Raw genomic sequence first — 57,671 nt, forward strand, 5'->3', positions numbered from 1 at the left:
CCCTATGACAAAAACGTAGGCAAGTCCTTACCACCGGGCAGTTTAAGAGAAAATTAAGGGGTTAGAACCTTTGGAGGTGGGTCAATACTTCTCGGTTAGGCATTTTTAATTCTGAATTAGGTTTTGGGAAAAGGTTGCTGGGTTGGGTTAAAGATTTTTTTCCTTTTCCCCAAAACCCGACAAGTATTGGGAGGTGGATTTGATGTATGTAGTCGCAAATTCTATTTGCTAGGACTGCCAACTTTTTGTATATTCTTATCCTCAACTCTTATGTAAGAATACTGCTATTATATTGATATATTTGATGTTATTTTTACATTCTATTTATAATTACTGCCCACTAAGTAGCTGAACTTTATAATCTATAATCTACTTCACCTCTTCACTATTGCCTGGAGAAATATCCTATTTAGCTTCATGATTACTTGAAATAAATGTCATTACTTATACCATTGTAAGAGCAGTTTAGATGATTGATATTAGAGAAGTAGTTTAAAAACATAGCTTGTCTAGTACATGAATAAAAAATGGGCTGTTAAACGACTCACAATCAATCTCACATCAGGTGAGGCACAGAAGCTTGAACAATACTGTTTAACAACGGGGAGACCAGCAACTGATGTCATTCGGGAGTTAATTCGCTCTCTTTATCCTAAAGATGAAAAAGCCTCTGAAACCTCGTGAATCAGACTGCAAAAAAATCAAATCAGGATAAGTACATCTTAATTTGCCAGTGAAATATGCTGCTTAACAGTTATCAGCTAACAGTGAATCCCGATAATTAAAGTTAGGGAATCGAAATAAGAATACTCTCTTACAAAGTTCAGAGCCGAGTAAATCTTCGCTCTGACTTTTGCTTTGGATATGGTGCAATCTGATGCACTTGCATCATTAAAAATATCAAATTAATTGAATAAAAGGTAGAATTCAGAATCAAGATGCTCTTACTAGTACAACACGGCGGAAATAAACCAATCATTCCAAATCAACGAAAACCTTATGCTGTATTCATTTTTAATTTTTAATTTTTAATTTTGCCTTGCGGTACTAGCTTGCTTATCCGTAGCGGTAGCGAGTTTGTAAACGTTTTGTAAAGCACCAAATTTAAAGTTTTGTGGGTGTCTTTAACCAGTAATTTATCCATTTTTTCGGGTAGAATAACATTCCTGTCTCTAGCTTTGCTCTTGAATCTTTTTGACAAATAGTAATATTACTGATCTTTTCGGAATATTTTTAAGCTAGATATAATACTTACCACTTATTTACTTATACTTCCCAAAGTATTAAGAATTTAATCCCTAATTTATTCAATTACAAATAATGGTTAGAAAAACCTTGGTTAAAAATCAGCCAAAGGTAAGCAAGTCTGTGGGCGAACTCAGGATTTGTGCTGGATTTATAACACTCAGCTTTGCGATCGCCGCAATATTGTGCAACTATCAGGATGCAATCGCCCAAACTCCTGAACCTCAGACGTTACCCCCAGGTCGGTTAGATGATCTTCCTGACACCCCGTTATCGTCGGATGTGCTACCCAAGCCACCAGACGAGAATCAATTGCTTCCATCCCTAAAACTACCGAATCAGCCGATTCTGGAGCAGAATGACCCTAATACCAAATTTCGGGTCGATCGCATTGAAGTTTTGGGCAGTACAGTTTTCAAAGCAGAACAGTTTGCCGCTGTCACAAATTCCTTTGTGGGACGAGAACTGACATTTGCAGAGTTGTTGCAAGTTAAAGATGCCATCACCAAGCTTTACACTGATAACGGCTATGTCACCACAGGCGCATTGATTACACCACAGACAATAGAAGCTGGGACAATCAAAATTCAGGTGATTGAGGGTAGTTTGCAAGAAATTAAGATTGTCGGTAATAGGCGATTACACACTCAATACATTCGCGATCGCATTAAACTTGGTGCAGGTAGACCGTTAAATATACCACACCTAATAGAAAAGCTGCAACTACTCCGTCTCAATCCGCGGATTAAAAACCTGTCAGCCGAGTTGCAGACAGGCGTGCAACCGGGAACTAATGTGTTGCAAGTGGAGGTTAAAGAAGCAGAAACTTTTAAGCTGACAGCAAGCGTGGATAATGGGCGATCGCCAAGTGTGGGCAGTTTTCGCCGGGGAGTGGATCTGCAAGAAGTCAATTTATTGGGTTTGGGCGATACACTGAGCGTAGGATATGCCAATACCGATGGCAGTAATACAATCAATGTCAATTACACGCTGCCAATTAATGCCCGCAATGGCACTGTATCCTTCGGTTTTAACCAAGGATGGAACCACGTGATTGAGGAACCATTCAGTGTCCTTGATATCCAGTCAAATACTCGCTCTTACGAATTGAGCTATCGGCAACCACTGGTGCAAAGACCAACCCAAGAGTTGGCAGTGGGGCTATCGTTTTCGCGCCAGTCAAGCCAAACTGAGTTAGGTATTGATAATATTGGGCCGTTTCGGCTTTCCCCAGGTGCAGATGCGAACGGAAAAACCAATATTTCTGCCCTGCGCTTTTTTCAAGAATATATCCAGCAAAGCAACCAGTATGTATTTGCGGCGCGATCGCAATTGAGTTTTGGTGTAGATTGGTTCGATGCTAATGTCAGTGATAATGAACCAGATAGCCGCTTTTTCGCGTGGCGGGGGCAGGCGCAGTGGGTACGGCAATTAGCACCGGACACTCTATTTTTAGCTAGGGGCGATTTCCAATTGGCAGCAGATTCTTTAGTGCCTTTAGAGCAATTTAGTCTTGGTGGACAGCTAAGTGTACGGGGCTATCGCCAAGATGCATTACTCACAGATAATGGTATGTTATTTTCGGCGGAATTTCGAGTACCAATTGTCCGCGCTGCTAAAATTGGCGGAGTGTTGCAACTGACACCCTTCATTGATGTAGGTAAAGGCTGGAATACCAAAGGCGAAAATCCATCACCAAGTACGCTTGTTAGTACTGGGTTGGGGCTGTTATGGAAACAGGGTGATGACTTATCGGCCCGCGTAGATTGGGGCATTCCTTTGATTTCAGTGGACGGTGAAAGGCGATCGCTCCAGGAAAATGGACTGTACTTCTCAGTAAGTTATTCAGCGTTTTGAGGCAATCAATAATCCCTATGACTATGAATATAATGCCGTTTAGGGAACCCTATATATATTATTAATAGAAAGTGAGCGATGAAAGCAGCTTCTGTTTGCTGGGGTTTGATTAATTTAATGCTGACAGGTGGGATGCTCCTTTGGTGTGCCTCTGTGAGTGCCCAGCTAACTCCCGATGGCACCCTCAATACTGCTGTCTCCCAAAGTGGTAATAATTTTACCATTACTAACGGTAGTGCCGCCAACAGTAACTTATTTCACAGTTTCCAGCAGTTTTCGGTTCCCACTGGCGGTTCGGCTACTTTTGATTTAACGAACACGCCCAACATTTCTAACATCTTCAGCCGTGTTACTGGCGGTAATATCTCTAGCATTGATGGCTTGATTCAGACGATTAACGGCAACAACCCCGTCAGTCTGTTCTTGATCAACCCTAGTGGGATAATCTTTGGAGCCAATGCCCAACTAAACATTGGGGGTTCATTTATTGGTAGCACTGCCAGCAGTATTAAATTTGCCGATGGCGCTGAGTTTAGTGTAATTAATTCTAAATCTGCGCCCTTGTTGAGCATCAATGTTCCCATTGGGTTGCAACTGGGTAACAATCCCGCACCCATCAACATTCAAGGTACAGGACATACTTTGAGGAATGTCAGTGGACTGGCTCTGGTTCCCCCAATTCAGATTCCCAGTTCTACAAAACTGCGGGTAAAGCCGGGAAACACCCTAGCTTTAGTGGGTGGCGACATACATCTAAATGGGGCAAACCTGATCGCTGAAAGAGGACGAGTTGAATTGGGTAGTGTAAGCGGTGCAGCATTAGTAAACCTGATATCAACCGCACAGGGCTATACACTGGGATATGGGAATGTACAAAGCTTTGGCGATATTCAGCTGGCACAGCGATCGCTATTAGATATCAGCGGCGTGAATGCAGGTTCGGTTCAAATTCAGGGTAGGCAAATTCAATTCACCGATGGCTCTCTGGTACTGGCGCAAAATTTTGGCAATCTCCCCGGTGGTGACATTCGCCTTCAGGCTACAGAGTCCATTAATCTGATTGCCAAAACAGCTGATGGCACAATTCAGAGTGGAGTGCGTAGTGATGCTTTGGGTATGGGAGCTAGTGGGAATATCAGCGTTATTACTCCCAACTTCACTATCAAGTCGGGAGCGGGGTTGAATAGCACAACTCTTGGAGCATCTCCCAGTGGCAATATTTACATTGATGCAACCGCCATTGAACTGTCTGGCTTTTCACCCAATAATCCTGCTAACGTCACCACGGTAAACACTACTACACTAGGCGCTGGAAATGCTGGTGATGTTTTCGTCAATGGTAATAGTCTACTAGTATCAAGCGGTGCCTCACTATCTTCGGCTACCTTTGGCAGTGGTTCTAGCGGTAAAGTGACGATTCGTAACACCAACACCACGGTGATGGGAGAAAGTCCGTCTGGACTTTATAGCAACATTAGCTCAACTACATTTGCAACCGGAAGTGCCAAAAACTTGACCCTGAATACTGCTAAATTGCAAATTCTGGATGGGGGAGCAGTTGCTACCACCTCATTTTTTGCAGGTAATGGGGGAGATTTGAGTATCAATGCTACTGAAGCGATCGTTATCAGTGGTCAAGGTCGAGCAACTAATAGTAGCATTAACGCCTCCACAATCCGACCCGATCCATTAGTGCGCAAACGATTCGGTCTGCCAGATATATTAACAGCGAATGCCGGTACTTTGAGCATTACGACACCGAACTTAACGCTGATGGATGGCGGGACAGTCAGTGTCACCAGTCAAGGTAGTGGAAATGGTGGCAATATTAATATTAGTGCAGATACTATCCAATTAAAGAATCAAGGGTTTATTCAAGCACAAACAGACTCCGGTAATGGTGGCAATATTAAATTGTCCACCAAAAATCTGTTGCTTCTGCAAGACAATAGTTTGATAACCTCAACAGCTGGCGGTTCAGGAAATGGAGGTAATATAAACATCAATGCACCCATCATCATCGGCTTAAAAAACAGCGACATTATTGCCAATGCAGTACAAGGCAGAGGTGGTAATATCCAAATCACTACTCAAGGCATCTTTGGGCTGAAGTTCCGCAACCAACTCACTCCTGACAGTGACATCACCGCCAGTTCCCAATTTGGTATAAGTGGCACGGTTCAAGTTAATACTATCGGTATCGATCCAAATTCGGGTTTAGTCGAACTGCCTGCAAATGTCACCGATCCATCCCAGCAAATTGCTACAGGCTGCGCGGATAGTGAAGGCAGCCGCTTTGTGGCAACGGGACGAGGTGGTGTGCCGCAAAATCCTAATCAGGTGACAAGCGATGTCTACGATGGGCTGCGCTTACGTACCTGGGATGATATACGAGATTTGTCTGCTTCCCGCAAAACTGGTGAGCTAAATGTCCAGATTCCAGCATCCTCAAAGGTTCTCGTCGAAGCCACAACCTGGCATCGCAATGCTGACGGTAAAATTGAATTGATTGCGGTTAAACCAGCGTATGTACAACCATCTTTAACCTGTGCTGCCGTTCGTAAAAGTTGATGATGTTAGCGAAAATACCATTTCGGTAACACTAACTTCCAAACCACAGAATTCGTAGACTTATTGGGAATATTTGGTCTACGAAAGTAGTAGTTAGCAATCCGGTATTCGATAGTTTTAGCAAGACGTTTAGTGGTATTACCGTTGCAGTAGCTAAGGATGCGGTTGCTCAGGGTGGGAATATTAACCTACAAGCCGATCGCCTGCGGGTTTTCAACGGAGGACAGATCACCTCATCAAGTTTGGGTCAGGGTTCTGCTGGCAGTGTCAATCTGCGAGTCAATGACATAGATGTGCAGGACATCTCTTCATTAGTTGATTAAAATTTAAGGTGATATAGTATACAAAACAATTAACGTTTGTAGTGATATTACTTATGATTTTCCAAATTAAACAACTTCGTTGGCTATATATCAGTCTGAGTATTTTGAGCTTGTGTTTAGCAATAACCATTACACCTACTAGAGCGTCTCTACCAGTACCAACAACTTCTAGCCTGAATGTGTCAGCATCGACTTCTCAACCGACCAATTGGCTAGAACAGGGACGAAACCTCTACCATTCAGGACGCTTTGCAGAAGCAGTGACGATTTGGCAAACGGCAGCACAACAGTATCATACCCAAGGCGATCGCCAGGGCGAAGCTCTAAGTTTAAGTTACCTGTCACTGACACAACAGGAGCTTAATCAATGGCAAGCAGCCCAACAGTCCATTGAGCAAAGTCTGAAACTGTTGCAAACCTCCATTCCCTCTGCTGATGCAATTCTCTGGGCACAAGCACTCAATACCCAAGCAAATTTGCAATTGCATACTGGCAAAGCCGAAACCGCCCTCGAAAGTTGGCAACAAGCTCAAAAATTTTATGAGCAAGCAGGCGACACAATGGGAAGCCTGGGTAGTCAAATCAACCAGGCACAAGCTTTACAAACTTTAGGATTTTATCGCCGTTCTAAACAACAGTTAGAGGCACTGACTCAAAAACTCCAAGGGTTGCCGGATAATGAAATCAAAGTTAGCGGACTGCGATCGCTTGGTTTAGCCTTGCAAATAATTGGCGATTCTAGTAAAAGTCAACAGATTTTAGAGCAAAGTTTAGCGATCGCCCAGAAAATTGCAGCGAAACCCCATTTGAGTTCTATCCTTATAAGCCTCGGTCAAACTGCCGTTGACTTGGAAGATCCAGAATCAGCATTAAATTACTTTGAACAGGCTCAACTCTTAACAACTAACCCAAGCGATCAGTTACAAGCGCGTTTAGCTCAGTTCAAACTTTTCCTCAATTACGACAAACTGGAGTTTGTTAACCCACTCGCACCTCAACTACTCCAACAACTCCAGGAACTGCCCCCCAGTCACACCTCACTCTACGCAGCAATCAATTTTGTTGCCACCCTAGATCGTCAGTCAAATCGTGAGCAAATCCTACCGCTGAAGGATTTGGCGCAACTGATGGCAGTCACAGTCAAATCTGCACAGCAAATCCAGGATACTCAAGCCGAAGCTCATGCACTAAATCAGTGGGGAAAACTCTATCAGCGTACACAGCAATTATCCGAAGCGCAGGAGTTAACTCAGAAATCCCTCAACATTGCCCGCCAACTCCAAGCTAACGATATCATTGCTCAATCTGCTTGGCAGGTGGGACAGTTGTATAAACAACAAGGCGATCGCTCAAAAGCGATTACCGCCTATACAGAAGCAGTCAACGCCTTAAAGGCACTGCGGGCAGATTTGGTGGCTATCAACCCTGATGTCCAGTTCTCTTTTCGCACTAGTGTGGAGCCTGTCTACCGGGAACTGGTTGATTTACTTCTAGAGAATCAACCTAGTCAAGCAGAACTAATACAAGCTCGTGAATTGATTGAGGCACTTCAAATTGCGGAACTCGATAACTTTTTTCGGGAAGCCTGTTTAGATAAAACTCAACAAATTGATCAGGTTGATCCTACTGCAACCGTCATTTATCCAATCATCCTGCCAGATCGTTTAACAGTAATTCTCTCCAAAGCAGGGCAACCACTCCGTTCCTATGTTACTCACAAACCTCAAGCGGAAATTGAGCAGACTCTAGACAATTTTTTGGTTGCTCTTAACCCTGTTTCCGATTCCCAAGACAGAGATCGATTGTCTCAACAAATTTATAGTTGGTTGATTCGTCCAGAGGAAGCAGATCAAGCATTGATTGATACCAAAACATTGGTGTTTGTTTTGGATGGTCGATTGCGGAATATTCCCATTGCAGCTCTTTTTGACGGTAAGCAATATCTGATTGAGAAGTATGCTGTGGCGCTCTCGCCAGGATTGCAACTGATGGCGATGCGATCGCTTCATCAAAACCAGATGAATGCGATCGTTGGTGGCATTAGCCAATCTCGCGCTGGCTTTAGTGCTTTGCCCGCCGTGGAATCAGAAGTGAAACAAATCTCCAAGTCAGTATCGTCCTCTGTGTTGCTAAACCAGGAATTTACTAGTCAAGCCCTCGCTAAACAAGTGAAATCCAGTAGTGCAGGTATTGTCCACCTAGCAACCCACGGACAGTTTAGTTCCCGCCTAGAAGATACCTTCTTGCTCACTTGGGATGGACAAGTCAATGTTAAAGAGTTATCTGAACTCCTAAAAAATCGGGGTAGCGATCCATCGAAAGCCATCGAGTTGCTGGTACTAAGTGCCTGTGATACAGCAGCAGGAGACGATCGCGCCGTCCTGGGACTAGCAGGCTTGGCTGTCAAATCTGGCGCTCGCTCAACTATCGCCACCCTATGGCCCGTTAAAGATCGGGCAGCCGAGATGCTAATGACTCGCTTCTATGAGCAACTGCGACAACCCAAAATCACTAAAGCCGAAGCACTAAGACAAGCACAAATTAGCCTAATTCGCCAAACTGATTTCCACGAACCGTTCTTTTGGTCTGGCTTTGTTTTGATCGGTAACTGGATTTAGCTAAGTAATATAACTGAGTATTTTGTCAATAATTTACGCTATTTTTTACACGAATTTAGCTCAAGCTCGCCTATACTGCTAATAGAAGTTCCCTGATTTTACTGTTACTTAGACTTATTCTCTGAGCTTCTGACCATAGTCGAAACAAACGTATTTTGTTTGTATCACATTGCAATGACATAAGGAAAACATCATGAAACGTCGATATTTAGCTAGTACATTGAGCGTCATCGCTCTGCTCGCTAGCACTACATGGACTAGTGCTCATGCTATTACATTTACTCCACCCGCCAACAGTGGCTCTCCTAGACAAGCAACCGGAGGAGCTTCTCGCGGTAGTATATTTACACCTACTGCCGGGAAAGGTGCGCCTAGACAAGCAACCGGAGGAGCTTCTCGCGGTAGTATATTTACACCTGCTGTCGGCAAAGGTACGCCCAGACAAGCAACCGGAGGAGCTTCTCGCGGCAGCCTCTTTACACCTGCCGTCGGTAAAGGTACGCCCAGACAGGCAACAGGAGGAGCTTCTCGCGGCAACCTCTTTACACCTGCTGTCGGCAAAGGCGCTCCCCAACAAGCAAGTGCGGGTGCTTCTCGCGTTGGTACTTACTACTTGAATCCATCGATTACAAATACAACGCAACCAACAGCGCTAATCGCCCTCTTGCCCCAAAACTTCTATGGCACAACAGTGTCTGAACGTCCCACAATATTGGTATATATCCCGGCTTCTAATGCTCAAGAAGCAGTGTTCAGCCTCAAGGATGAAGTTGGCAATATGCAACATCAAATGAACATTTCAGTTCCAGAGAAAACTGGAGTAATCGCGATCAAATTACCAGCGAATGCACCCGCTTTAGCCGTTGGTAAAAACTATCAATGGTTCCTAGCACTCAAAGTAGATGGTCAACTCAGTCCGAGTACGCCTTACGTCGATGGTTGGATTCAGCGTATCCAGCCCAGCGCAGAGTTGGCAACAGCAATCCAAGAGCAAGATGCTCTGAAGCGGGCTACTATTTTGGGTAAAAACGGTGTTTGGTATGACTGTGTGGCAACACTTGCATCGGTATATACCACTCAACCTAACAATGCAACTCTCCGAAAACAATGGGAAGAACTTCTATCCTCAGTGAGTTTGAAGGAGATTGTAACAGCGAACTTATTAGCATCTACTAACTAATACCAATTTGGGGATTGGGTTAAGAGTAATTATTCTCTTTATTCTCTTTGTTCCCCTCTTTTTCCTTCCACCCAGTCCCCAATTATCCCTTATCCCCTTGAGGGGCACCACCTTCCCCAATCCCAACCCCCATTGTATGGCACAAATATGTGGCGCAGATTCCAGGCTTTTATCCAACATACTCGCAGCGTTTTAATTATTACTCCCAGCGTTGCCTTGACAGTTATAGTTGGGCAATCGTTGGGACTTTTCAATTTACCGGAATGGAAAATTCGCGACGAATGGGTTCGTCAGCGATCTTCAGAGGCGATGCCTATGGCGGGCTACGCCTACGCAGATGAGATTGTGATTGTTACAATTGATGAGCGCGATATCCAATCAGTACGTAAATGGCCAGTTCCAGACTGGGCGCTGGCACGATTACTAGAAAAAATCCGGGCGCAGCAGCCGAGAGCCATTGGCTTGGATCTCTATCGAGATTTACCCGAAGGAAGCGGACACGAGCAACTTGTTCAAGTCTTTCGCAATACTCCCAATTTAATCGGAGTTGAGAAAATTACCGGTGAACGCGTCAATCCTCCACCGGAATTGAAAAAAAAGGATCAAGTAGGATTAGCAGATTTAGTCTTGGATGGCGATCGCTTTGTACGTCGTGCCCTCCTAACAGCTGAAGATGCTAAAGAGCAAAACACTATTAAAGCTGGACTGGCAACCCTAGTAGCTCTAAAGTACCTCGAAGCTGAAAAAATTAGCTTAGAAAGCATTGACCCCCAACAGCAAAAGTTTCAGTTGGGTAAGGAAATTTACTTACCACTGCAAAATCAAGAAGCAGGTTATACCGATGCCGATTTAGGAGGCTATCAAATTCTGCTCAATTGGCATGGTTCAGAAGCCGTTATTTATCACTCTGGATTGTTTTGTCGTCTGTCATTGGTTCTACAGGCAGTTGGTTGTTATCTAATAGCAAGCTGCGGATTCCCGGCGGCAAAATTCTTTGGGCAACTGTAGGCATCAGTGGAGCCTGTATATGGGGTGGCTATGGGATGTTTTTGTATGGTGTTTTAATTCCGGTAACACCCACTTTAGCGGCGTTTATCGGTAGTGTGATTGCAACAACTAATGCCTATAAACAGAGGAAGTTAGAAGAAACAAATCGTCAACTGGAAATTGCCAACAGTCAACTATTGGATTATTCCAAAACCCTAGAGACAAAAGTCGAAGAACGAACTCATGAATTAGTGGAGGCAAAGCAAGCTGCCGATGCTGCCAATCAGGCCAAGAGTGAGTTTCTCGCCAATATGAGCCACGAACTACGCACACCTCTTAATGGCATCCTTGGTTTTGCCCAGGTACTAGAAGGATCGCCAAACATGACAGCTAAAAACCTCGAAGGGGTTAGCATTATCTACCAATGCGGTTCGCATCTTTTGATGCTGATCAATGACATTCTCGATCTCTCAAAGATAGAAGCGAGGAAATTGGATTTGGTTGTCACTAGTGTGCATCTGCCCAGTTTCTTACATGGTGTAACAGAGATTTGTGGTATCCGGGCTGAACAGAAAGGGATTAGATTTAATATCTTAATTAGCGATCGCCTACCACTTGCCGTTGAAGTTGATGAAAAACGGCTGCGGCAAGTGTTAATTAACTTGCTGGGCAACGCAATCAAATTTACAGATAGCGGTAGTGTAACGTTCAAAGTGGAAGTCATTAGTCAAGAGTCTAAACAAACGACGCCACTTGCTTCACTTGGGGAGACCCCAAGACCGCAGTGGCTCACCAATGACAATGGACAAATGACACATCAAAAGATTCGTTTTCAAATTGAAGATACGGGTATTGGGATGTTACCAGACCAACTTGAGAAAATCTTTTTGCCCTTTGAGCAAGTGGGTGAAGCAGGACAACGATCTGAAGGTACTGGCTTGGGATTGGCCATTAGCCAAAGAATTGCGGCATTGATGGGGAGCCAAATTCAGGTGCAAAGCCACCTGGGTGAAGGAAGTCTGTTTTGGCTGGATTTGACAGTATCAGTACCACTCGATGTCTACGACGGGCTACGCCTACATGATTGGCGTGGAGGAGCGATGTCTAAGACAGATTACAACCCAACTCCCCAGAAAATTACTGGGATTCAGGGTAGTGCGCCTCAGATTCTGATTGTTGATGACGATCGCAACCACTGTTCTATGTTAACCAGTCTGCTGCAAGAAATTGGCTGTCAAACCCTAGAAGCGACCGATGGCAAACATGGGCTACAGATAGCAATTGAACACAATCCAGATGTGATTCTGCTTGATTTAGCCATGCCGAATATGGATGGTTTTGAGCTAATGGTTCACCTGCAAGAGAATCCGCAAACCCGTTCTATTCCTATTATTGTCTCTAGTGCCAGCGTTTTTGAGTCAAATCGCCAGCGGAGTTTAGAAGCAGGGGCAACAGCCTTTCTAGCCAAACCTCTCCAGATTGAGGAACTACTCAATAGACTGCGATCGCTGTTGGGGGTGGAATGGATATATGCCGAATCTTCGCCTCCCAAAGGCGAGCAGATCGCTAGTAGTGAATGGATTCTACCATCCCAAGAAGTTTTGCAACAACTCTATCATTTAGCAATGATGGGAGATATCTCGGCGATTGAGGGAATGTTAAGAGAACTAATTGAGCAAAATAATCAACTAGCTCCCTTCGCGGCAGAGTTAAGCAAACTCACTGCCAATTTCCAAACCGGAAAAATCCGTAAGTTACTCAAATCATTTGTTACAACGGAGTTACATCCATGATCGCTGTTCCTATCTCGAAACCCATACATATTTTATTAGTGGATGACAATCCAAACAATCTCAAGGTGCTAGCGGAAGCGATTCACAAGTGTGGCTGGAAAGCCCTGATGGCAACAGATGGGGAGTCAGCGATCGAACAAACAGAATATGCTCATCCCGATCTCATACTCTTGGATGTAATGATGGCAGGTATTGATGGATTTGAAACTTGTCGGAGACTGAAAATCAATCCCATCACTGAGAATATTCCGGTGATTTTCATGACTGCCCTATCCGATTCTACAGACAAGGTGGCTGGACTGGAAATAGGTGCGGTTGACTATATTACCAAACCCTTTCAACATGAAGAAGTCATTGCCCGTTTAAAGTTACACCTCAAAATTTCCCATCTCACCCGCACATTAGAAGAACGTGTGCAAGAACGCACCGCAGAATTAACTCAATCTCTACAACAGTTACAGCAAACCCAACTACAAATGATCCAGAGTGAGAAAATGTCCACATTAGGGCAGTTGGTTGCAGGTATTGGTCATGAAATTAATAATCCGGTTGGTTTCGTTGGCGGAAATTTATCTTATATTGAAGAACATGTAAATAATCTACTTCGCCTGGTGAGCCTGCAACAGGAGAAGCTAACGCAGTCAGACTCGGAAATTCAAGAGCTTCTTGAAGAAATTGACTTGGAGTATCTGGCACAGGATCTGCCGAAACTACTGGCATCAATGCACCAAGGCATTACCCGTCTGAAAGATATCAGTCTCTCTCTGAGAACTTTTACTCGCGCAGATATTTCATCTCAGATAAAGTTTCAGATTCACGAAGGAATCGATAGCACCTTAATGCTGTTGAAACATCGACTCAAAGGCAATGGCGATCGCACTAAAATCCAGGTTGTCACACAATACGGTGAGTTACCTCCAATCAGTTGCTATCCCGGACAACTGAACCAGGTGTTCATGAATATCATCGCCAATGCCATTGATGCATTTGATGAACTCCATCAAAAAAATTCCAATCAAGATATTACTGCTGTCCCGAGTATAATCACCATTACCACATCGCTCGATCCTCAACAACAAACTGTCACAATTTGTATCCAAGATAATGGCCCTGGTATGCTTACTGAGGTGCAATCTCGAATTTTTGAGCAATCTTTCACAACCAAGGCTGTGGGCAAGGGAACCGGGCTGGGATTAGCCATTAGCTACCAAATTATTGTTGACAAACACAACGGACAAGTCAACTGCTTATCAATACCTGGTGAGGGGACAAAATTTATTATTACTCTACCCATGTAACTGAATATACATGATTTTTAACAGTAATTCTGCAACTCAACATAACTATACTTGATTTAGCCTATAACCTGAGTAAAACCAGATTTACTTCTCTGTAGATTTACTTTACGAATCAGCTCTAAAGGTTGCACCTGATTTTATTAATTATTTGGAAGTATATATAGGAATCATATTTGATTTCTGAAAAAATCTAAGTATTTGTAGGGTGTGTTAGTGAAGCGTAACGCACCCTACGTATATTTCAAAAATCAAATACTAGTCCTATAGCAGTCCTAAATCATTTGTGAAAACTTCTCTTTCTTTTCTTGGCGCTCTTGGCGTCTTGGCGATTCGTTAATTTTCACAACTCAAATAGGATTGCTATACAACAAATAAATTATCCAATCTTGTCAGATTGACTGAAAAGCCCGCCTTTGGCTACAGTTGGGCGAGACGCCCAGCCCACAAGAGTTAATTGGATATTTTTTGATTTGGAAGTCCCTTAACCAATGCAAGAGCAAGGCGATCGCTCTAAATAAATCAAAAACCCTCCTAAAAAACTTTTCAAGAGGGTTTGTGTAATTACTTATTGTAGTAGTGACAAAAAGTTCCCTCAGTAAATTGTTTGTTCCGTTAGGTAGTGCCAATTTAACCATCAGAACCCCAGGTTCTAGCCACTGTCACTTAAAAACTCGGCAGGGTAACTCTGATATCGGGTGTTTAAGATATGCCCCAACATCCACTGTAGGTCACTTTTCTTGGTAGCGCCGTTACCACCCATAACAGTAGTACTATTGCGCTCTGTTCCCAGTTTCACTCTGTAAGAATCGAGCTTACTCGGTGTGGGCAGATAAAGAGTCAAGCATGAACCTTGCTGGTAGGACTTACAACGAATCGCACTAATCTTCGTGGTCATCAAACGGATCGTTCAATTCCTTGCTAGGAGGGCCAAAGGAGGTATAGATCGAAATTCCAGTGATGGCAACTACGACGGCAGCCATAGAAATGCTAAGAACTATTGCGGGTTCCATAATTGAGAGATAGATGATGAGTGCTATTCTTATAGAATATTACAGAAGATTAAAAAAAGCTTTGGCAAGTAATCTTAGGTGGACTATGGCACAAAGGACTAGGTTGGGAGATATCCTGAAACCACTGAACTCTGAGTATGGGAAAGTGGCTCCAGGTTGGGGTACTACCCCTGTGATGGCTGTTTTTATGGCGCTATTTTTCGTGTTTCTGCTGATTATTCTGCAACTTTACAATAAATCACTGTTGGTTCAGGATGTATTTGTCGATTGGCGCAGCTTAGGACGCTAACGCATACACAGCGAGTGAGTTTGGATAACAAGTTAAGTTACACCCGGTTCTTCCGGGTTTTTTTGTGAGTTGCGATTTCCGACTAGACTAACTATATATGTGAGTTTCTGTAGTGGTTCTAAAGTTTACAGGAGACAAAAAATGAATATATTTGGTATCGGTCTGCCGGAAATGGCTGTAATTATGGTAGTAGCGCTGTTAATCTTTGGCCCAAAAAAGCTACCAGAGATCGGTCGGAGTGTGGGCAAAACAATTCGTAGTTTCCAAGAAGCCTCTAAGGAGTTTCAAAACGAGTTTCAAAAAGAAGCAGAACAGTTAGAAGAAGTTGTCAAGACTACTGCTGAATTGGAACCTAAGCAAATCCACCCTGCTAAATCTGAGCAGGATACCGCTAGTTCTTCCCAACCTAGCTAGTAGTCTGTCAAGTTCGTAGTAAGGACTCTAGTCCTGGATTTTAAACACTGAAGTGCTTACTACGAACTCCCCAAAATTAATCAGACAGACTATATAGAAGAGTGCTGCATATCAATTGACTCTAGGCAAAATGACAGAAGCTGTTACGCAACCAGCTTTGGTAATTCCCCAACTAATCGTCGGATTAGGGAATCCAGAAGCTAAATATGACCAAACACGCCATAATATCGGTTTTGCTGCTTTAGAAACTCTCTCCCGTTCTTGGCGCATTTCCTTAGCAGAAAACCGGAAGTTTCAGGGTGAGTATGGCGAGGGTATAGCCCCAGGTGGAGGTAAGATTCGCTTGCTAAAGCCGTTAACTTATATGAATCGCTCAGGGCAAGCAATACAAGCGGTGACAAGTTGGTATAAATTGCCGCCTGAGTCAGTGTTGATCGTTTATGACGATATGGATTTGCCCTTGGGAAAAACTCGTTTGCGTTTATCTGGTTCATCTGGGGGACATAACGGCATGAAAAGTGCGATCGCACATCTTAATACCCAAAACTTTCCCCGTTTGCGAATCGGTATTGGTAAACCCAAAGATGCAGCTAATAAGGATGATTCTGGTGCTGTCTCTCATGTGCTGGGGCGATTTTCTGCTGCCGAAAATCAGCAGATGTCTCTTGTACTTCAGTTCATAGTTGAGTGTATTGAACTAAGTCTCAAGCAGGGAGTAGAAAAGGCGATGAATGTTTGTAATAGCCGCACCATTAATAATTCTGAGTCTTAGGGCTGCATGAATACTGTCCTATCAGCTGATTAAAGAAAGCTAACCGATGTTTAAAGGCGCTTATTTTGGTTGATGGGTAGCGATTTTAGCTTGCTCCATCCAACCAAGATAAAGCCTCTAACGCTCTCTACATATAGTAAAAGTAACTCATCTACACCCTAATTAGCGGTGCGGCAGACTTTGCTTAATGTTTGTATGAATAATGGCGATGTCTACGATGGGCTACGCCTACGCGCTGTTGCTTGTTTTCGGTCATAACCTTAAGCAACGCCGGTATCACACCAAATTGGTTTATTTAAAACGTCTTGTGCGTCTAGCTGCCACTGCCTTACGTTTGCGTTTTTCTATCGGTGTTTCAAAGTGCCGATGATATTTCACATCAGCTAATATCCCAGCTTTGGAAACCTGGCGTTTAAACCGACGCAAAGCTGAGTCTATTCCTTCGTTCTCTCCTAGAACCACCTGGGTCATTCTTCCCTTTTCCTCATCATCAATAGTTTCCATTCTAATATTACCCTCAACCTTAGTAAAACCCCTCTGAGCTAAAGTCATGATTAAGAGGCTATTCGTCCGGCTGACGAGGGTTACGTGTGCTTCTGTATTGTGAAATCGTTACTTAACTAAAAGTTAATCTAAGTTCCCTAATGCACTCTTAGAACCAATAAAGAAGATGGGGAAATTATGATGCTAAATTTTTCTGACTGTACTCTCAATGGGTAAATAATGTAATCTTAGTTACTAAGATACATAATGAAAACAGATTTTAAAAGTTGATTCTGCCCTCATTTAGTAATTTATATCCAGTTGCTAATGCTGTAAAAGCAATTATGAAATTCCATAGGCTAGTTGGCTTTAAAATAACTCCACCGCTTAAGAAAATTAATACTACGCCAATGCCGAGAAAAATCCATCCTAAGTTACCAGTTTCTCTCCGAAAAAAGACTAATGCAAATATACCTATCATCGTTGCCAAAACTGAAGCTGTAGCAGGTAAGCTCCGATAAAAATATGAATAGTAACCGCTAACAAATATGATGTTTTGACCAAAAAAGTATAATCCTGTGAAAAGTAGAATTAAACCTATAAGTTTGATTAACAACCTGCCCATAATATTTTGATATTTTTAATGGCCCAAGCCAATTTTTATCCGATTATAGTGGGGTTTTTAAAATCTTGCCAAATTTTACCTTAATTTGATTAGCTTGCGTAAATATACTTAAAAAAATTCAGGCTGTCTGAAAATGCCAGTACAAGTAATGTTGATTACATCAAGTAGTCCTTGCCAGCGTTTTATCAAGGTGCTTTAATAGCGATCGCATTCCGCAAAATAGTTTTTACTTACAAAATATGTACAAAACGTGCAGCGACTCGACATCGCTGCCGATGTTGATAAAATTACAGACTCAAAACATTAAACTCAAAGATATGACAAGCTAGTAGCATATCTTTGACACTAAATTCTCCCCAAAGCTGAATAGGAGCATACATGGAGCCAATTATTGCTATAGTTTTAGCCCTTATAGGTTATGCATTAGGTTCTGCAAAACTGATTAATCAAGGAAATGAAGCCTTAGTCGAACGCTTAGGGCGGTATCATCGAAAACTTAAGCCGGGGCTGAACTTTATTGTTCCCTTGGTCGATCAGATTGTGATGGAAGATACTACACGAGAGCAGTATACAGACATCAAACCTCAGAATGTGATCACCCAAGATAATATTTACGTAGAAGTGGATGCTATTGTATACTGGCGCATTCGAGATATTGAGAGAAGCTTTTACGCGATTGAGGATCTGCAAGGGGCATTAACACAGATAACCACAACTACGCTCCGAGAAATCATTGCCCAAAATACCCTAGAGCAGACCAACGTCTCTAGAGCAGAGATGGACTCAGCTATTTTAGATCAGTTGAATCATGTAACGGCAGATTGGGGAGTTGAGATTCTCCGGTTAGATATTCAGAGAATTACCCTACCTGAGAGTGTGCGAAAGTCTAGGGAAGAGGAACAAGCCGCCGTCATCAAAAAACGGGCATTGATTACCGAAGCAGAAGGGGAAAAGGAAGCTGCGATTAAGAAAGCAGAAGGAACTATGGCTTCAGTGCAAATCATTTCTCAAGCTCTCCGTGCCAATCCCGATAGTAGAGACATTCTGCGGTATCTCGTGGCTCAAGATTATGTAGATGCTAGCCAAAAACTTGGTGAGAGCAATAACGCCAAAATTGTCTTTGTAGACCCGGCTAACTCAAGTGAAATGTTTCAGGAGTTGATAGCCGAGTCGGTAACTCAAGAAGGTAACGGCAAAAAAATCGAAGAACGGAATACTTAAGAGTCACGCTGTCTAGCTTGTCTCAATAAGGCATCGGCTACTAGTGAAACATCGCGCATTTCTTGAACATCGTGAACTCGGAGGATATCAGCGCCATTAAAAATAGCAGCACAACAAGCTGCTGCCGTTCCCCAAACTCGTGCTTTGGGATCTGGTTGATTTAAAATGCGACCAATAAAACTTTTACGAGATGCTCCTACCAAGATAGGACAGTTGAGTGGTGCGAGCGATCGCAAACTGCGAAAAATTTCTAAATTTTGCTCATAGTTTTTAGCAAAACCAATACCAGGATCGATAATAATTTTATCCAGGTCAATGCCCGCAGAAGTTGCTGCCTCAATTTGCCGAGCCAAAAAATTATAAATCTCACCGAGCAAATCTTGATAATCGGTCTGTTGTTGCATTGTCTGTGGTGTTCCCCGGATGTGCATTAAAATCATCGGCACACCTAACTCTGCGACTGTTGCCAACATTTCTGAGTCAAAAGTGCCGCCAGAAATATCATTAATAATATCTGCTCCAGCTTCTACAGATGCCTTGGCGACAGCAGCACGGGTTGTATCTACAGAAATCGGGACTGAAATCTCTGGTCTTAGCACCTGTAATACCGATAGTACCCGGTCAAGTTCCTCCATCAGAGTTATTTGCTTTGCCCCTGGTCGAGTTGATTGACCGCCCACATCGATGATGTCAGCACCAGCAGCCACCAGTGCTTGCGCCTGTACTAAAGCAGCTGAGGAAGTGTTAAACTCACCCCCATCACTAAAGCTATCAGGCGTTACATTTAAAATGCCCATCAAATAAGTCCGCTGTCCCCAATCGAAACAGCGTCCTCGAATTATCAAGTTCCTTGGCATAAATCTACATTAGGCATTCCCATGCTCTGCATGGGAACGAGAAAAAAGCACATCACACTGACTTAAAATTCACAATCCGAGCGAAACTCTCAGGTTCTAGACTTGCTCCTCCCACGAGGACACCATCAATTTCTGGTTGAGCCATAATCTCATCAATATTATTCGGCTTGACTGAACCGCCATATTGAATTGATACATTTGGATTAGTCAACTTGCTACGAATTAAGCCAATTATTCGATTAGCTTCCTCTACTTCACAAGTGTCACCAGTACCAATGGCCCAAATCGGTTCATAGGCAATCACCAAATTATCCTGATCGATATCTACCAAGGCTTTGTCGAGTTGGAGAGCAATCAGTGATTCAGCTTCTCCCGCATCTCGTTGTTGTTTACTTTCGCCAACACAGAGAATTGGAGTCAAACCAAACCTTTGAGCAGTTCGGAGGCGCAGATTAACGGTGGCGTCCGTTTCCCCAAAGTATTGCCGTCGTTCGCTATGACCGACAATCACAAAGCGCACACCACTTTCTGTCAGCATCGGGCCAGAAATCTCACCCGTATAGGCTCCATATTCTTCCCAATGGATATTTTGTGCCCCCAGTTGGATGAGGCTACCGTGCAAGGTCTTGGACAAAACACTTAAATCAGTGAAAGGAGGACACAATATCACTTCTCGCCCTTCGGGGGTTTCCTCTAAGTGGGGCAGAAATCCTTGTAAAAACTCCTGGGTTTCTGACTGGGTTTTGAACATTTTCCAGTTGCCGGCAATAACGATTTTCCGCACAGGTAATTTAGTCAAGATCCTAACGCGTTATATTTAGATGCATTTTTCAGTTTATGACTTTTTGTTAGCCATTGGTCATTAGTCATTGGTCATTGGGCAGAAGAGGCAGAGGGGAAAACTTACTGCAACTTCTCCTCTGCTCCCTAATCTCCACAAACCTCTGTTAAAAATAACTAGGATAAGAGACAGGGCTAATTTAAAAATCCCAAATTTCAAATCTCAAATTGATATGACCTCGACATTGCCCGTGCCTGAACCTCATCAAAGCGATTCCGCTAACACTAACGTAAATTCTCTCAGCTGGGAGGAAGAACTGGATAGTGCTATTTTTAGTTTTGAAGACATTCAGACGGAACTGAACTATAAACAAGCACAAACAGCGTTGCGAAACTTAGTAGCTAATCTCGACCTTACTCCCCAGGAAAAAACCGGGTTAGAGAGGGAAATTGCTGATTTGGAAACCATGCTGGGAAAGTTAGACCGCATGGTAGTGCAGATTGCGACTTTTGGCATGGTGGGACGTGGTAAGTCTTCTCTACTCAATTCTTTGGTTGGGCAAACGGTATTTGAAACTGGGCCGCTACACGGTGTCACCCGTACTGCTCAAACAGTTAATTGGAGTATTAGTGAGGAGATGATTGGGGAAACTGAACGTGCTTTGCGAGTAACTCTCCCTGGTGTAGGTCAATCTCAGGTGGAATTAATTGATACTCCTGGATTAGACGAAGTAGATGGTGCAACCCGCGCCGCTTTAGCTGAACAGATTGCCAAACAAGCAGATTTGATTCTATTTGTGATATCTGGTGATATGACAAAGTTAGAATACGCCGCCCTTTCGCAGTTGCGAGAAGCAGGTAAACCGATCATTCTGGTGTTTAACAAAGTAGATCAGTATCCAGAAGCAGACCGGATGGCAATTTATCACAAAATCCGGGATGAAAGGGTACGGGAATTACTCACACCTCTAGAAATTGTCATGGCTGCGGCATCGCCATTGGTGAAGACGGCGATTCGTCGCCCTGATGGTACTAGGGGCATACAGTTGCGTACAGGAAATGCCCAAGTCGAGGAACTGAAGCTGAAAATATTGGAAATTCTGCATCGTGAGGGTAAAGCCTTGGTTGCCCTAAATACCATGCTTTATGCCGACATTGTAAATGAGCAGTTGATAGAACGAAAACTGATGATTCGGGAACAGAATGCCAATCAGTTGATTTGGAAGGCTGTGATGACTAAAGCATTAGCGATCGCACTCAATCCTGTAACTGTGGTAGATATTCTGAGTAGTGTGGTAATTGATATTGCTCTGATTTTGGGTTTATCTAAACTCTATGGCTTCTCTATGACCGAGGCTGGGGCTGTACAATTGCTACAAAAAATCGCCTTGAGTATGGGCGGTATCGGTGCTAGTGAATTGTTAGCAAATTTAGGCTTGAGTGGATTAAAAACTTTACTTGGGATCTCTGCAACAGCTACGGGTGGCATTGCACTAGGCCCTTATATATCGGTAGCAATTACCCAAGGAGGAGTCGCTGGTGTTTCTTCTTACGGTATTGGACAAGTTACCAAAGTTTATTTAGCCAATGGCGCAACTTGGGGGCCTGATGGGCCGAAAGCAGTAATTAATCGGATTTTAGCAAACTTGGATGAGACTTCAATTCTTAACCGGATTAAAGATGAATTACTCCACAAAGTAAAACTGAAAAAGTGATGCATCAATAAGCTTTGGTTAGCCATATTTATCCTTAAAGCTAGCTGATTCGTCAAGAAAAGCTTTAGGGTGCCATTCGTTTTACCATCAGACGAATCAATGAGCCATAAATTATTGCGTCACTTAGCTTTGTGTACAACTCATAATCCTTACCCAAACGCTGAAATCGATTGCGGCATCTAATTTGTGAATGTACAGGTGCGCTACCAACTGTGCTATAAGCCCTTAGAGGATGTTTTAAAAGGGTCTTTTGCTCTGATAATTAGCACAGCCAAGCATTTAAGTATATGGCGAAAACCTTAGTTTTTCGTTGCACTTACCGTACTCTAGAAGGCAAAAATTATACTTTTAGTACTTTGAAAACATCCTCTTAAAATAAACTATATATAATTGCTTAGTTATTATTACTTTGTCAAACTTTTTATAGGAGACTAAATTTTAAATATCTCCTCTGGTACTCAGCACTCTCTAGGATACTTGCAACAAATAGGTCATACAATGACCCATCAAAAAGTAGACTACTAACATGGCAGCAGCAGCAAGAGCAACCAAGGTACCAGCTAACATTAGAGAAAATTCTTTACTCTCGTAGGCTTTTTCCATTAAGTGCAGCGACCACGCTACCAGGGCTACATCAAAAAGTAAAATAGGAAGCAGCATATTTCTTAATATTTGTTAATACTTGTAAAATAATATTAACACCCTTTTCAGGAAGTGTGCCTAACCTTAGATGGATGTCATTAAATGAGAAATGGTGGATCAAGATAATGTTCTGACTGGCACGTTGCGATCGCGCAAGTAACTTTTAATTTCTGCTACGCTTAATTGTCCGTAATGTAACAGTGATGCGAGTAATGCGGCTTCAGCTTTGCCTTCAGTTAGGGCAGTGTAGATATGTTCACAATTACCTGCACCACCAGAAGCAATAACTGGAATTTCTACAGCATCGGCAATTGCGCGTGTGATCTCAATGTCATACCCAGCTTGGGTTCCATCAGCATCCATACTTGTGACTAGCAGTTCTCCGGCCCCCCGTTTTTCAACTTCTTGTGCCCACAATAGGGCATCTAAGCCTGTATTTTCTCTGCCACCCCGCACATACACATCCCAACCTGGATTTTCCGGGTTATTTCTGCGTCTGGCATCAATAGCAACAACTATGCACTGATTACCAAAGCGATCGCTAGCCCGATTAATCAAGTCTGGATCGCGCACCGCCGCAGAATTAATACTAACCTTATCTGCGCCGGCTCGTAACAAAGCTTTAACATTTTCTAAGGATTGAATGCCACCACCTACAGTCAATGGAATAAAGACCTGTTCAGCAGTGCGGTACACCACATCTATAATTGTAGCTCGATCTTCATGAGTAGCTGTAATATCCAGAAATACTAATTCATCAGCACCGGCTTCGTTGTAAACCTTGGCCAGTTCTACCGGATCGCCTGCATCTTGGAGATTAACAAAGTTAACTCCTTTTACAACCCGTCCCGCCTTCACATCTAAGCACGGTAAGATTCTTTTAGATAACATAATAACTTTTGTACTTCTGGGTAATTGACCGGAATTTAAATTTTAAATTGGCGCGGGTATTCTCAAACTAAAATTTTCATGGGTATTGAGTATGGGGCATTGGGCATTGGTTCTTCTTTCTCCCCCTGCCTCCACTGCCCCCCCTGTCTCCCCCACTTCCTAGTCCCTTAAAAATAGATAGCTGAATTATGGCGATAATTTCATCGAAAAAACAGCCTCCAGAACCCAACGGAGAACCAAAACAGCGTCGAGAGTCGGCGAAAGCACCATCCACAGAAAATATTTTGAAGCCTGAAGCTGCTATTGATGAGCAAGAACAGCAAGAAGAAGGTATTCGACCACACCGATTTGCTGATTACATCGGGCAAAAAGATTTAAAGGATGTGCTAGATATTGCCATCAAAGCAGCAAAGTCTCGTGGTGAGGTACTGGATCACTTGTTGCTATATGGGCCGCCGGGATTGGGAAAAACCACAATGGCAATGATTTTAGCATCGGAAATGGGGGTAAATTACAAAATTACCAGTGCGCCAGCCCTAGAACGTCCACGGGATATTGTCGGGCTACTGGTGAACATGAAACCAGGAGATATTTTATTTGTCGATGAAATTCATCGCCTCTCGCGGATGACAGAGGAAATTCTCTACCCAGCGATGGAAGATTATCGCTTAGATATTACTATTGGTAAGGGTTCCAGCGCTCGCATTAGAAGTTTGCCGCTGTCAAAGTTTACTCTAGTGGGAGCTACAACGCGTGTGGGTGCTTTAACTTCACCACTGCGCGATCGCTTCGGTTTAATTCAAAAACTGCGATTTTACGAAGTTGATGAATTGACTCAAATTGTACTGCGAACCGCTCAATTACTCAAAACCCCTGTTACAGAAGATGGAGCCACAGAAATTGCCCGTCGTTCACGCGGAACTCCACGTATTGCGAATAGGCTACTTAAGCGGGTGCGTGATTATGCGGAAGTAAAAATATCTGGGGAGATTAATGAAAGCATCGCATCTGAAGCATTGCACCTATTCCAAGTAGATCCCTGCGGTTTAGATTGGACAGACCGCCAGATGCTGAGTGTAATCATTGAACAATTTAACGGCGGGCCAGTGGGGTTGGAAACAATGGCAGCAGCAACGGGTGAAGATACTCAAACAATTGAAGAGGTGTACGAACCTTATCTCATGCAGATTGGGTATTTAACTAGAACTCATCGCGGCAGGATGGCGACTAAGGCAGCATATAAGCATTTGGGATTCACGCCGCCTAATGAACAGTTGTCATTATTGTAATTATGGGCATGGGGCATTGGGCATTGGGCATTGATACTCACCGACAAGTCTTTGAACTCCGTTAATGAGTCTTTAATACTCGCTGACGAGTCTTTGAACTCCGTTAATGAGTACTTTGACCTCCACTCCTCTGCCCCATACCCAATGCCCCATGCCCAATGCCCCATCTTCAAGATAGACAGGTAAACCTAGATGATTAAGTTGATTGGTATTTTTCTCAGTCTGTTACTTGTGTTTGGCTGGGGTACACCAGTTATGGCACAATCTCAGTCGCCCATTACTCAAGAACAGTTAAAACAAGGTGATGAGTGGGCAAATCAAGCGTTTATAGCGACGAATCAAGGTGACTTTGCGACAGCTGAAACTTACTGGACAAAAATTATTGAGCAATTTCCCACAAATGCAGGGGCCTGGAGTAACCGGGGAAATTCGCGGGTGAGTCAGAATAAGTTACCAGAGGCGCTGGCAGATTATAACAAAGCCATAGAACTAGCGCCAAATGTCACCGATCCATATTTAAATCGGGGGGCGGCGTTAGAAGGGATGGGAAAATGGGACGATGCGATCGCAGATTATAATCATGTTTTAGAACTCGATCCTAACGATGCGATGGCGTATAACAATCGCGGCAATGCCACAGCAGGTTTAGGAAAATGGGAAGATGCGATCGCAGACTACAAAAAATCTAATGAGATAGCCCCAAATTTTGCCTTCGCCCGTGCTAACTACGCCCTTGCTCTGTATGAAACTGGTCAAAAAGAGCAAGCAATCCGCGAGATGCGAAATATCGCCCGTAAATACTCCAAATTTGCTGATGTGCGTGCCGCCCTCACAGCTGCATATTGGGTAAATGGAGAACAAGGTGAAGCCGAAAGTAACTGGGTAGCAGCTTATGGACTTGATAGCCGCTACAAAGATATTGAGTGGGTAAAAAATATCCGGCGTTGGCCTCCCAGCCTAGTTACAGCTTTGGATAAGTTCTTAAAAATCCAGTAATAGCTGGATTCATCTAAAAATACAGATTAATTAGATGAACTTACCAATTCTTGAATCTGCCTTGGGGTTAATTCTTGCACATTACGAAAAACTACAACTGCTCCTGCCGCTATTAGTGTCTCACCATAAGCATCACTACGCGGTGCTGTTTCCTGTACATGGGGCGGTAAAACCCCTACACCAATCCAAGGGCGAGAAGAATTTAGACTCCGCGCTTTCTCGACGGTATACATATCTGCTACCGTATCCCCCACATACACTACAGCTAATTTTTGCTCAATTTCATTATCTAACTCACGAACTGTAGCAAAAAGTCCAGTGGGGTCTGGTTTACCTGGCGCATCTTCCATCGCAATCAACACCGGAGATTCCAAACCCAGGCGTTTTTCTAAGACATAGTTAGCGGAAGCACGAGTTGCACCGCTAAAAAATCCCCAAGCAATCCCTGCTTGGGTAAGTTGTTCTAAGTAGCTAGGTTGTAATAATAAGGGTTCATTACAGATATACCCTGTAAAATTATTTGGATCTGGGCCGCGGTAACGCGATTGAAAAAAAGCAACGATCGCACTGTAATCTAGTTGCAGTTGTTCTCGGCTCTGTTCTTGGGTTTCAAAGTAGCGGTAAATTAATTCCTGCGATGCTTCCCAATCGTTATTCCACACGCCTTCAGACTTCAACTGGTCAATATCCAGTGGGGTTGGACGATATGCTTGGGTGGTAAAATGTTCTACGGTATCTGCGATCGCTCGGCGATAGGAACCGCTAACATCGCGCACAACGCCATCAATATCGAAAACAACGATCGCTTTTACAGAAGTTGGTTGAGTCATGGGGTAGGAAGCAAAAGAGTTTTAAATCATCATAATGCGCTCATGACTCAGGTAAAAAATCGGGGTCGAGGGTTTGCTCTGGCGTGAAGGGAGATTGTTCGGGGAAGGTAGCTAGATGCAATTCAGTTTCATCGGCAGCCAAGAGTCTAGCATCGTCATAACACAGCCCAAAAACCTCAAAGAAATAGGGTTTGAGGCTAGGACTTTCTTCTAGAGCTTCTCTGAGGCATTTGCGATGCTCACGAATTGTTGCTCGCCAACTACCAGAGCGCTTCTCGGCTTGATATTTATACTTCAAGAGGTGCATCAGCACCACTTCTAAATTGCTTCTCAGTGCTTTCTTTTCACTCCTGCCCATTGTTTCAATTTCATCAATCAAATTCTCCAAATCCAGTTCTGTGAGCCGACCTTGCTTGAGCAGTTTTGCTGTGGTTTGAATCCACAGGTAAAAGTCTTGCTCATACAAATCTGAACCAGATGTTGTTTGAGATTGGGGCAGTTGAGCAGTCATAAGCATCTTTCTTAGCGCCGACTACACCTTATGCTAGCCCAATCCAATTACTGTTTGGTCATTTGATAGGGTATTGCGTTAAAATAAGCGATCGCTATCCTTGTTAAATAATGCCCGGAAATTCCCGGAGGTGTGATTGACCAAGTTTATTTTGAAAATTCTGTGGTTAGACGAGAACGTTGCTCTCGCAGTCGATCAAGTTGTAGGCAAAGGCACCAGTCCCTTGACTAAGTACTTTTTTTGGCCCAGAAATGACGCCTGGGAAGAGTTAAAAAAGGAATTAGAGTCCAAACATTGGATTACTGACGTGGATCGTGTCGAGTTGCTTAATAAAGCAACAGAAGTGATTAACTACTGGCAAGAGGAAGGCAGAAACCGTCCAATGGCAGAAGCTCAGTTGAAATTTCCAGAAGTTGCCTTTACAGGTAGCGCTTGATATTACAAAATTAGCTATTGTCCAGTTCTACAAGCTGCCACAGTTTGATAGTCTTGTCCCGGCTGCCGCTTGCAATTAATTGTGTAACTTTGCTCACAGCAACAGCAGATACTGAGTCTATATGACCAGAGAGAGTAACAATCTCTTCTGCTGTGCTTACCCTCCAAAGTTTAACTGTTTTGTCGCAACTTGCACTTAGGAGTGTTTCGCCATCGGCAGTAAAAGCCACAGCCACCACTGACCAAGAATGGCCTACAAGTGTGCAAATTAGCTGACCAGTGTTTACCTCCCACAACTTAATAGTGTTATCATCACTACCCGTCGCCAAAATTTTCCCATCGGGACTAAAAGCGACTGTCAAAACCGCCCATGCATGACCCGAAAGGGTGCTTAACAAGCTATAGCATGGGCGGTTTTGAATTTCTCTCTGGGAACCTTCTATCTGCCACAAGCGAATTGTTCTGTCATAACTAGCGCTAGCTAAAAGCTGTCCTTGGGGACTAAATGCTACTGAATTTACCTGTAATTGGTGTCCAATTATGGTGCAAATTTCTTTACCAGTATAGATATCCCAGAGTTTGATTGTCTTATCCCAGCTACCACTAGCGAGAATCTGCCCATCTGGACTGAAAGCAACTGATTTTACAGCGTGTGCGTGTCCTAACAAGGTGCAGATTTCCTCCAATGTCTCAACCTGCCACAATTTGATAGTTTTATCATCGCTAGCACTTGCCAGAATTTTCCCATCGGGACTGAAGGCAACTGATTTTACAGCTTGGGAATGTCCTGATAAGCTAGCTAGAACTTTTTTGTTATTTAAATCCCACAACTTGATGTTTTTGTCATCACTACCACTGGCTAAAGTGTGACTGTCTGGACTAATGGCAAGGGTATTCACACTACTCAATGTCCCAGAATGCCCAGTTAAGGTATGCAAGCATCGCCAAGGAGGATTTGGTAATTTAAAATTTTGAGTTTTACATTCCATACCCATTGCTTGCATAACTTCATCAGCCGATTGAAAGCGGCGGTTAATAGTCTTTTGCAGCAGCTTGTCGAGGATTTGCGCCAAGCGTAGACTCTTTGAGTCTTGTCGCCAGACATCGCTAACCTTAGTAGTAAGATATTGTTGCCAAACCCAGCAATCGTTAGCAATATCATATAAATCAAAGGGAGGAATCTGGGTAAGTAAGTAAATACAAGTTACACCCAAGCTATATAAATCACTAGCAAAAACGGCTTTTCCCTTTGCTTGTTCTGGTGCAGCGTATTCTGGACTGCCAATACTGGTTTCAAATGTTAGCCGATCAATTTCTGTGACGATTTTCGCAGTGGTAAAATCGACTATAACGAAATCTCCCTTCTTAGTAATTGGGGATCTACGGATGATATTTTGGGGTTTAATATCGCGGTGGATGATGTGGCGATCGCTAATAAACTGGAAAACTGGCAACACATCTTCTAAAAGTTGCCAAATCTGAGTTTCATTAAAAGCGCCTTCTTCTTCAACCATCTGAGCTAAATTAGTGCCTGCAATAAATTCCTGCACTAAATAAAAATGCCCATCCTGCTGAAAATAATTTAATAATGCGGGAATTTGCGGATGCTTTCCTAATTCCTCTAGCTGTTGCGCCTTTTGCTGAAAAGTTTTAAATGTCTCGTATTCCTGCGAGATTTCTTGAACAACGCAAGGAATTGGCGGAAACTGACCCTCATCTACAGCAAGGAAGGTTTTACAGAATCCCCCTTTACCAATCTGCTTGATTAAACGATAACGTTCTTGTAAAAGCAAAATTCCCCTACCTACAAGGTGGGCATTTTGCCCACAATAAGATATTGCCGTTTGTTTTTTATAAGGGCACAACAATGTTATGCCCCTACCTCATGTTTCTGATGTTACTTATCTACAGGAAAATTCACAACTATCGGTGGAAGACCGTTTTCTGTGGTTGGTTGTCCTTTGTTAACTATTGGTTGTGGATGCAAAGGTGTTGGTGTCAATTCACCCTTACCAGTTTGATTCCATAAAATCATGGATAGTAGCCCATCCACTAAGCCGTTATTGCTGCCATTACTGCCAACTAAGACATCTGGAATCAAACGGACATTGCGATCGCCGATAATCTGCATCAGTTGCATTGCTGTATAACCTTGTGGCCCCAGAGCTTCTACACCAGCGCGGTAGGTTTCAGCTTTGGCATTACCTGTGGCTCGGATACCTTCAGCCTCAGCAATTGCCCGGAGTTTTGTACCTTCAGCTTCACCGTTTGCCTCTTTGATTTGGGCTTGGGCTTTGAGGTCAGCTATATGCACACTCTGCTCCGATTTCACCATTTCTTGCTGAATATTAGCCAGTGCCGTTTCCCGAACAAGCTGCTGTCGTTGGGTTTGCGCCATTTGCTGGACTTCATAAGTCTTGCGTTCTTCTTCGGCAATTTTCCGATCTGTCTGTGTCTGCATTAACGACGCTGGTGGCTGAATATCACCAATTAGAGTGTCGATCGCTTGCACATCATAAGCCCGCAGTGCTGTTTTAATATACTCAGCAGCCTCAGTTTGTCGTTCACTCCGAGCAGTGAGAAAGTCTAGTACAGTACAGTTTTGGGCTGAGTTGCGGAAATAATTACCGATAGTAGGTTCTAATACATGGTCTACGAGATTTTGCATAGCACCAACGCGAGAAATTACCTTTGGAGCATCTAAAGCACCCACATGGATAATTTGCGCTACTTCCAAATCAAAGGCAAACCCATCACGCGATCGCACTGTTAAAGAAGCCAGTTTAGCATCATAGCTGTGGCGTTCAGTCCGACCTGACCAGTTTAAGACGATGTTGGTCGTTGGCACTAGTTCAATCTTCATAATCCGGGAATTAATCGGGTGCTTACCAGGATATAGCGGTTCGACCCACACACCCTTATGTCCCTGATTCACCAAGTTACCGTGGGTGAAAGCTGCACCACTGACATCTTGATGTGCTTTACCCACGAAAGAAATTACCACGCCAACATACCCAATGGGAATTTCCGTCATCGGCACTTGCTCAACCTGGACAAACCAAGGGTTCAAGTTCCAAGAACCAGAAAGCAAAGTCTGCTCTTGTAAACCTCGCCGTCCACCGCCATTAATAAATTTCTGACCATTTTGAAAGTTGTCGTGTCCGTCAATTATCGGGCCTGCGAGTTCACCTGCGGAAATTGGTACACCATCTAAAGTAGTAACAATCCCAACTTTGTCAGATGCCAGACTATATACCCGCAACTGTTCTGGATTCATGCCATGAGCGCTGGCATTTGATGCCATGATGACTTTAAATAGGGCAGTGTTGATCCGGTATGTACCAGCCGTAAGAAAACCCATTTGCCGCCCTTTTTCGCCACCTTCGATGAGGAATTTTCGAGCATCTTGGAAGTTGTCACAACCCACGATTTTCCCCAAAATCCGCTCTGGTGGGTTGGGTTGACCATCTGCTGCCACAATTAAAGCAATTTCCCCTTGGGGAACGACAATTACCGATTCTTTCTTTACAGAATACTGCCAAGGCCAATAGCCCCAGTGCCAACCAGGAGCTAAAGTATCTGCCTGTAAGCCAGCTTCGCCGTTGAGGGCAATTAAACTGCCGGCGGGGAGTCCACGCCCAGAAAGGGTAAATTTCCTCACTACAATGCCAACTTCACGTTCGCCAATAACTACTAGTCCCCCAAAGAATAGGGGGACGAATATGACTAAACCGCCAACAAGTAGAATGGGAACCACTACAACAGGATTAATTCCAGCAGCTTGATATTGAGTCCTGCTAGTTTGTAACTGAGCAATATTTGGTGTGGTCTGGTTTAGCTGGACAGTCGCTGAAGTAATTTCTTTTGCAGTAGTTGTTTTGACAGAAGTAGCATTGGCAGAGTGAACGCTACCAGCGAGCGCTAACGTTGCTACGATAGATGCTGCTAAACGAGCTACCTTATTTTGTTTACGAGTACCAAGCAAAGATGAAAAGCTTTTCATAATCTGTGCCCATCTGGGCAACTAATTAGCTAATTTAACACTCCACCAAAGCTTGGCTCGATTTCTTAAACTTGACGTAATTTTTTTTAAAATTAATAAATAAGGAGTCAGAATTCAGGATTCAGAATAATCTATCTATAAAGGGATGGAATTTTGGCATCCGTACAGAATTTATACTGATTTCTGGCTCCTGACTCCTGAGTTCTTCTGAATAAATATTTTGTAGGTTGAACATTGCCCAACCTACAAAGTGGAAATATAAACTTAAATTAGACCGAACCACCAGCAGCTTGAAACCGAGCGCGTGCGCGTTTGAAGGCTTGGGTTGCCTGAATTTGGGCTTGGCGATCGTCTGCGGAAACTTGACTTAGACGTGCTTCTGCTTGGTTGTAAGCAGTACGAGCTTCATCAAGGTTAATTTTGTCGCCACGTTCAGCGCCGTTAACCAGAATTGTCACTTCATTTTCTTCGACTTCGGCAAAGCCACCCAAAAGAGCGATCGCTTCCCAATTCTGATTTTTAGCGCCACGAACTCGCATGACACCAGTATCTAGAGCGGTCAAAAGTGGTGCGTGTCCAGTTAGGATACCTAGTTGACCAGTAGTGCTAGGCAAAACGACTTCTTCAGCTGGAGCATCCCAGACTGTTTTATCTGGGGAAATTACACGAACGGTTAATGTCATTTGTCTTTTGTCCTTCGTCCTTCGTCCTTTGTCTTTTGTCCTTTGTCTTTTGTCCTTTGTCTTTTGTCCTTTGTCTTTTGTCCTTTGTCATTTGTCCTTTGTCATTTGTAATTGCCATTAGTCATTAGCACTTGAACTAATGACTAATGACTAATGACCAATGACCAGTGACTAATGACCAATGACTAATGACTAACCTTTGATTTTTTCAGCTTTGGCGATCGCTTCGTTAATATCACCAACCAAGTAGAAAGCCTGTTCTGGCAGAGCATCCAACTCACCAGACAGAATTTTTTGGAACCCTTTGATGGTATCTTCCAACTTCACGTACTTACCAGGAGAACCGGTGAATACTTCTGCCACAAAGAACGGCTGAGACAAGAAACGCTCAACTTTCCGGGCCCGCGCGACGATTAGACGGTCTTCTTCAGACAATTCATCTAAACCGAGAATGGCGATAATGTCTTGGAGTTCTTTGTAACGTTGCAGAGTTGATTGCACTGCACGAGCAGTATTGTAGTGTTCTTCACCTACAATGTTTGGCTGGAGCATGGTGGAAGTTGAACCAAGGGGATCAACTGCGGGATAAATTCCCTTAGCAGCCAAACCGCGAGATAGTACTGTGGTTCCGTCCAAGTGGGCGAAGGTGGTAGCAGGTGCGGGGTCGGTGAGGTCATCCGCTGGTACGTACACTGCTTGAATGGAGGTAATCGAACCCTCGGTAGTCGAGGTAATCCGCTCTTGTAGTTCACCTACGTCGGTTCCCAATGTGGGCTGATATCCTACCGCAGAAGGCATCCGACCTAATAGCGCCGATACTTCCGAACCTGCTTGTACAAACCGGAAAATATTATCAATAAACAGCAGCACGTCCTGCTTGTTCACATCCCGGAAGTACTCTGCTACTGTCAATCCCGAAAGACCAACCCGCATTCTGGCTCCGGGTGGTTCGTTCATTTGACCGTAGACTAGAGCAATTTTTGATTCGTTGAGGTTCTCGTTATTGATAACCCCAGACTCAATCATTTCGTTGTAAAGGTCATTACCTTCACGGGTGCGCTCACCCACGCCAGCAAATACAGATACTCCACCATGCTGGGTAGCGATGTTGTTAATCAACTCCATCATGATTACGGTCTTACCAACACCAGCACCGCCGAATAGACCAATCTTACCGCCGCGTCGATAGGGAGTCAGAAGGTCAACAACTTTAATCCCAGTCTCAAACACCGAAGGTTTGGTTTCCAGGTCGGTGAATTTAGGAGCAGAGCGGTGGATGGGTAAACTTGCCTCAGCATTTACTGGGCCTCTGTTATCCACAGGTTCGCCAAGGACGTTGAAAATCCGGCCCAAAGTGGCTTTACCAACTGGCACGGTAATGGGAGCGCCTGTATCGCTGACTTCAAAACCGCGCACTAAGCCTTCGGTGGAACTCATTGCAACAGTCCGCACCTGGTTGTCGCCCAGCAGTTGCTGTACTTCAACGGTGATGTTGATTTCCTGTCCAGCTTCGTTGGTGCCTTTGATTTTCAAGGCGTTGTAGATTTGTGGCAATTTCCCGCCGGGAAATTTAACGTCTACAACTGGGCCAATGATTTGGGTAATGTAACCAATGTTTGTTTTTTCTGCGGTTGTGACCATGCTGCGCCTAATGATTGAAGCTAGATTTCAGATAAGGTCGGAGAAGACATAAGAATAAGAAATGTCACCTTTCACTCTAGCACCGGACGGGGACATAACTCTCTTAGTAATTCCTTAAAAAGGTGTTTGGTGGCTATGGTTGTAGTCCCCATCTTGACTAGATTGACGGGATAGGCTCTAGTTTATCCCTAATCTCATTTTTTAGATGCGATCGCCCTAGCTCTTTACGCTGTAGCGAAAGATGCCATTCTGTTAAATTTACTAAATATTTACACTTAGAACAAAAAAGTTAGAACAAAAAAGCTAGATTTTGATACCTAGCTTTTGCTCAATAAATTAAGGATTCTATTAGCAGTGAACTTGCTGCTTTTGCTTGCGTTTGAATTTAGAGGTAAGCTGGCTAAAGCAAGTTGCTAGCGTAAGTGTTGCCTGTAAAACGTGATAAGTCTTCATTAATTAACCTCGTTGTATTTAAATGCACACAAATTTGCCAGCAAAATTAAACAAAAGCTGCCATAGCTGGCGAAGATTTAGCCTGTCGCTGCGATCGCACATACAAGCAGTATTTATTAGGCTACTGGCACTGTATTAACTTGATTTCAGCTAAATCATATAGTCATGAGTATTATTGATAAATAGAGTTGCAAAAACAAGTATTATTACTGGTATTCGCTAAAAATTTATAATAGTAATTTGTATTATTCTAAAATAGAAAAATTACCAAAAGCATAGTTTATAAAGCTTTGATTCCGATGTTACGGCTACTACTAAATTAATAAGTATATAAAAGTTGTATAAATTTATAGGAATTTATATCGTGCAATACATCTTTGTATTACACGATATGCTTTGCGTGGGTGCAGATCGAAGTAGGTATCACCAACACAGCATTTGCTAAAAGTTCGGCAATAAATATATATAAGGCTTATCCATAAACTACATTTCCAAAGCTTCTGAATATCCATAAGATGAAGAAACTTGCTTTGTCCAGCCTGCTGCAAAAAGTTTCAGTTACCCTGAAGATAGATACAAAAACAGCTTTTAGCCAAGCCGTGATGCCTGAATTGGGCGTATCTGCGGCTTTATCCTCACAACTTACACCGAGCAGCAGCTTATGAATTTCTCGTCAGCACGACAATATTTTTACCAGGAGATTCAGCAGTCTGACGAGCAAATTGACCTAGCAAAGGCAGCTTTGTACATTGCACAAGAAGAATATCCGAAGCTAGACCCAGAGGAATATCTCAACGCCCTTGATACAATGGCATGGGAGCTACAAGAACGCCTGCCTGATTCAAGATATCCTTTGCGGATAGTTCAAAGTATTAATCAGTATCTCTACGAAGATTTAAAGTTTTCTGGTAATAAAATTGACTATTACGACCCGCGCAACAGCTTTTTCAATGATGTAATCGATCGCCGACTGGGGATTCCCATTACCTTAGCGCTGATTTACCTGGAAGTTGCTCGACGGATTGATTTTCCGATGGTGGGTGTAGGAATGCCAGGACATTTCTTGATCCGCCCAGATATTCCCGATATAGAAATTTTTGTGGATGCTTTCAATGGCGGTGAAATAATATTTGCCCAAGATTGCGAGGAACGCCTATCTCAAATTTATCAGCAACCTGTGACGCTGCAACCAGAATTTTTAGCTGTAGTCAGTAATCGGCAATTTTTGGCTCGGATGTTGACAAATTTAAAATTTATTTATCTTAAACAGCAAGAGTTAGAAAAAACCTTAGCAGCAGTTGAACGGATTTTGTTGCTGTTTCCTGGTTTAACTTTAGAATTGCGCGATCGCGGTTTGATCTACTATCAACTCGGTTACTACCCCCAAGCCGTAGACGACTTACAAAATTATTTAGCAAAAGTTCCTGATGCCGAGGATGCATCTGTGATTCGGCGGCTACTTACCGAACTGGGTAAAGACAAGTAGGGAATGGGAAGCAGGGAAAATTTTATTTAGTAAGCCAATGACAAATGACTAATGACTAATGACTAATTTTGTTCTTCTGCGACTCGTTTGAGGCGGCGCAGTTGGGCTTGCATATCTTCTTTCGTCCACGACGCAGCAAAGGTGTTGAAGCCCCAACTTACTAAGGGGTTAGGAATATCGTACTCAAAGCGGTTGAGTAAAAGCGTTCCCTTTTCCCTGGGTTGACATTCCCAGCGATCGCGCCCTTGAAAAAATCCTTGAAATTCCCAAACTACCAAACCCGGTTGTCGTTCTACAACTACGCTATTCAAGGTGGGTTTTATTAGAGGAATTTGAATAATAAAACGACTTTTACTGCCGACATCGGTACTCCAAGCTTCGCCCACAGGTTCGCAACGGAGAACGGGGTTGAGCCAACAGTGCATGAGAGCTAAATCGCTAATACAGCGCTCCACCACCGTAGCTGTAGCATTAATTTGAATCGATTGTTCCAAAACTTGGGACATTCCACATCTTTGGTGCTGTTGCTGCAATTAGAGTAACGCAAAATTTTGGGGAATGGGGGATGAGGAGACAAGGGGCAGTTGGAGTAAGTTTTCCCCTCTGCCCCTCTGCCTCTTATGCCCAATGCCCATAGATTAAATCAAATATGAGTAAATATGTATGTTTTTACTGGTAAATTTATAGGCAAAACACTGACTCAGTGTTTGCGGTGAATACTTAAGCTTAATTCCCGAAAACCATGAACACAACTTGGCAAGGAATAACCCAGGTGATAGGAGTTGCTTTGTCCACGAGGGTGCAGCAATTTTTGGCACAATCATCGCCCAGCCTGCAACCAATACAACCAGCAGTAAATCAAGGAATCGCTGATGTGCAAGGTATTGTACAACAGTTGATTTTGTTTACACCTCGTCTTTTAGGGGCGGTAGCAATTTTACTAGTAGGTTGGCTCATTGCAGCGATCGCAGCGGCACTGACGCAAGGAATCCTCAAGCGCACAAACATAGATAACCGCATTGCCGCTGGGATAACAGGTCGTCAAGATGTTCCCCAAGTGGAGAAATTACTCTCTAGCTTGGTCTTTTGGAGCATTATCCTGTTAACTGCGGTAGCTGTTTTACAGACCTTGGATCTGGAAATAGCCTCTCAACCCCTGAATAATTTTCTCAATCAACTTATTGGCTTTTTGCCAAAGTTGGTTGGTGCTGGAATCCTTTTGGCAGCAGCCTGGTTTTTGGCGACCATTGTGAAAATTATCACTGTGCGCTCATTACAGGCATTTAACCTAGATGAGCGTTTGAATCCAGAACCAGAAGACAGAGCACCCAGCTTGAATCAGCTGTCTTTGAGTGAAACGATTGGCAATGCTTTGTATTGGTTTATATTTTTACTGTTTCTTGCCCCAGTTTTAGATACTCTCGGACTCAGGCAGGCTCTACAACCAGTACAAGCTCTAATTACAGAAGTTCTGCTAATTCTACCGAACATTTTAGCGGCGATCTTGATTGCTGTAGTTGGCTGGTTCATCGCTAATGTAGTACGGCGGATTGTGACAAACTTGCTGGCGACAACTGGTCTTGACCATTTAGGTAGTCGGTTGGGATTATCTGCAAGTGCGGGAGTGCAACCTCTATCAAGTATTATTGGCACAATTGTCTATGTTTTGATTTTGATCCCTGTGGCGATCGCAGCGCTCAATGCCTTGCGAATTGATGCGATATCAATACCTGCGATCGCCATGCTGCAACAGGTTCTCAACGCTCTACCTGCCATCTTTACAGCCGTGGCGATTTTGATTGTTGCCTATTTCGTCGGGCGGTTTATTGGGGACTTGGTTACAAGTATCCTCACCAATTTAGGGTTTAATAACATTTTCACTATTTTGGGTCTGACAACACCCAGCAGACGAATCGTCATCTCAACAGAATCAGCAACCCCACCGATTCCAACCCGCACTCCATCGGAAATTGTAGGCATTGTTGCCTTAGTGGGGATTATGCTGTTTGCCACGGTGGCGGCGGTGAATATCTTGAATATTCCAGCCCTGACAGCATTAGTGTCTGGTATTGTGATCGTATTCGGGCGGATTTTGGCAGGATTGGTGATTTTTGCCGTTGGCTTATTCCTGGCAAATCTGGCTTTTAACATCATTACCAGTTCCGGCGAACGCCAAGCCCAGATTTTGGGACAAGTGGCGCGGATTGCAATTATTGCCTTAGTTTCTGCAATGGCACTGCAACAGATTGGAGTTGCCAGTGATATTGTGAATTTAGCCTTTGGACTTTTACTAGGTGCGATCGCAGTTGCTATTGCCCTAGCCTTTGGTCTTGGAGGGCGCGATATTGCAAGAGAGCAAGTTCAAGAATGGCTAAACTCTTTCAAAGGTAGAAACTAAAAATTGATGAAGGCGCAATTTCATCTGTAAATCTGGGAAAGTGCAGACGTAAGCATCAATTGTGCAGAACATCTATCAGCAATTTTACCTAAGAGGTTAAAAGTTAGAGCTTAGAAACTCGGAGTTTGAGTAGAGAACTCGTAATGTCAAGTTCTTAAGCTCAAGTTCCGAGTTTTAAAGCTCAATTTAATCGTATTTTCCGAGTCACCATTTTTACTAGCGTAAGTGAGAAATTCTTTAGTCTTAAGGAAAGTTGGGGATAAAGCAAGGACGCTTAGGCGCAGCCTTTCGTAGACATCGCAAGAAGGCAGGGCGTAGTCCATCACAGTAATAATCAATTCTCCCAAAATTACCGCTTTTCAAAGCCCTTCGTCAGCGACACCGACGCAATGCCGTCAGGTCACTTGACATTTGGGCTTCTGCCTTAATTTGACACCTATGCCACCCCACAATATTGGATAATTTATTTCTTGGAGTTCCCTAATTTAAAGCATCAGCGATCTGAATACCAAGGTGCTGCAATGCTTTTTCTTTCACAAATTCAGCTGCACTACGAGCCGATTCAGCCAAAATCGTATCGGTGTTTGGAGTCAGCTTCAGCGCTCCTCCCAGGTATCCCAAAGCTTTGCAATAATAATCAGTTAAGTTGGTAGATGCCAGTCTCTTGACAGTTTGATGATCGCCACCTTGAAAAGCTGTTAACGCTTTGTGATGTAAATCATTTTCTGGCTTTCCTAGTACTTCAAGAATTGCACTTACAGCTTTATCGACTTTTTCTTGTGTTAGTTCTGTGGATACTGTTGCTTGCATGTTTATCTCCTTTTGTTCATGAATTTGCAAGTTGTCGATAGCGTTCTTGAACTTCCTGAATCGAAAACAAAGTTTCAAACTTCAACCCCGCTGACTGGTACAACTCACCTCCCCCTTGTTGTCGATCTACTAGTGAAATTACTTGATTTACGGTATAACCTGCATCTTTAAGACGCTCAACCGCTTTGAGAGCAGATTGCCCAGTTGTTACTACATCTTCCAAAACTACTACTTTTGCGCCCTCTGGTAAACTGGGGCCTTCTATATAAGCTCTTGTTCCATAACCCTTGGCTTCCTTGCGAATAATCAGTGCTGGTATTGGGCGGTTTTCATAAACAGAAACTATACTCACTGCTGTCACAATTGGGTCAGCCCCCATTGTTAAACCACCTACAGCCTGTGTATCTACAGGTAATAAAGGAAATAGTAACCGTCCGACTGCTAAAGCGCCTTGAGGATGGAGTGTTACCTGTGTCTTATTGACGTAATAAGAACTACGTAGCCCAGAAGATAGGAGAAAATCACCTTCTTGATAAGCAAGTTGGCAAAATAAATCTAGTAGCTTGTGGCGTAAAGCGGTCAAATCAGAAGTGGTTGCCCAAATATCAGAGTGGGTAAGAGTTTCAGTAGGATACGTCATTACAAAACATTAAAAGTTGTGCTACACCAAAGGTTGAACTCATCAGAGTTCTGAACTTCAGCATAAATTAAGATTCGCCCAAAGCAAAAGTTGAGGAGTCAGAAACGTGCGTATAAAATTTAAAACCTTTAGTGGTTTATTGGTGCTGCTTGCTGCTGGTATTGCTTTTCCCTGTATTGCATCTGCCGAAACGGCAACACCAAATTCTGAAACTACGAATGATGTATTTGAACGAGCTTATTTTCGTCACGATCGCAATTTCTACGAAAATGGCGGTCTCAAGCGTCAGCTAGACTCATTTTTCGGATCTGGTTCTGGTTTCGGTGGTTCCTTCCCAGAAAATGAAATTGCCCGCGACGCTAACTTGGTTAATACTTTATATCATGATGCCCTGACTCAGCAAGTTGGCAACGATCCTTATATTCGTACTCCTGATTTACCAAATCCTTATGACACATCGTTGCTCGTGTCTCCTCGCTATAGCAACAAACTTAAAGTAGGAACAGAATTCAGGTTTGAAACTTTACCATCTCGGTAAGATTGGGGAGTGGGGAGTGGGAAAATGCAGGTACAAGGAGAATAAACCATGACCAATGCCCCATGCCCCATGCCCATTTTTGATGATTCAGTGCGCCCTGCTGGAATCGAACCAGCCTGAAGACGAATTATGAGTTCGTTGCCTCCCCAATCGGCCAAAGGCGCTTGTTTTTTTTTGGATTGTGGGTTGCTACGAGTAAATTACTTTAACTCTTAGGTCAACCTCATTTGCTAATTTTAGAGTGAGAAAAATACCTCACGCACTGAGTTTAGCCAATTCCATGAATATACCACAAATTTACCACATGTGAATAGTGGACAATAGTTTACTAGATTTTTATACTACATAATTTGATCATAGATATAGTGCAAACTAATATTGATTAAGTTCCTTTAAGGATTGAGGTCAAAAGCTTCACTATTCTTAAATAGACCAGCATTCTATTGTGATAGCTTGTCAGCGATGAAAATAAATTCTACTGTACTTCTTACTTTGATTTTGTTAATTCTGATGATGGGAGCAGGTTCTGTGAGCGCGTTTTTGGGCTTTGAACTGGGGAGTTCAGCACTTAAAGGCGTGACTACACCAGATGGGCGTCCTACAACCAAATTTGCCAGTAATAAGGCAAATAACTCCCAACAAGGAGGGCTAGTGCTATTAAAAGAGGAAGAAATTCTGAAAATTGTCAAGGCGCGAATTGAGGGTAAGACCAAAGCCGCTAAATCGGAAAAGCCAGAAGAAGATGATGAAGAAACCAATAGCAGCAAGCAGAAGCCAGAGGAAAAACCCCCAGAAGTAGTTGAAGAAAAGCCCCTACCAGGTTTTCCGGTTACTGCCCAAAGTCAGGGTGTAACAATGACTGTGCAATCTGCTCGCTACTCTGGTGGTGATTTACTACTGAAAGTGAAAATGCAGAACAAAGGTAAGGATTCTGTGCGTTTCCTGTATAGTTTTTTAGATGTTACCGATGACAAAGGACGAACCCTGAGTGCAAGTACAGAGGGTTTACCAACAGAATTGCCTGTAAATGGGCCAGCATTTTCAGGTACAGTAAGCATTCCTACAGCTTTACTTGATGATGTCAAGAAAATATCGCTTGCTCTGACTGATTATCCCGCTCAACAATTGAAGCTAGAGGCATCGAATATTCCTGTAGAAAGGTAGATTGGCATTGGGCATTGGGCATTGGGCATTGGGCATTGAGAATTGGTGATTATATGTTATTTTTTACCATTCCCTATTCCCTATTCCCCCTAAATGGAGGGCGTGAGTTTTACACGAGCTTTGGCGGTGAGTGGTTTTCCTAATTTAAGTTTGATAGAAGTGGCGCTGCGGTTGTTGTCAGTGCTACTACTGATTGCCATAAATGCCTTTTTTGTGACGGCGGAATTTTCGATGGTGAGCGTGCGGCGATCGCGTATTCACCAGCTAGTTAAGGCTGGGGATATTCCAGCGATCGCTGTAGAAATGTTACAACGCAGTATTGACCGACTGCTATCTACCACCCAGTTAGGTATTACCCTCTCTAGTTTGGCGCTGGGATGGATTGGCGAAAGTACAATTGTTGTGCTGGTGAATGCCTGGCTAAGATCCTGGCCTCTACCCAGTGGGATGACTACCTTCCTCGCCCATTCCCTATCAATTCCTATCGCCTTTTTCTTGATTGCCTATTTGCAAATTGTGATCGGAGAATTATGTCCCAAATCTTTAGCCATGCTGTACTCAGAACAGCTAGCAAGGTTTTTGGGGCCTCCGGTAAAAGCGATCGTGCGTTTTTTTGGCCCCTTCATCTGGATTCTTAACCAATCCACTCGTTTTTTATTACGAATTTTTGGCATCCAATACACAGGTCAAGGCTGGCGACCGCCTGTAACTCCCGAAGAATTGCAACTGATCATCTCTACAGAATGGGGATCTACTGGGTTACAGCGTGCAGAGCGAGAATTGCTCAATAATGTCTTTGAGTTTGGGGATGTCATGGCCCAAGATGTGATGATCCCGCGCACCAGTATTATCACACTGCCAAAAGATGCTACCTTCCAGACATTACTCAGGGAAATGGCTTCTACTGGTTACTCTCGCTATCCCGTGATTGGTGAATCTTTGGATGATGTTCGCGGCATTGTTTATTTTAAAGATTTGGCACAACCTTTAGCAGTAGGAAAGCTCAGTTTAGACACACAGATCCAACCTTGGATGCGTCCCGCTCGATTTGTTCCAGAACACACGCCCTTGAGTGAACTTTTACCCATGATGCAGCAAGAGAAACCCGCTATGGTCATGGTAGTGAATGAATTTGGCGGTACTGTGGGACTAGTGACAATTAAAGATGTCATTGCCGAAATTATTGGCGACTCCAGCGATCTTGAAAGCAGTGAAGACTTACTGATTCAGATGTTAGGTGAGCAAAAATTTTTGGTGCAAGCACAAATCAACCTTGAAGACCTCAACGAAGTTTTGCATCTCAATTTGCCCCTGACCAGAGAATATCAAACACTAGGGGGCTTTTTGCTGTATGAGTTACAGAAAATTCCGGCCATTGGCGAAATCTTTTGTTATCAAAATCTCGAATTCACCGTGGTATCGATTGTTGGCCCACGCCTGCATCAAATTCAACTGCGACGGTTAGAGGAAGAGGGGAGAGCAGAGGAGCAGAGGAGCAGAGGAGCAGAGGGGAAATAATCAATGCCCAATGCCCAATATCTCTACTGTGCATACACCAGTGGATCGACAAGTCCCAATTCGGCAAAAGCTGCTAGCCGTAAGCGACAAGAATCACACACACCGCAGGCGACATCTCCACCAGTATAGCAAGACCAAGTTAGTTCCCAAGGAACTCCCAATTGGTTCCCCAGTTGGATGATTTCGGTTTTTTTCAGATTGATTAGGGGTGCAACAATATTAATTGGTTGTCCCTCACGCCCTTGTTTGGTTCCCAAGCGAAAAACTTCCTGCATTGCTTGGATATAGTCGGGGCGACAATCAGGATATCCTGAGTAATCTAGGGCATTAACGCCGATATAGACACGCTCTGCTGCGATCGCTTCGGCGTAACTAAGAGCAAAGCTTAAAAAGATGGTATTACGAGCCGGAACGTATGTGACAGGAATATTTTGAGACATTTCATCCAGCGATCGCTCCTGGGGTAAATCAATGGCATTATCGGTAAGGGCCGAACCACCCCATTGTCGTAAGTCAAAGCTAACTACCTGATGTTTTGCGATCGCAGCTTTTTGAGCGACACTGAGCGCTGACTGTAACTCTCGTCGGTGTCGCTGCTGGTAATCAAAGGAAATAGCATGACATTCACAGCCATCAGCTTGAGCTTTGTACAGAATTGTGGAAGAGTCCAATCCCCCAGATAACAGAATTACAGCTTTCATCTCGGTTGCAAATTTTGGATTTCAAATCACTGAATCAAACCTTAACAAGATGCCAGAAAGCAATGCCAAGGAGAATTTATACTTAGGTCTTACTGAAAGGTTTAAAGTTAATAAAAATACATATATTTTTGTCGAAAGTGCAAAATCCAAAGCAAACTGGAAATATCTATACAAAAGATATTTGGATTACGGGAACCGATCACAAACTTTGAAATTCTTCATAAACATAGGCTCTATGTTACCATCTGGATGGTTTTAGACGGATCGTAACCGGCTTTCGAGTATAAACGCCAACGGCCGTAGCGTCTCTAAATTTGGTGGTTGAGGAGAGAATAATAGTGCAAAATAGCATGTCAGTGGCAGAACCAAATCCATATACACAGCGCAACCAGCCACGACCAATCCGCATAGGCGTGATTGGAGTGGGTAACATGGGACAACACCACGCTCGCGTGCTGAGTTCAATGAAAGATGTTGAACTAGTCGGAGTGGCAGATATTAACGTCGAGCGAGGATTAGAAACTGCCAGCAACTACAAGGTGCGTTTTTTTGAAGATTACTGCGATCTGCTACCCCTTGTGGAAGCAGTTTGTGTAGCTGTTCCCACCCGTCTGCACTATGCCGTGGGCATCAACTGTCTGTTAGCGGGAATTCATGTTTTGATTGAAAAACCGATCGCAGCCAGTATTTCTGAGGCAGAGTCTTTAGTAAATGCCGCAGCTGAGTCTGGGTGTATCCTACAAGTAGGTCATATTGAGCGTTTTAACCCAGCTTTTAAAGAACTGAGCCAAGTTCTAAAAACAGAGGAATTACTGGCGCTAGAAGCCCACAGAATGAGTCCTTACTCAGATCGGGCAAACGATGTTTCAGTTGTGCTGGATTTAATGATCCATGACATCGACCTACTTTTAGAATTAGCTGCTTCCCCAGTCACAAAATTGACTGCTAGTGGTACTCGCTCCTTGGACTCTGGTTATTTAGATTACGTAACTGCCACTTTGGGGTTTGCCAATGGTATTGTTGCTACTCTGACTGCCAGTAAAGTCACTCACCGAAAAATTCGCCGGATTGTCGCCCATTGCAAAAATTCATTTACTGAGGCAGATTTTCTCAAGAATGAAATTTTGATTCACCGACAAACAGCTGCCAATTCTCTCACCGACCACCGACAAGTACTTTACAGGCAAGATGGTGTGATTGAAAAAGTCTACACCAGCAATATTCAACCTCTAAGTGCAGAATTAGAACATTTTGTCAACTGTGTACATGGTGGCAATCAACCCTCAGTAGGTGGTGAACAAGCTCTCAAAGCGCTGAGACTGGCAAGTTTGATTGAACAGATGGCGCTGGAAGATCGAGTTTGGAATCCATTAGACTGGCAATCGGAACCAAGGGTACAATCACTGACCCCGACAGCCTAGAAGAAAAGGGGATGAGGGGGATGAGGGGGTAAGGTAAAATTTTCTCCCTACTCTCCCACAGCCACCAACTCATACCATTTTGGATTTTAGATTTTAGATTTTGGATTGTGAAACATCCATTGGATAAGTGTTTCAGTTTTCCATCTGTCGCAATCATTTTTCAAATTGGTATCAGAAGAAAACCCTAGAGTATGTTTTTAAATTTGCCATCAAGTCTTTAGATCCTCCCTAGTTTTTTTACAAAACTGACTAAGGGGGATCTAAAAAATTAGAAAACAAAACCTAGTGGTTCGTTTCATTAATTTTGTGAGGTTTGTAGTAAGCGATTTATCGCTCAATGTCAAGGATTAGAGCTACTTACGAACTTTTCTAACCCTCGAAATTAATCAAACAGACCCCTAGCTTCCACTTGTCTTCCTCTATTTTGAAGTTGTGATGCAACTTTTAGTTAGTGTAGCCAAGTTACCTTGACTCTAGCAAGCAGGGATAATTACCTTTTAAAAAACTAAGGCTCAATCTTAGTAACAAGACTAGTGCAGCAATTTCAGGAATTGACTCAATGCTTGAATGGATAACTAACACTATCAACTATTTTGGCTATTGGGGAATCGCCATACTAATGTTCCTAGAGAACCTTTTTCCCCCAATTCCTTCAGAATTGATTATGCCACTGGCTGGATTTACAGCAAGTCCATATCAACCAGGAGGGGCAAAGCTAAATATCATTGGTGTGTTTTTCGCAGGACTTTTGGGTTCTGTATTGGGCGCACTTATTTGGTACTATCCAGGTAAGTTTTTAGGTGAAACTCGTTTGAAAGCTTGGGCTGACAAGTATGGCAAATGGCTGGCTATATCCAGTAAAGATATTACCAAGGCCAAAGAGTGGTTTGACCGACAAGGTAAAACAGCAGTATTAATTGGTCGTCTTGTACCAGGAATCCGCACCTTGATTTCTGTTCCCGCAGGGATCAGCAATATGCCTTTGCTACCATTTTTGTTTTACACAACATTAGGTAGCGCTGCTTGGGTGGGTTTGTTAACATACTCAGGATACATATTGGGTAGTCAGTATGAACTTGTGGACAAGTACCTTGCTCCTGTATCCAAAATCGTACTTGGCGGTTTGGTTCTAGCATTTGTTTTCTGGATATTCAAGCGCCAGTTAAGACGCACTAGAAGATGAAACACGGACGCTTTTGGTTTGAAAGCAGTGAAAGTAGGGGTTACATCTGGCCAAAATTCGCCTACACTATGCCAAATAATACTAGATATGCGTTGGCAGAGCTTACCAGAGGTATCGCCGGAATTAATTTTTGGCGTATTTCTAGCTACACTTGACGCAACCTAGAATTTCTGGTTGCTCGCATTTTTGTAAGATGAGCATGACAACTTTTTACAGTTAAGTTTGAACTAGGAGCTTTCATGACAGACCAACCTTCCGCTGCTACCCCAATCAATGCTGCTGCTATACCCATGAATAGGGTGTCGGCATCGACTCCCATCAATGCTGTTAATAATACTCCCAAGCCAACCGGTGTTCCAGGAAAAACTATTCTCAGTGTTGATTTAGGCAGAACTTCCACAAAAACTTGTGTGAGTCGTGAACCCGGTAATGTGGTGTTCGTACCTGCCAACGTCAAGCAGATGTCAATCGAACAAGTACGCGGTGGTGTTTTTGAAGCCAGGGCTACTGACCCCTTAATGGATTTGTGGCTGGAGTATCAAGGAAATGGATATGCTGTTGGTCAACTGGCAGCCGATTTTGGGGCAAATCTAGGAGTTGGCCAATCTAAGGTAGAAGCTGCACTGGTAAAAGTATTAGCAAGTGCTGGCTACTTCAAACTCAGAGACGATATCTCAGTTGTACTGGGTCTGCCTTTTCTTTCCTTAGAGCAATTTGAAAAAGAAAAAGCACAGTTGATTAGCCAAGTAGGTGGGCCTCATGTGTTGAACTTCCGAGGCGAATCTGTGTCGCTCAACGTCAGTAAGGTATGGGTAATGCCAGAGGGCTACGGCAGCTTGCTCTGGTCTGAAGCTCAACCCAAGAAAAACCCTGGTAGCCCCGATTTTACAAAAATATCGGTGGCGATCGTCGATATTGGACATCAAACCGTCGATCTTTTGATGGTAGATAACTTCCGTTTTGCCAGAGGTGCTTCCAAGAGCGAAGACTTCGGGATGAATAAGTTTTATGAATTGGTGTCTGCCGAAATCGAGGGAGCAGATAGTCAATCTCTGGCGCTGATTTCCGCTGTAAACAAACCCAGAGGTGAACGCTTTTACCGTCCTAAAGGCGCTAGCAAGCCCACCAACCTAGACGATTTTCTTCCCAACCTTACAGAGATGTTTTCTCGTGAAATCTGTAGCCGTGTACTAGCCTGGTTGCCAGAACGCGTCACCGATGTGATTCTCACTGGTGGCGGTGGTGAGTTCTTCTGGGATGACGTTCAACGTCTGCTCAAGGAAGCAAAGATTAATGCTCATTTAGCAGCACCTTCCCGTCAGGCGAATGCTTTGGGGCAGTATATTTATGGAGAGGCACAATTATCCTCCAATCGCGCTGCTAGGGCATAAAGCTGATGTTCCAATGGTCAAAAAAGGTAGTTAAATCCGTCACGTTCAACCCAGAGCTTGCTGATGAAAGCTTGTTAGCGCAAGTAGAAAGTTATTTGGAAAAACAACCAGACAAGACTTTCAGCGACCTCTGTAAAGAAGCCTTATGGCAATCTTTATGTGTACCGGAACCTGTACAACCTGCTCCACAAACAGCAGCAGTCACAACACCGATTGATCAACAAATCGGTGAACTGCAACGTCAAGTGGCTGGACTTGAGGAACGTTTTTTTGCCAAGGGATCTAATCGTTTGGAGGCGATGGAACATCATCTACTGCAACTTTCTCAACAAGTTGCACAACTGGCGCTTATAGTCAACGATCGATCGTTCATTCCGTCTCCAAGTCAATTAGAAGTAGTAAATAATACTTCTTATACTGTTGCTACCCCTCCTCAAGAGGTTGACCCCGTAATCAGTCGCCTTAGTCAGTTTCTCGATGATTTTTAAGGAACAATCAGGTTTGTGAGCAGTTTTGGCTCATGTTAACAATCCTTAATAGTTAATACTATTAAGGATTATTAATATTTATATTTTTTTAGAAAAGCGATCGCGTCTATTCAAGTTATACAGAGCGATATCCATAAAATAATTTTTATAAATCATGTTGAATATGAATTAGGAATTGAAAACTAATATTGCAAGCTCCTCTATTAGCTGAGTTTCAAGAAACAGTTAATTTACCAATCGTTGTCAGTAGTGTCGATAACAGTCCCGACTCACTTAATCTCTGCCCTATCTTCTTCAATCCCATATTTAGTATCAACTTTCAAATCACCGATCTCCACACTAGACAACCAGCCAACGCCCAAATAACCAAAACATTTCTGAGTATCCAGTTAGCGCTCTTTTATCCCTCTGAAAAAATCAAATATTTATAGGTTGGGTTTAACTTTGTTCAACTAAGAAAATCAAGGATTCTTAGTGTTTGGTTTTATTCCTCTGTTCAAGCTACCCCTAAATTTTAAAAAATTAATCACAAATTTTGTGTTGAATATTATTAGTACATATTATTACTAGATTCTTTTTTTACTCTGCACACTGTATAAATGCTAGAATCCTCAAGTAGACAGTTAGGATACCTAGATGCCAGTTGTAGCTAACTCAATCAAGTTTGGTACAGACGGCTGGCGGGGCGTTATTGGTGACGAGTTCACCTTTGAACGCCTAGCCCTGGTCGCACCAGTTGCCGCAAAAGTATTATATGATACATATTTTTCTACGGTTGGTAGCCGAACAATAATTGTCGGTTACGATCGCCGATTCATGGCTGAAGACTTTGCTCGTGCTGTCGCCGATTCTGTCAGTGCTGTCGGATTTGATGTGTTGTTGAGTGAAGACTATGCTCCAACCCCAGCTTATAGTTGGGCAGCAAAAGAACTCAATGCTTTAGGGGCGCTGGTAATTACAGCTAGCCATAATCCAGGTACATATTTAGGGTTAAAAGTCAAAGGTTATTTTGGTGGCTCAGTACCGCCAGAAGTCACAAAAGAGATAGAAGCGCAATTGTCAGATGGAGTACCACTAGCAGCTACCCCAGGTAAGCAAGAGAAATTCGATCCCTGGCCCAGTTACACCCAAGCGCTAGAAGGTAAAGTTGATATCGCTAAACTTCGAGAAGCGATCGCATCTGGTAAATTAACGTTATTTGCCGATGTCATGCATGGCGCTGCGGCTGGCGGATTGGCGAAACTACTAGGCAATCAGGTTAAAGAAATCAATAGCGATCGCGATCCCCTATTTGGTGGCGGCGCGCCAGAACCCTTGCCTAAATACCTTTCAAAGCTATTTGAAGTCATCAAGGCTGACCGAGAAACCGATAAATCAGGTTTAACAGTGGGGTTGGTATTTGATGGAGACTGCGATCGCATTGCAGCAGTAGATGGAGAAGCTAACTTCCTAAGTTCTCAAGTATTAATCCCGATATTAATCGACCATTTAACCCTGCGGCGCGGTTTTACTGGAGAAATAGTTAAAACTGTTAGTGGTTCCGACTTGATGCCCCTTGTAGCAGCACTACATAACCTGTCAGTCTTTGAGACAGCGGTTGGTTATAAATATATCGCTGACAGAATGTTAGTAGCAAAAGTGTTACTGGGTGGTGAAGAGTCGGGGGGAATTGGCTATGGTAGTCATATTCCCGAACGCGATGCCCTATTGTCAGCCTTGTACGTACTAGAAGCGATTGTAGAATCTGGTTTGGATTTAGGTGAATATTATCGCTACTTGCAGAAACAAACAGGGTTTACCTCAGCATACGATCGCATTGATTTACCCCTAGCAAATATGCAAGTGCGATCGCGTCTTTTGCAACAATTGCAAACCCAACCCTTAACAGAAATTGCAGGGTTAGCAGTGATTGATTGCCAAACAATTGACGGCTACAAGTATCGTCTAGCTGATAAAAGCTGGTTAATGATTCGGTTTAGCGGGACTGAGCCAGTTTTACGGCTATATTGCGAAGCCCCGACAATTGAGCAAGTGCATCAAACTCTTGCTTGGGCGAAACAGTGGGCGGAGTAAAATTCATTATTAGTCATTAGTCATTTGTCCTTTGTCTTTGGTAAATGACCAATGACTAATAACCAATGACCAATAACCAATGACTAATGACCAAATTACTTGTAGTAGCCACAGGAAATCCAGGTAAACTGCGGGAAATGCAGGCTTACCTGGAAAATTCTGGTTGGGAATTAACCCTCAAACCTGAAGAGTTGGAAATTGAAGAGACGGGCGAAACTTTTGCCGCTAACGCTTGTCTAAAAGCGTCACAAATTGCTAAAACTACGGGAAATTGGGCAATTGCTGATGATTCGGGACTGCAAGTAGATGCCCTAAATGGCGCACCAGGAGTATATTCTGCACGTTACGCCAAAACCGACTCAGAACGGATTGCTAGAGTACTCAGAGAATTAGGCAACGAGGTAAATCGGCAAGCTCAATTTGTTTGTGCAGTAGCGATCGCTCGTCCCGATGGTGCGATCATATTAGAATCTGAAGGTGTTTGTCGCGGCGAAATTCTCCATACACCCCGTGGTGATAGTGGTTTCGGCTACGACCCAATTTTTTATGTGCAAGAACTGCAATTGACCTTTGCTGAAATGACACGGGAGTTGAAGAGATCAATTAGCCATCGAGGCAAGGCTTTTACAGCTTTACTTCCGCAATTAGAGAGGGTGAAGAATTAGAAGAGACGCGATTAATCGCGTCTATGCAAGAGTTAGGAGAGACGCGATTAATCGCGTCTGTACAAGAGTTACGAGAGACGCGATTAATCGCGTCTGTGCAAGAGTTAGGATTTATGAATTCTGCTAAATCTTCATTCATTAGTCCTGACTTACAACTCATAACTTTTAACTCTTAACTCATAACTTTTTTAAACTGCTTCTGTGTTCTTTTCGCCGGTGCGAATCCGAATCACTTGCTCAACAGGCGAGATGAAAATTTTACCATCGCCGATTTCACCAGTGCGGGCAGCAGCAATAATTTTGTCCACCACCATATCAACTTGATTGTCGTCAACTACGATTTCCACTTTGAGTTTTTGCAGAAACTCAACGGTGTACTCAGAACCACGATACCGTTCAGTTTGACCTTTCTGCCGTCCGAACCCCCGGACTTCAGAAACAGTCATGCCAACAATACCAGCGTTAACTAAAGCAATTTTCACCTCATCTAGCTTAAATGGGCGGATAATAGCTTCTACTTTTTTCATCTTCTTTACTCCTGACTTCTACTAGCTTCGTTTATATATCTAACCAGATCCGCTGTCTGAAGCTGTAACTAGCGGTGCTTTTCCTAAAAAATATGTAATAATTACAACTTTTTTAAAGTGTAAGTGCTTTACTTGAGGGTTTATGACATAAAAAGCGGCAAGGATTTATTAATTGGATAATCTTTGAGGTTCTAACATAAAGAAGTTGCTGTCAATTTAGCATTTTATGTAGCTTTTATAACCTAAAAATAGATCGTTTCCACCATTTAGCAGATTTGTTTGGATATTTAGAGAGTGATTGCAGCCAAATTATACGGTCGCCCGAAAGCCTGCTACTGCTGCTGACTGTGGGAATGTCAACTAACGTTTCTGGTGTTCAAACAAGGGACGCACAACGAAATATCCAGCACTAAAGGCAGTCAGCATGATTAACAAGATGGTAATAATTAACCACCAGCCATTGAGTCCCTTGACATTTGGCTCAGTAGTGGAATAGTAACTGACTTGTTGCTCTTCTATAAAAACTGGTTCTGGTATCGGAAAATTCATTTCCATTACAGGTGCAGAAAAGTCTTGGCGGCGGCTTTTTTCGGCTGGTTGTTTGGACACCACAGATGGACGCGAACGAGAAACCTGCTGAGGTGAACGCGCTTGCGTTACTGGCTGTTTAGCGGCACTTTTAACGTCGCCAGAAGCTTGGTTAGGTTGGGGATAATTAGCTGTAGCATGGGAATCCACAAAATTTTGCAAGCGAGAAAAAGACTCAACGACTTTGGTAATTTCTTGGCGTAATAGTTGATTTTCTTGCGTTAGTTGCTGATTTTGGGTGGTGAGTGCATTTAGCCTCGCCTGTGCTGCTTGCAACTCTGTTGACAATTCCCTGTATACAGATAGTGGTACAGAGGGATGGTAGGCTTGAGTACTCGATGTTGGCGAATTTCTGTGAACAGAACCTATGGTTGTTCGCATCGGGGGCTTGGTATTAAAAATCAAAGTAATTAGATCGTACAGAGATGCTAACAGAGATAGTCACCCCTGAAACTATGCCCAAGAATAATAGAAAAATACCGAAAGGGCAAAGATTTTTTATTTGGGCATTGAGGATGAGGTACTGAGAAAACTTTTCTCTAGTCCCCATCTCCAATGCCCAGTCTCCAATCCTTAATCCCTAGTCTCTAGTCCCTAGTCCCCACAATGGGAAGAAGTGTCCCACAGGGCCTTGCCCTTCACCAATATCTAGGGCGTAAGTGAGTGCGGTAGTCACATATTCCTTTGCCTGTTGCACTGCCTGCCACAAATCTTTTCCTTTAGCTAGATTAGCAGCGATCGCAGCCGATAGTGTACAACCAGTACCGTGGGTATTTTTTGTCTCTACTTGCTGGCAAGTCAAAACTTCCAACTTGTCCCCATCAAACCAGATATCAACGCCACGCAAATCTCCCTGCATACCTCCGCCTTTGACTAAAACAACCTTCGTCTTTAAAGTCTTGTGAATAATTTCAGCAGCGGCTTGCATATCTTCTAAAGAATTAATTTGTAAACCGCTCAAAATTTGGGCTTCATAACGATTGGGCGTAATCATAACCGCTTTGGGAATCAAGGCATGGCATAAAGTCTTTACAGCATCATCATCAATCAATTGTGCTCCCGTGCGTGACACCATTACTGGATCAACTACTAAATTATTGATTTGTAAAGCTTCCACTTGCTGGGCAACAGCAAAAATAATTTCTTGATTGAGCAACATTCCCGTTTTGGCAGCTTGTATGCCAATATCCTCAACTACTGCCTGAATTTGCGCCACAACAGCCTCTGTTGGCATAGCGTCAACTCTCTTCACTCCTAGAGTGTTTTGTGCCGTGACGCAGGTTATAGCACTAGTACCGTGGACACAGTGAAAAGCAAAGGTACGTAAATCAGCTTGAATTCCGGCACCACCACCGCTATCTGAACCAGCAATGGTTAAAGCAACAGGTATTCTGGAGTTTATTTCAGTGTTCATATTATGAAGGTTAAGTAAGTTAGCGTTATCAAACCAAACTATCTCAAAGATTGATGAACTAGGCTAAAACCCTCTTCCCCCTACCTGATTTCAACGACTGACTCCACCAAACACCTCCATAGTTTTTTGAGTTTTGTTGTAAAAAAACTTACCACATTCCGGACATTTACTGATATCAAGTGCTATTTGTAAAGGTTAGTTTTAATCCAAGTTCACAACGCTCAGTTACACCGCTTAAAACAGGTTCAACTAAGTTGTTACATTAGTCCCCTTAAGTTCAAGGGTCAACCTAACTAAAGTTTCAACCAATTTTACTTTGATCGCTTTAACTTTAAGTCCCCAATTATCACTTAAGGGTGAATTTTACTATGCAGATTTGGCAACACCCTGACCTAAAACAACGCATAAAGTTCAGAGTAATAACTATGCCAAATACGATTGTTTTATCGAATATAGCAGATGCTAAAACTGGTTTTAAAAGAGCAGCGATGTCTACGGCGAGCTACGCCTACGCAGATGCTAAAGATGAAGTCTGGAGTAGAAGCGTCTGCGCACTAATCGTCCAATTATCTTCAACAAAACTCTGACGATTGACAGTATTGATATTCCTGATTTAACCATCAACGGTTGACAGGAGAAAAGTTTTTCAGGTTTATAACAGCGTTTCTACAATCGACGCGATTTTAAGTCGCGATCGGATAACTGTGACTGTCCTTAACAGTGCAGATAGATGAATCATTCAAATAACTACTTAGCAACTGAAAAAAGTTGCTGAAATTTTACTACCAAATTCCCTTACACATATTCGGAGTAAACAAATGGCTGGCACAACATACTACGTTTCTGCAACAGGCAGTGATAGAAATAATGGCTTAAATGAAAATTCTGCATTTCTCAACTTGGGTAGAGCCGTGTATGAGATGAAAGCAGGCGACACGCTCTACGTCATGAATGGTAATTATCAAATGAAAGGGGTTACGCTTTTTAACTTGAATGGCTCACCAGATAAATGGACAACAATAAAAGCTTATCCAGGGGCTACGCCTACGATCACAACAACAGGAAGTGGCATTAATATATTGAGTTCATCCTACGTGCGGATTGAAGGACTTGATATAAAAGGCAATCGGGAAAACATCACTCTCGAATATGCCTTACAAGAGAAGGATAACCTTAATAACCCCTTGACCAATAGTAATGGTATTGCTGTTGCTGCATGGGAAAACGCCGAGGGTGTTGGTGGTACTAATCCCCATCATATTGTCATCACTGGTAACAAAATCCGTAACTTTCCAGGTGGAGGCATAGCATTCAGTAATTCAGACTATATAACTGTTGAGAAAAACATTGTGTCTGGAAACGCTTGGTATTCGCCTTACGGCAATCAGGGAATAACCTCTCTCCGAGGTTTTAATTTTGATAACAATACCACTGACTACAGAATGATTTTTCGAGACAACATTGTCTACGATAACCAAAGTTTAGTTCCGTGGAAAGGAGGAGGCACTGACCAAATCACTGAGGGACATGGGATTATGCTTGATACTACCAATATCGGCAAAGATAATGTGGACTATACAGGTAAGTCATTAATTACAAATAACACCACTTACAACAATGGAGGTGCAGGTATTAATGTTTTCAAAGCTGCCAATGTTGATGTTATCAACAACACGGCTTACAAGAATGGCCGAGTTATTACAGATGCTGGAGAGATTGGTGTTACTTACTCGGAAAATGTACGTGTCTACAACAACATTTTGTATGCAAGCGACAATCAAAATGCTAACAGAATCAGGTATGCCACAAATGTCACCTTCGATCACAATCTTGTTTATAACTCGAACCTATTCCAAGCTTCAGATGATTTAAACGCTACAGGGCTACAGAATCTTTTGGGTCAAGATCCTCTATTTGTTGATGCAGACAAAAGGAATTTTGCACTTAAACCTGAAAGTGTTGCGATCGATGGTGGTTCTAATGCCTTCAATAACATCACTAATAAGACTCCTTATGATGGTGATGGGAATGGCAGTACAGTGATTGATATTGGTGCATACGAGGCTCCCCGCAGTTCTAGCAAAACCCCAGAGATTGAAGTTCTGAATGGCACAGTTAATATTATTGATGGCAACACTGCTATTGACTTTGGCGAGACCCTTGTTGGTGAGGCCTTGACCAAAACCTTTACCATCAAGAACACTGGTATAGCTGTACTCAACCTGAGTAATCTTAAACTTCCCGACGGATTTAGTTTGGTCGGAACTCTTCCAACGAGCGTGGCTGTCAATGCTTCCACCAATATAGTGGTGGCACTCAACCCCACTACACCCGGCATCTATAGTGGCAGCCTCAGTTTCAACAACAACGATATCAATGAAAGCACCTTTGACTTTGCCATTAGTGGCACAGTTAGTACCCCGGAAATTCAAGTTCTCAATGGCACTGTTGACATTACAGATGGCAACACCACTGCCATTAACTTTGGTGAAACGACTGTTGGTGACACCTTGACCAAAACCTTTACCATCAAGAACACCGGTACAGGCCCACTTAAGCTGAGTAGTCTTAAACTTCCAGACGGATTTAGTTTAGTCGGAACTCTTCCAACGAGTGTGGCTGTTAATGCTTCTATTACCATATCGGTGGCACTCAACCCGACTACATCCGGTAGCTATGGTGGCAGCTTCAGTTTAAACAACAACGATATTGATGAAAGCCCCTTTAACTTTGCCATTAGTGGCACAGTCAGACCCGCTCCTGTCCCGCAAATTCAAGTTCTCAATGGCACTAACTCCAATGACACCTTTCTTATCCGACGAGGCGATGGCAATTACAGCATCACTGACTTTGGTGGTGTAGGTACTAGCTCAAACCCTTCGGCTGCGGTGGTTGCCAAGATAGACACCTTGCAATTTATTGGGACTGAATTGACTGCGAGAAATCTGCAATTAACTCAAAATGGCAGCAATTTAGAAGTCACCTTTGGAAATGTGGCTAATACCAAAGTCACTCTGCAAAACTTTAAGTTAGAAAACCTAGACAACTTAGCTGCATCGACAACAAGACCTGCCATCGGCAATATCATATTTGACGGAGAAACCAGTGTTACCAAAAGCTTTGATGTGATTAATGCCAGCTCCACTGCAACGTATATTTCTACAGCAAACACTGTCACTTTCCTCAATGACTTAAACAATAACATCAGCGGTTTTTACAGTTCCAACGATGTGATTAATGGTCAAGGGGGTAATGATACCATCGATGGCAGCGGTGGTGACGACCTGCTGCGGGGTGGTACTGGCAACGATCTTCTGATTGGTGGACAAGGCAATGATACTCTTGTGGGTGGTGCAGGTGCTGACTCTTTCCTCTACGACACCAATTCCATCTTTAATAGCGCTGTTGTCGGTATTGATACCATCGCTGACTTCAATCGCTCTCAAGGTGATAAGATTGTCCTCGATAAGACAACCTTTACTGCTATTACTTCAGTTGTGGGAACGGGTTTTAGTAAGGCCAGTGATTTTCAAATTACCAGTTTAGGGGCACTTAGCAATGCTGTAATTGTCTACGACCAGATGACTGGGCAGTTATTTTACAATCAAAATGGTAGTGCTGCTGGTTTCGGCACTGGTGGTCAATTTGCACAACTTGCTGGTGCGCCCTATGTTACTGCCTCTGAATTCATCATTCAAGCATAGCTGGGTCGGGTCAACTGAGTGGAAGTGTAATCCAAACATGAATCGACTTTTAAGACGGCTTTCAATTAGATAGACAATACCCATAGGGGCGCAATAAACATAGGAAGGAGTGAAAAAGAATCTAGAGATGTAGTACAGCTACGTCTCTGCAAGGGTTTTGGATAACGTATATTTAATTTATGGAGATGTTTAATAAATCGTAGTCAAGTAAAAGCAATTCCAAAAAACATCTTTTCAATAAAAACGTCGTTACCCATGAATCATATCACCAGTAGCGATCTAAATTTTTGACTAGAAATAGCCGTACTATTTGGAACTTATAGTTTTAATATAACTACTGCTGTGGTTGCGATCGCAAGTCTTGTAATCGCCCCTGCAAAAACTTCCCCCATTCTGCTGCCAAAGGGATTTCTGTAAACGGAACCCGCACTGAGTTAGTAGATTCGGAAAATAGAAATTCTAATTCTATAGAACGACCTTTATCCGGTGGATTGTTTACATCTACTGATTTTTCATCTACTAAAAACTGGATTTGTTTGATATCAAGCAA

The 57,671-nt window shown here is 43.1% G+C and carries 49 protein-coding genes, 1 tRNA gene and 2 pseudogenes (1 of these 52 cut by a window edge); 28 read left to right on the forward strand and 24 right to left on the reverse strand.

All coding sequences use genetic code 11. The features are described from left to right. Window positions 1-516: 516 nt before the first annotated feature. The 7 genes and pseudogenes from HWQ42_RS14020 (at window position 517) to HWQ42_RS14050 (ending at window position 13,872) form a co-directional block, all read left to right on the forward strand. On the forward strand, window positions 517-684 hold the full coding sequence (locus HWQ42_RS14020; protein ID WP_292812942.1) for a CopG family transcriptional regulator: 168 nt from the start codon (window positions 517-519) through the stop codon (window positions 682-684). Between the two features lie 636 nt (window positions 685-1,320). Next, on the forward strand, window positions 1,321-3,102 hold the full coding sequence (locus HWQ42_RS14025; protein WP_292812944.1) for a ShlB/FhaC/HecB family hemolysin secretion/activation protein: 1,782 nt from the start codon (window positions 1,321-1,323) through the stop codon (window positions 3,100-3,102). A 78-nt stretch (window positions 3,103-3,180) separates the two neighbouring features. Beyond that, the gene (locus tag HWQ42_RS14030) at window positions 3,181-5,673 is read left to right on the forward strand and encodes an S-layer family protein (protein WP_292812947.1); all 2,493 of its coding nucleotides are present in this window, start codon (window positions 3,181-3,183) and stop codon (window positions 5,671-5,673) included. A gap of 376 nt (window positions 5,674-6,049) precedes the next feature. Next, window positions 6,050-8,614: a CHAT domain-containing protein gene (locus HWQ42_RS14035; protein WP_292812950.1), complete on the forward strand. Its 2,565-nt coding sequence runs from the start codon at window positions 6,050-6,052 to the stop codon at window positions 8,612-8,614. Between the two features lie 193 nt (window positions 8,615-8,807). Further along, window positions 8,808-9,794: a DUF928 domain-containing protein gene (locus HWQ42_RS14040; protein ID WP_292812953.1), complete on the forward strand. Its 987-nt coding sequence runs from the start codon at window positions 8,808-8,810 to the stop codon at window positions 9,792-9,794. 147 nt (window positions 9,795-9,941) lie between these two features. Beyond that, window positions 9,942-12,574: pseudogene (locus HWQ42_RS14045) on the forward strand (CHASE2 domain-containing protein). Beyond that, on the forward strand, window positions 12,571-13,872 hold the full coding sequence (locus tag HWQ42_RS14050; protein ID WP_292812955.1) for a response regulator: 1,302 nt from the start codon (window positions 12,571-12,573) through the stop codon (window positions 13,870-13,872). Before HWQ42_RS14045 ends, HWQ42_RS14050 begins: the two are co-directional and overlap by 4 nt. 649 nt (window positions 13,873-14,521) lie before the next feature. On the opposite strand, the gene HWQ42_RS14055 is transcribed toward HWQ42_RS14050, so the two are convergent. Both HWQ42_RS14055 and psbN read right to left on the reverse strand, forming a co-directional pair. Continuing rightward, window positions 14,522-14,767: a hypothetical protein gene (locus HWQ42_RS14055; protein ID WP_292812958.1), complete on the reverse strand. Its 246-nt coding sequence runs from the start codon at window positions 14,765-14,767 to the stop codon at window positions 14,522-14,524. After that, complete coding sequence (gene psbN, locus HWQ42_RS14060) at window positions 14,751-14,882, reverse strand: photosystem II reaction center protein PsbN (RefSeq protein WP_012410654.1); 132 nt, start codon at window positions 14,880-14,882, stop codon at window positions 14,751-14,753. Before psbN ends, HWQ42_RS14055 begins: the two co-directional genes overlap by 17 nt. 85 nt (window positions 14,883-14,967) lie before the next feature. On the opposite strand from psbN, the gene psbH reads away from it, so the two are divergent. From psbH to pth, 3 genes are all read left to right on the forward strand, one after another. Continuing rightward, window positions 14,968-15,171: a photosystem II reaction center protein PsbH gene (psbH, locus tag HWQ42_RS14065; RefSeq protein ID WP_094348882.1), complete on the forward strand. Its 204-nt coding sequence runs from the start codon at window positions 14,968-14,970 to the stop codon at window positions 15,169-15,171. Between the two features lie 141 nt (window positions 15,172-15,312). Beyond that, complete coding sequence (locus tag HWQ42_RS14070) at window positions 15,313-15,585, forward strand: TatA/E family twin arginine-targeting protein translocase (protein WP_099103129.1); 273 nt, start codon at window positions 15,313-15,315, stop codon at window positions 15,583-15,585. 130 nt (window positions 15,586-15,715) lie between these two features. Further along, window positions 15,716-16,357, forward strand: a complete 642-nt coding sequence (pth, locus tag HWQ42_RS14075; RefSeq protein WP_292741449.1) for an aminoacyl-tRNA hydrolase — start codon at window positions 15,716-15,718, stop codon at window positions 16,355-16,357. A gap of 291 nt (window positions 16,358-16,648) precedes the next feature. On the opposite strand, the gene rpsU is transcribed toward pth, so the two are convergent. Both rpsU and HWQ42_RS14085 read right to left on the reverse strand, forming a co-directional pair. Then, window positions 16,649-16,828 carry a 30S ribosomal protein S21 gene (gene rpsU / locus HWQ42_RS14080; protein WP_069073049.1) on the reverse strand — a complete coding sequence of 60 codons (180 nt, stop codon included), beginning with the start codon at window positions 16,826-16,828 and terminating at the stop codon, window positions 16,649-16,651. A gap of 292 nt (window positions 16,829-17,120) precedes the next feature. Then, on the reverse strand, window positions 17,121-17,465 hold the full coding sequence (locus HWQ42_RS14085) for a hypothetical protein (protein WP_292812960.1): 345 nt from the start codon (window positions 17,463-17,465) through the stop codon (window positions 17,121-17,123). A 378-nt stretch (window positions 17,466-17,843) separates the two neighbouring features. Here HWQ42_RS14085 and HWQ42_RS14090 point away from each other — a divergent pair, with 378 nt between their 5' ends. After that, the gene (locus HWQ42_RS14090; RefSeq protein ID WP_292741455.1) at window positions 17,844-18,686 is read left to right on the forward strand and encodes an SPFH domain-containing protein; all 843 of its coding nucleotides are present in this window, start codon (window positions 17,844-17,846) and stop codon (window positions 18,684-18,686) included. Here HWQ42_RS14090 and folP read toward each other — a convergent pair. Together folP and tpiA are read right to left on the reverse strand one after the other, a co-directional pair. Next, window positions 18,683-19,543: a dihydropteroate synthase gene (gene folP / locus HWQ42_RS14095; RefSeq protein WP_292812963.1), complete on the reverse strand. Its 861-nt coding sequence runs from the start codon at window positions 19,541-19,543 to the stop codon at window positions 18,683-18,685. The two genes, HWQ42_RS14090 and folP, sit on opposite strands and share 4 nt — an antisense overlap. 52 nt (window positions 19,544-19,595) lie before the next feature. Continuing rightward, on the reverse strand, window positions 19,596-20,327 hold the full coding sequence (gene tpiA / locus HWQ42_RS14100) for a triose-phosphate isomerase (protein WP_292741560.1): 732 nt from the start codon (window positions 20,325-20,327) through the stop codon (window positions 19,596-19,598). 229 nt (window positions 20,328-20,556) lie between these two features. Here tpiA and HWQ42_RS14105 point away from each other — a divergent pair, with 229 nt between their 5' ends. After that, on the forward strand, window positions 20,557-22,038 hold the full coding sequence (locus tag HWQ42_RS14105) for a GTP-binding protein (protein WP_292812965.1): 1,482 nt from the start codon (window positions 20,557-20,559) through the stop codon (window positions 22,036-22,038). A gap of 64 nt (window positions 22,039-22,102) precedes the next feature. Here HWQ42_RS14105 and HWQ42_RS14110 read toward each other — a convergent pair. The 3 genes and pseudogenes from HWQ42_RS14110 to hisF form a co-directional block, all read right to left on the reverse strand. Beyond that, window positions 22,103-22,210: pseudogene (locus HWQ42_RS14110) on the reverse strand (IS5/IS1182 family transposase); the annotation flags it as partial. 296 nt (window positions 22,211-22,506) lie between these two features. Continuing rightward, window positions 22,507-22,698, reverse strand: a complete 192-nt coding sequence (locus tag HWQ42_RS14115; RefSeq protein WP_094348875.1) for a hypothetical protein — start codon at window positions 22,696-22,698, stop codon at window positions 22,507-22,509. A 99-nt stretch (window positions 22,699-22,797) separates the two neighbouring features. After that, window positions 22,798-23,571: an imidazole glycerol phosphate synthase subunit HisF gene (hisF, locus tag HWQ42_RS14120; RefSeq protein WP_292741463.1), complete on the reverse strand. Its 774-nt coding sequence runs from the start codon at window positions 23,569-23,571 to the stop codon at window positions 22,798-22,800. A 188-nt stretch (window positions 23,572-23,759) separates the two neighbouring features. On the opposite strand from hisF, the gene ruvB reads away from it, so the two are divergent. Next, the gene (gene ruvB, locus HWQ42_RS14125) at window positions 23,760-24,860 is read left to right on the forward strand and encodes a Holliday junction branch migration DNA helicase RuvB (RefSeq protein ID WP_292812968.1); all 1,101 of its coding nucleotides are present in this window, start codon (window positions 23,760-23,762) and stop codon (window positions 24,858-24,860) included. Between the two features lie 192 nt (window positions 24,861-25,052). Continuing rightward, window positions 25,053-25,856, forward strand: coding sequence for a tetratricopeptide repeat protein (locus tag HWQ42_RS14130; RefSeq protein ID WP_292812970.1), 804 nt, complete (start codon window positions 25,053-25,055; stop codon window positions 25,854-25,856). A gap of 26 nt (window positions 25,857-25,882) precedes the next feature. Here HWQ42_RS14130 and HWQ42_RS14135 read toward each other — a convergent pair whose 3' ends face one another. Together HWQ42_RS14135 and HWQ42_RS14140 are read right to left on the reverse strand one after the other, a co-directional pair. Then, a complete protein-coding gene (locus HWQ42_RS14135; protein ID WP_292812974.1) occupies window positions 25,883-26,686 on the reverse strand; it encodes a TIGR01548 family HAD-type hydrolase in 804 nt (267 codons plus the stop codon). 40 nt (window positions 26,687-26,726) lie between these two features. Next, the gene (locus HWQ42_RS14140) at window positions 26,727-27,197 is read right to left on the reverse strand and encodes a DUF29 domain-containing protein (RefSeq protein WP_292812977.1); all 471 of its coding nucleotides are present in this window, start codon (window positions 27,195-27,197) and stop codon (window positions 26,727-26,729) included. Between the two features lie 136 nt (window positions 27,198-27,333). On the opposite strand from HWQ42_RS14140, the gene HWQ42_RS14145 reads away from it, so the two are divergent. After that, window positions 27,334-27,633 (forward strand): 30S ribosomal protein PSRP-3, encoded by a 300-nt coding sequence (locus tag HWQ42_RS14145; protein ID WP_013190996.1) that lies wholly within the window; start codon window positions 27,334-27,336, stop codon window positions 27,631-27,633. A gap of 10 nt (window positions 27,634-27,643) precedes the next feature. Here the strand turns inward: HWQ42_RS14145 and HWQ42_RS14150 are convergent, their stop codons facing one another. The 4 genes from HWQ42_RS14150 to atpD all read right to left on the reverse strand — a co-directional run bounded on the left by HWQ42_RS14150 (window position 27,644) and on the right by atpD (window position 33,959). Then, a complete protein-coding gene (locus HWQ42_RS14150) occupies window positions 27,644-29,425 on the reverse strand; it encodes a serine/threonine-protein kinase (RefSeq protein ID WP_292812980.1) in 1,782 nt (593 codons plus the stop codon). A gap of 104 nt (window positions 29,426-29,529) precedes the next feature. After that, window positions 29,530-31,635, reverse strand: coding sequence for an SPFH domain-containing protein (locus HWQ42_RS14155; protein WP_292812983.1), 2,106 nt, complete (start codon window positions 31,633-31,635; stop codon window positions 29,530-29,532). 269 nt (window positions 31,636-31,904) lie between these two features. After that, a complete protein-coding gene (gene atpC, locus HWQ42_RS14160) occupies window positions 31,905-32,318 on the reverse strand; it encodes an ATP synthase F1 subunit epsilon (RefSeq protein WP_292715968.1) in 414 nt (137 codons plus the stop codon). A gap of 192 nt (window positions 32,319-32,510) precedes the next feature. Then, complete coding sequence (gene atpD / locus HWQ42_RS14165) at window positions 32,511-33,959, reverse strand: F0F1 ATP synthase subunit beta (protein WP_114081954.1); 1,449 nt, start codon at window positions 33,957-33,959, stop codon at window positions 32,511-32,513. A gap of 968 nt (window positions 33,960-34,927) precedes the next feature. Between atpD and HWQ42_RS14170 the strand changes: the two genes are divergently transcribed. After that, window positions 34,928-35,077, forward strand: coding sequence for a hypothetical protein (locus HWQ42_RS14170; protein ID WP_292812986.1), 150 nt, complete (start codon window positions 34,928-34,930; stop codon window positions 35,075-35,077). Next, complete coding sequence (locus tag HWQ42_RS14175; RefSeq protein WP_292812988.1) at window positions 35,074-35,898, forward strand: SirB1 family protein; 825 nt, start codon at window positions 35,074-35,076, stop codon at window positions 35,896-35,898. The genes HWQ42_RS14170 and HWQ42_RS14175 overlap by 4 nt, the downstream gene beginning before the upstream one ends. Window positions 35,899-35,960: 62 nt before the next feature. On the opposite strand, the gene HWQ42_RS14180 is transcribed toward HWQ42_RS14175, so the two are convergent. Continuing rightward, on the reverse strand, window positions 35,961-36,404 hold the full coding sequence (locus HWQ42_RS14180; protein WP_292812991.1) for an SRPBCC family protein: 444 nt from the start codon (window positions 36,402-36,404) through the stop codon (window positions 35,961-35,963). A 236-nt stretch (window positions 36,405-36,640) separates the two neighbouring features. Between HWQ42_RS14180 and HWQ42_RS14185 the strand changes: the two genes are divergently transcribed. Further along, window positions 36,641-38,296, forward strand: a complete 1,656-nt coding sequence (locus HWQ42_RS14185; RefSeq protein ID WP_292812993.1) for a mechanosensitive ion channel — start codon at window positions 36,641-36,643, stop codon at window positions 38,294-38,296. A 480-nt stretch (window positions 38,297-38,776) separates the two neighbouring features. Here the strand turns inward: HWQ42_RS14185 and HWQ42_RS14190 are convergent, their stop codons facing one another. Together HWQ42_RS14190 and pyrE are read right to left on the reverse strand one after the other, a co-directional pair. Next, window positions 38,777-39,106 (reverse strand): hypothetical protein, encoded by a 330-nt coding sequence (locus HWQ42_RS14190; RefSeq protein WP_292812996.1) that lies wholly within the window; start codon window positions 39,104-39,106, stop codon window positions 38,777-38,779. A gap of 16 nt (window positions 39,107-39,122) precedes the next feature. Continuing rightward, on the reverse strand, window positions 39,123-39,746 hold the full coding sequence (pyrE, locus tag HWQ42_RS14195; RefSeq protein ID WP_292812998.1) for an orotate phosphoribosyltransferase: 624 nt from the start codon (window positions 39,744-39,746) through the stop codon (window positions 39,123-39,125). 106 nt (window positions 39,747-39,852) lie between these two features. Here pyrE and HWQ42_RS14200 point away from each other — a divergent pair, with 106 nt between their 5' ends. Continuing rightward, the gene (locus HWQ42_RS14200; RefSeq protein ID WP_292813000.1) at window positions 39,853-40,284 is read left to right on the forward strand and encodes a hypothetical protein; all 432 of its coding nucleotides are present in this window, start codon (window positions 39,853-39,855) and stop codon (window positions 40,282-40,284) included. A gap of 91 nt (window positions 40,285-40,375) precedes the next feature. On the opposite strand, the gene HWQ42_RS14205 is transcribed toward HWQ42_RS14200, so the two are convergent. Then, window positions 40,376-40,448, reverse strand: a tRNA-Ile gene (locus HWQ42_RS14205). Between the two features lie 298 nt (window positions 40,449-40,746). Between HWQ42_RS14205 and HWQ42_RS14210 the strand changes: the two genes are divergently transcribed. Together HWQ42_RS14210 and HWQ42_RS14215 are read left to right on the forward strand one after the other, a co-directional pair. Further along, a complete protein-coding gene (locus HWQ42_RS14210) occupies window positions 40,747-41,448 on the forward strand; it encodes a hypothetical protein (RefSeq protein WP_099102321.1) in 702 nt (233 codons plus the stop codon). Window positions 41,449-41,541: 93 nt separating this feature from the next. Then, window positions 41,542-42,966 (forward strand): hemolysin family protein, encoded by a 1,425-nt coding sequence (locus HWQ42_RS14215; protein WP_292813003.1) that lies wholly within the window; start codon window positions 41,542-41,544, stop codon window positions 42,964-42,966. A gap of 23 nt (window positions 42,967-42,989) precedes the next feature. Here the strand turns inward: HWQ42_RS14215 and queC are convergent, their stop codons facing one another. Then, complete coding sequence (gene queC / locus HWQ42_RS14220; protein ID WP_292813007.1) at window positions 42,990-43,667, reverse strand: 7-cyano-7-deazaguanine synthase QueC; 678 nt, start codon at window positions 43,665-43,667, stop codon at window positions 42,990-42,992. 338 nt (window positions 43,668-44,005) lie between these two features. Between queC and HWQ42_RS14225 the strand changes: the two genes are divergently transcribed. From HWQ42_RS14225 to rdgB, 6 genes are all read left to right on the forward strand, one after another. Next, on the forward strand, window positions 44,006-45,088 hold the full coding sequence (locus HWQ42_RS14225) for a Gfo/Idh/MocA family oxidoreductase (protein ID WP_292741509.1): 1,083 nt from the start codon (window positions 44,006-44,008) through the stop codon (window positions 45,086-45,088). A 559-nt stretch (window positions 45,089-45,647) separates the two neighbouring features. Next, the gene (locus HWQ42_RS14230) at window positions 45,648-46,271 is read left to right on the forward strand and encodes a DedA family protein (protein WP_292813009.1); all 624 of its coding nucleotides are present in this window, start codon (window positions 45,648-45,650) and stop codon (window positions 46,269-46,271) included. 239 nt (window positions 46,272-46,510) lie between these two features. Beyond that, a complete protein-coding gene (locus HWQ42_RS14235) occupies window positions 46,511-47,662 on the forward strand; it encodes a ParM/StbA family protein (protein WP_292741513.1) in 1,152 nt (383 codons plus the stop codon). Window positions 47,663-47,667: 5 nt separating this feature from the next. Continuing rightward, window positions 47,668-48,150: a plasmid segregation centromere-binding protein ParR gene (locus HWQ42_RS14240; protein ID WP_292813012.1), complete on the forward strand. Its 483-nt coding sequence runs from the start codon at window positions 47,668-47,670 to the stop codon at window positions 48,148-48,150. A gap of 636 nt (window positions 48,151-48,786) precedes the next feature. Continuing rightward, on the forward strand, window positions 48,787-50,223 hold the full coding sequence (locus tag HWQ42_RS14245; protein ID WP_292813014.1) for a phosphoglucomutase/phosphomannomutase family protein: 1,437 nt from the start codon (window positions 48,787-48,789) through the stop codon (window positions 50,221-50,223). 86 nt (window positions 50,224-50,309) lie between these two features. After that, window positions 50,310-50,888 carry an RdgB/HAM1 family non-canonical purine NTP pyrophosphatase gene (gene rdgB / locus HWQ42_RS14250; RefSeq protein ID WP_292813017.1) on the forward strand — a complete coding sequence of 193 codons (579 nt, stop codon included), beginning with the start codon at window positions 50,310-50,312 and terminating at the stop codon, window positions 50,886-50,888. A gap of 188 nt (window positions 50,889-51,076) precedes the next feature. Here the strand turns inward: rdgB and HWQ42_RS14255 are convergent, their stop codons facing one another. The 3 genes from HWQ42_RS14255 to thiD all read right to left on the reverse strand — a co-directional run bounded on the left by HWQ42_RS14255 (window position 51,077) and on the right by thiD (window position 53,417). Then, entirely contained in the window at window positions 51,077-51,415 is a 339-nt protein-coding gene (locus tag HWQ42_RS14255; protein ID WP_012410794.1) for a P-II family nitrogen regulator, read from the reverse strand. 360 nt (window positions 51,416-51,775) lie between these two features. Next, window positions 51,776-52,384, reverse strand: coding sequence for a hypothetical protein (locus tag HWQ42_RS14260; RefSeq protein WP_292813020.1), 609 nt, complete (start codon window positions 52,382-52,384; stop codon window positions 51,776-51,778). Between the two features lie 199 nt (window positions 52,385-52,583). Then, window positions 52,584-53,417: a bifunctional hydroxymethylpyrimidine kinase/phosphomethylpyrimidine kinase gene (thiD, locus tag HWQ42_RS14265; RefSeq protein WP_292813022.1), complete on the reverse strand. Its 834-nt coding sequence runs from the start codon at window positions 53,415-53,417 to the stop codon at window positions 52,584-52,586. Between the two features lie 818 nt (window positions 53,418-54,235). Here thiD and HWQ42_RS14270 point away from each other — a divergent pair. Further along, a complete protein-coding gene (locus tag HWQ42_RS14270) occupies window positions 54,236-57,121 on the forward strand; it encodes a choice-of-anchor D domain-containing protein (RefSeq protein WP_292813025.1) in 2,886 nt (961 codons plus the stop codon). A gap of 334 nt (window positions 57,122-57,455) precedes the next feature. On the opposite strand, the gene HWQ42_RS14275 is transcribed toward HWQ42_RS14270, so the two are convergent. Continuing rightward, window positions 57,456-57,671, reverse strand: partial view of a hypothetical protein gene (locus tag HWQ42_RS14275; RefSeq protein WP_292813027.1) — the final stretch only. The gene runs 219 nt beyond the window's last position; only the last 216 of its 435 coding nucleotides appear in the window; its start codon lies beyond the right edge, outside the window — the gene reads right to left on this strand; it ends in the stop codon at window positions 57,456-57,458.

The organism is Nostoc sp. JL23 (assembly GCF_017115065.1).
GTDB classification, from domain to species: domain Bacteria; phylum Cyanobacteriota; class Cyanobacteriia; order Cyanobacteriales; family Nostocaceae; genus Nostoc; species Nostoc punctiforme_A.

Excerpts from the sequence above, each read along its gene's own strand:
- HWQ42_RS14020 (WP_292812942.1), top strand. The coding sequence starts at position 517 with ATGAATAAAAAATGGGCTGTTAAACGACTCACAATCAATCTCACATCA.
- HWQ42_RS14025 (WP_292812944.1), top strand. The coding sequence starts at position 1,321 with ATGGTTAGAAAAACCTTGGTTAAAAATCAGCCAAAGGTAAGCAAGTCT.
- HWQ42_RS14030 (WP_292812947.1), top strand. The coding sequence starts at position 3,181 with ATGAAAGCAGCTTCTGTTTGCTGGGGTTTGATTAATTTAATGCTGACA.
- HWQ42_RS14035 (WP_292812950.1), top strand. The coding sequence starts at position 6,050 with ATGATTTTCCAAATTAAACAACTTCGTTGGCTATATATCAGTCTGAGT.
- HWQ42_RS14040 (WP_292812953.1), top strand. The coding sequence starts at position 8,808 with ATGAAACGTCGATATTTAGCTAGTACATTGAGCGTCATCGCTCTGCTC.
- HWQ42_RS14050 (WP_292812955.1), top strand. The coding sequence starts at position 12,571 with ATGATCGCTGTTCCTATCTCGAAACCCATACATATTTTATTAGTGGAT.
- HWQ42_RS14055 (WP_292812958.1), bottom strand. The coding sequence starts at position 14,767 with ATGACCACGAAGATTAGTGCGATTCGTTGTAAGTCCTACCAGCAAGGT.
- psbN (WP_012410654.1), bottom strand. The coding sequence starts at position 14,882 with ATGGAACCCGCAATAGTTCTTAGCATTTCTATGGCTGCCGTCGTAGTT.
- psbH (WP_094348882.1), top strand. The coding sequence starts at position 14,968 with ATGGCACAAAGGACTAGGTTGGGAGATATCCTGAAACCACTGAACTCT.
- HWQ42_RS14070 (WP_099103129.1), top strand. The coding sequence starts at position 15,313 with ATGAATATATTTGGTATCGGTCTGCCGGAAATGGCTGTAATTATGGTA.
- pth (WP_292741449.1), top strand. The coding sequence starts at position 15,716 with ATGACAGAAGCTGTTACGCAACCAGCTTTGGTAATTCCCCAACTAATC.
- rpsU (WP_069073049.1), bottom strand. The coding sequence starts at position 16,828 with ATGACCCAGGTGGTTCTAGGAGAGAACGAAGGAATAGACTCAGCTTTG.
- HWQ42_RS14085 (WP_292812960.1), bottom strand. The coding sequence starts at position 17,465 with ATGGGCAGGTTGTTAATCAAACTTATAGGTTTAATTCTACTTTTCACA.
- HWQ42_RS14090 (WP_292741455.1), top strand. The coding sequence starts at position 17,844 with ATGGAGCCAATTATTGCTATAGTTTTAGCCCTTATAGGTTATGCATTA.
- folP (WP_292812963.1), bottom strand. The coding sequence starts at position 19,543 with ATGCCAAGGAACTTGATAATTCGAGGACGCTGTTTCGATTGGGGACAG.
- HWQ42_RS14105 (WP_292812965.1), top strand. The coding sequence starts at position 20,557 with ATGACCTCGACATTGCCCGTGCCTGAACCTCATCAAAGCGATTCCGCT.
- HWQ42_RS14115 (WP_094348875.1), bottom strand. The coding sequence starts at position 22,698 with ATGCTGCTTCCTATTTTACTTTTTGATGTAGCCCTGGTAGCGTGGTCG.
- hisF (WP_292741463.1), bottom strand. The coding sequence starts at position 23,571 with ATGTTATCTAAAAGAATCTTACCGTGCTTAGATGTGAAGGCGGGACGG.
- ruvB (WP_292812968.1), top strand. The coding sequence starts at position 23,760 with ATGGCGATAATTTCATCGAAAAAACAGCCTCCAGAACCCAACGGAGAA.
- HWQ42_RS14130 (WP_292812970.1), top strand. The coding sequence starts at position 25,053 with ATGATTAAGTTGATTGGTATTTTTCTCAGTCTGTTACTTGTGTTTGGC.
- HWQ42_RS14135 (WP_292812974.1), bottom strand. The coding sequence starts at position 26,686 with ATGACTCAACCAACTTCTGTAAAAGCGATCGTTGTTTTCGATATTGAT.
- HWQ42_RS14140 (WP_292812977.1), bottom strand. The coding sequence starts at position 27,197 with ATGACTGCTCAACTGCCCCAATCTCAAACAACATCTGGTTCAGATTTG.
- HWQ42_RS14155 (WP_292812983.1), bottom strand. The coding sequence starts at position 31,635 with ATGAAAAGCTTTTCATCTTTGCTTGGTACTCGTAAACAAAATAAGGTA.
- atpC (WP_292715968.1), bottom strand. The coding sequence starts at position 32,318 with ATGACATTAACCGTTCGTGTAATTTCCCCAGATAAAACAGTCTGGGAT.
- atpD (WP_114081954.1), bottom strand. The coding sequence starts at position 33,959 with ATGGTCACAACCGCAGAAAAAACAAACATTGGTTACATTACCCAAATC.
- HWQ42_RS14170 (WP_292812986.1), top strand. The coding sequence starts at position 34,928 with ATGAAGAAACTTGCTTTGTCCAGCCTGCTGCAAAAAGTTTCAGTTACC.
- HWQ42_RS14175 (WP_292812988.1), top strand. The coding sequence starts at position 35,074 with ATGAATTTCTCGTCAGCACGACAATATTTTTACCAGGAGATTCAGCAG.
- HWQ42_RS14180 (WP_292812991.1), bottom strand. The coding sequence starts at position 36,404 with ATGTCCCAAGTTTTGGAACAATCGATTCAAATTAATGCTACAGCTACG.
- HWQ42_RS14185 (WP_292812993.1), top strand. The coding sequence starts at position 36,641 with ATGAACACAACTTGGCAAGGAATAACCCAGGTGATAGGAGTTGCTTTG.
- HWQ42_RS14190 (WP_292812996.1), bottom strand. The coding sequence starts at position 39,106 with ATGCAAGCAACAGTATCCACAGAACTAACACAAGAAAAAGTCGATAAA.
- pyrE (WP_292812998.1), bottom strand. The coding sequence starts at position 39,746 with ATGACGTATCCTACTGAAACTCTTACCCACTCTGATATTTGGGCAACC.
- HWQ42_RS14210 (WP_099102321.1), top strand. The coding sequence starts at position 40,747 with ATGAAAATAAATTCTACTGTACTTCTTACTTTGATTTTGTTAATTCTG.
- HWQ42_RS14215 (WP_292813003.1), top strand. The coding sequence starts at position 41,542 with ATGGAGGGCGTGAGTTTTACACGAGCTTTGGCGGTGAGTGGTTTTCCT.
- queC (WP_292813007.1), bottom strand. The coding sequence starts at position 43,667 with ATGAAAGCTGTAATTCTGTTATCTGGGGGATTGGACTCTTCCACAATT.
- HWQ42_RS14230 (WP_292813009.1), top strand. The coding sequence starts at position 45,648 with ATGCTTGAATGGATAACTAACACTATCAACTATTTTGGCTATTGGGGA.
- HWQ42_RS14235 (WP_292741513.1), top strand. The coding sequence starts at position 46,511 with ATGACAGACCAACCTTCCGCTGCTACCCCAATCAATGCTGCTGCTATA.
- HWQ42_RS14240 (WP_292813012.1), top strand. The coding sequence starts at position 47,668 with ATGTTCCAATGGTCAAAAAAGGTAGTTAAATCCGTCACGTTCAACCCA.
- HWQ42_RS14245 (WP_292813014.1), top strand. The coding sequence starts at position 48,787 with ATGCCAGTTGTAGCTAACTCAATCAAGTTTGGTACAGACGGCTGGCGG.
- rdgB (WP_292813017.1), top strand. The coding sequence starts at position 50,310 with ATGACCAAATTACTTGTAGTAGCCACAGGAAATCCAGGTAAACTGCGG.
- HWQ42_RS14255 (WP_012410794.1), bottom strand. The coding sequence starts at position 51,415 with ATGAAAAAAGTAGAAGCTATTATCCGCCCATTTAAGCTAGATGAGGTG.
- HWQ42_RS14260 (WP_292813020.1), bottom strand. The coding sequence starts at position 52,384 with ATGCGAACAACCATAGGTTCTGTTCACAGAAATTCGCCAACATCGAGT.
- thiD (WP_292813022.1), bottom strand. The coding sequence starts at position 53,417 with ATGAACACTGAAATAAACTCCAGAATACCTGTTGCTTTAACCATTGCT.
- HWQ42_RS14270 (WP_292813025.1), top strand. The coding sequence starts at position 54,236 with ATGGCTGGCACAACATACTACGTTTCTGCAACAGGCAGTGATAGAAAT.